General features: G+C 58.9%; 54 protein-coding genes, 2 tRNA genes and 5 pseudogenes (1 of these 61 cut by a window edge). 31 read left to right on the plus strand and 30 right to left on the minus strand.

Going from position 1 to position 56,455, the window contains the following annotated elements; translation table 11 throughout:
* Positions 1-150 precede the first annotated feature (150 nt).
* The 3 genes from NKH38_RS21160 to NKH38_RS21170 form a co-directional block, all read right to left on the minus strand.
* A complete protein-coding gene (locus NKH38_RS21160; RefSeq protein WP_352763206.1) occupies positions 151-777 on the minus strand; it encodes an Abi family protein in 627 nt (208 codons plus the stop codon).
* An 87-nt stretch (positions 778-864) separates the two neighbouring features.
* Entirely contained in the window at positions 865-1,755 is an 891-nt protein-coding gene (locus tag NKH38_RS21165) for an IS1 family transposase (RefSeq protein WP_352763209.1), read from the minus strand.
* Positions 1,756-1,866: 111 nt separating this feature from the next.
* Positions 1,867-1,942, minus strand: a tRNA-OTHER gene (locus tag NKH38_RS21170).
* 287 nt (positions 1,943-2,229) lie between these two features.
* Here NKH38_RS21170 and NKH38_RS21175 point away from each other — a divergent pair.
* The gene (locus tag NKH38_RS21175) at positions 2,230-3,018 is read left to right on the plus strand and encodes a hypothetical protein (RefSeq protein WP_352763211.1); all 789 of its coding nucleotides are present in this window, start codon (positions 2,230-2,232) and stop codon (positions 3,016-3,018) included.
* Here NKH38_RS21175 and NKH38_RS21180 read toward each other — a convergent pair.
* The 3 genes from NKH38_RS21180 to NKH38_RS21190 form a co-directional block, all read right to left on the minus strand.
* A complete protein-coding gene (locus tag NKH38_RS21180; RefSeq protein WP_352763213.1) occupies positions 3,015-3,248 on the minus strand; it encodes an RNA-binding protein in 234 nt (77 codons plus the stop codon). The two genes, NKH38_RS21175 and NKH38_RS21180, sit on opposite strands and share 4 nt — an antisense overlap.
* Before the next feature lie 494 nt (positions 3,249-3,742).
* On the minus strand, positions 3,743-4,447 hold the full coding sequence (locus NKH38_RS21185) for a tetratricopeptide repeat protein (protein WP_352763215.1): 705 nt from the start codon (positions 4,445-4,447) through the stop codon (positions 3,743-3,745).
* A gap of 179 nt (positions 4,448-4,626) precedes the next feature.
* Positions 4,627-5,361 carry an IclR family transcriptional regulator gene (locus tag NKH38_RS21190; protein ID WP_352763217.1) on the minus strand — a complete coding sequence of 245 codons (735 nt, stop codon included), beginning with the start codon at positions 5,359-5,361 and terminating at the stop codon, positions 4,627-4,629.
* Positions 5,362-5,994: 633 nt separating this feature from the next.
* On the opposite strand from NKH38_RS21190, the gene NKH38_RS21195 reads away from it, so the two are divergent.
* Positions 5,995-6,825, plus strand: a complete 831-nt coding sequence (locus tag NKH38_RS21195; protein ID WP_352763220.1) for a universal stress protein — start codon at positions 5,995-5,997, stop codon at positions 6,823-6,825.
* Positions 6,826-7,528: 703 nt separating this feature from the next.
* The gene (locus tag NKH38_RS21200) at positions 7,529-8,653 is read left to right on the plus strand and encodes a DUF2333 family protein (protein WP_352763222.1); all 1,125 of its coding nucleotides are present in this window, start codon (positions 7,529-7,531) and stop codon (positions 8,651-8,653) included.
* A 287-nt stretch (positions 8,654-8,940) separates the two neighbouring features.
* Here NKH38_RS21200 and NKH38_RS21205 read toward each other — a convergent pair whose 3' ends face one another.
* Complete coding sequence (locus NKH38_RS21205) at positions 8,941-9,234, minus strand: hypothetical protein (RefSeq protein ID WP_352763225.1); 294 nt, start codon at positions 9,232-9,234, stop codon at positions 8,941-8,943.
* A gap of 197 nt (positions 9,235-9,431) precedes the next feature.
* Between NKH38_RS21205 and tatB the strand changes: the two genes are divergently transcribed.
* The 3 genes from tatB to NKH38_RS21220 all read left to right on the plus strand — a co-directional run bounded on the left by tatB (position 9,432) and on the right by NKH38_RS21220 (position 11,732).
* A complete protein-coding gene (gene tatB, locus NKH38_RS21210; protein WP_023682870.1) occupies positions 9,432-9,767 on the plus strand; it encodes a Sec-independent protein translocase protein TatB in 336 nt (111 codons plus the stop codon).
* A gap of 227 nt (positions 9,768-9,994) precedes the next feature.
* Positions 9,995-10,774, plus strand: coding sequence for a CDP-diacylglycerol diphosphatase (locus tag NKH38_RS21215; protein ID WP_023672581.1), 780 nt, complete (start codon positions 9,995-9,997; stop codon positions 10,772-10,774).
* Between the two features lie 109 nt (positions 10,775-10,883).
* The gene (locus tag NKH38_RS21220; RefSeq protein WP_023672580.1) at positions 10,884-11,732 is read left to right on the plus strand and encodes an undecaprenyl-diphosphate phosphatase; all 849 of its coding nucleotides are present in this window, start codon (positions 10,884-10,886) and stop codon (positions 11,730-11,732) included.
* Between the two features lie 46 nt (positions 11,733-11,778).
* Here the strand turns inward: NKH38_RS21220 and tnpC are convergent.
* From tnpC to NKH38_RS21240, 4 genes and pseudogenes are all read right to left on the minus strand, one after another.
* Positions 11,779-12,627, minus strand: a pseudogene (gene tnpC, locus NKH38_RS21225) (IS66 family transposase); the annotation flags it as partial.
* A 218-nt stretch (positions 12,628-12,845) separates the two neighbouring features.
* Entirely contained in the window at positions 12,846-12,926 is an 81-nt protein-coding gene (gene tnpB / locus NKH38_RS21230) for an IS66 family insertion sequence element accessory protein TnpB (RefSeq protein WP_352763321.1), read from the minus strand.
* 729 nt (positions 12,927-13,655) lie between these two features.
* Complete coding sequence (locus NKH38_RS21235; RefSeq protein WP_352763229.1) at positions 13,656-14,663, minus strand: AI-2E family transporter; 1,008 nt, start codon at positions 14,661-14,663, stop codon at positions 13,656-13,658.
* A gap of 286 nt (positions 14,664-14,949) precedes the next feature.
* Entirely contained in the window at positions 14,950-16,260 is a 1,311-nt protein-coding gene (locus NKH38_RS21240; RefSeq protein ID WP_352763230.1) for a hemolysin family protein, read from the minus strand.
* Positions 16,261-16,749: 489 nt separating this feature from the next.
* Here NKH38_RS21240 and NKH38_RS21245 point away from each other — a divergent pair, with 489 nt between their 5' ends.
* Positions 16,750-17,706, plus strand: a complete 957-nt coding sequence (locus NKH38_RS21245; protein WP_352763232.1) for a DUF1402 family protein — start codon at positions 16,750-16,752, stop codon at positions 17,704-17,706.
* Between the two features lie 213 nt (positions 17,707-17,919).
* On the opposite strand, the gene NKH38_RS21250 is transcribed toward NKH38_RS21245, so the two are convergent.
* Entirely contained in the window at positions 17,920-18,444 is a 525-nt protein-coding gene (locus tag NKH38_RS21250; protein WP_023682876.1) for an OmpA family protein, read from the minus strand.
* Between the two features lie 182 nt (positions 18,445-18,626).
* Between NKH38_RS21250 and NKH38_RS21255 the strand changes: the two genes are divergently transcribed.
* Positions 18,627-18,860, plus strand: a complete 234-nt coding sequence (locus NKH38_RS21255) for a hypothetical protein (protein WP_352763235.1) — start codon at positions 18,627-18,629, stop codon at positions 18,858-18,860.
* Positions 18,838-19,176 carry a magnesium transporter CorA family protein gene (locus tag NKH38_RS21260; RefSeq protein WP_352763236.1) on the plus strand — a complete coding sequence of 113 codons (339 nt, stop codon included), beginning with the start codon at positions 18,838-18,840 and terminating at the stop codon, positions 19,174-19,176. The genes NKH38_RS21255 and NKH38_RS21260 overlap by 23 nt, the downstream gene beginning before the upstream one ends.
* Here the strand turns inward: NKH38_RS21260 and NKH38_RS21265 are convergent.
* Positions 19,154-19,353 (minus strand): annotated as a pseudogene (locus NKH38_RS21265) (CorA family divalent cation transporter); the annotation flags it as partial. The gene NKH38_RS21260 and the pseudogene NKH38_RS21265 overlap by 23 nt on opposite strands.
* On the opposite strand from NKH38_RS21265, the pseudogene NKH38_RS21270 reads away from it, so the two are divergent.
* From NKH38_RS21270 to NKH38_RS21285, 4 genes and pseudogenes are all read left to right on the plus strand, one after another.
* A pseudogene (locus NKH38_RS21270) lies at positions 19,334-19,872 on the plus strand (DedA family protein). The pseudogenes NKH38_RS21265 and NKH38_RS21270 overlap by 20 nt on opposite strands.
* A 1,037-nt stretch (positions 19,873-20,909) precedes the next feature.
* Positions 20,910-21,245, plus strand: coding sequence for a hypothetical protein (locus NKH38_RS21275; protein ID WP_155929837.1), 336 nt, complete (start codon positions 20,910-20,912; stop codon positions 21,243-21,245).
* Positions 21,246-21,764: 519 nt separating this feature from the next.
* The gene (locus NKH38_RS21280; protein WP_023825692.1) at positions 21,765-22,223 is read left to right on the plus strand and encodes a Ros/MucR family transcriptional regulator; all 459 of its coding nucleotides are present in this window, start codon (positions 21,765-21,767) and stop codon (positions 22,221-22,223) included.
* A gap of 764 nt (positions 22,224-22,987) precedes the next feature.
* Complete coding sequence (locus tag NKH38_RS21285; RefSeq protein WP_031196632.1) at positions 22,988-23,212, plus strand: helix-turn-helix domain-containing protein; 225 nt, start codon at positions 22,988-22,990, stop codon at positions 23,210-23,212.
* Between the two features lie 333 nt (positions 23,213-23,545).
* On the opposite strand, the gene NKH38_RS21290 is transcribed toward NKH38_RS21285, so the two are convergent.
* From NKH38_RS21290 to NKH38_RS21320, 7 genes are all read right to left on the minus strand, one after another.
* A complete protein-coding gene (locus tag NKH38_RS21290) occupies positions 23,546-24,379 on the minus strand; it encodes an HNH endonuclease family protein (protein WP_352763241.1) in 834 nt (277 codons plus the stop codon).
* A complete protein-coding gene (locus NKH38_RS21295) occupies positions 24,376-25,668 on the minus strand; it encodes an AAA family ATPase (protein WP_352763243.1) in 1,293 nt (430 codons plus the stop codon). The genes NKH38_RS21290 and NKH38_RS21295 overlap by 4 nt, the downstream gene beginning before the upstream one ends.
* Before the next feature lie 343 nt (positions 25,669-26,011).
* A complete protein-coding gene (locus NKH38_RS21300; protein ID WP_352763245.1) occupies positions 26,012-27,064 on the minus strand; it encodes a T6SS phospholipase effector Tle1-like catalytic domain-containing protein in 1,053 nt (350 codons plus the stop codon).
* Positions 27,065-27,498: 434 nt separating this feature from the next.
* Complete coding sequence (locus tag NKH38_RS21305) at positions 27,499-28,218, minus strand: M12 family metallopeptidase (RefSeq protein ID WP_352763248.1); 720 nt, start codon at positions 28,216-28,218, stop codon at positions 27,499-27,501.
* A gap of 57 nt (positions 28,219-28,275) precedes the next feature.
* Positions 28,276-28,668: a hypothetical protein gene (locus NKH38_RS21310; protein WP_023825698.1), complete on the minus strand. Its 393-nt coding sequence runs from the start codon at positions 28,666-28,668 to the stop codon at positions 28,276-28,278.
* A gap of 34 nt (positions 28,669-28,702) precedes the next feature.
* On the minus strand, positions 28,703-29,917 hold the full coding sequence (locus tag NKH38_RS21315; RefSeq protein ID WP_352763250.1) for an MBL fold metallo-hydrolase: 1,215 nt from the start codon (positions 29,915-29,917) through the stop codon (positions 28,703-28,705).
* A complete protein-coding gene (locus NKH38_RS21320) occupies positions 29,917-31,761 on the minus strand; it encodes a gluzincin family metallopeptidase (protein WP_352763252.1) in 1,845 nt (614 codons plus the stop codon). Before NKH38_RS21320 ends, NKH38_RS21315 begins: the two co-directional genes overlap by 1 nt.
* Before the next feature lie 1,155 nt (positions 31,762-32,916).
* Between NKH38_RS21320 and NKH38_RS21325 the strand changes: the two genes are divergently transcribed.
* Both NKH38_RS21325 and NKH38_RS21330 read left to right on the plus strand, forming a co-directional pair.
* Entirely contained in the window at positions 32,917-35,103 is a 2,187-nt protein-coding gene (locus tag NKH38_RS21325; protein WP_352763254.1) for a hypothetical protein, read from the plus strand.
* Between the two features lie 1,504 nt (positions 35,104-36,607).
* Positions 36,608-37,339, plus strand: a complete 732-nt coding sequence (locus NKH38_RS21330) for a hypothetical protein (RefSeq protein WP_023825702.1) — start codon at positions 36,608-36,610, stop codon at positions 37,337-37,339.
* Here NKH38_RS21330 and NKH38_RS21335 read toward each other — a convergent pair.
* The gene (locus tag NKH38_RS21335; protein WP_352763256.1) at positions 37,317-37,685 is read right to left on the minus strand and encodes a hypothetical protein; all 369 of its coding nucleotides are present in this window, start codon (positions 37,683-37,685) and stop codon (positions 37,317-37,319) included. The two genes, NKH38_RS21330 and NKH38_RS21335, sit on opposite strands and share 23 nt — an antisense overlap.
* Positions 37,686-37,943: 258 nt before the next feature.
* Here NKH38_RS21335 and NKH38_RS21340 point away from each other — a divergent pair.
* The 4 genes and pseudogenes from NKH38_RS21340 to NKH38_RS21355 form a co-directional block, all read left to right on the plus strand.
* Positions 37,944-38,111, plus strand: a pseudogene (locus NKH38_RS21340) (JAB domain-containing protein); the annotation flags it as partial.
* 197 nt (positions 38,112-38,308) lie between these two features.
* Complete coding sequence (locus NKH38_RS21345) at positions 38,309-38,707, plus strand: RidA family protein (protein WP_023695466.1); 399 nt, start codon at positions 38,309-38,311, stop codon at positions 38,705-38,707.
* 172 nt (positions 38,708-38,879) lie between these two features.
* A complete protein-coding gene (locus NKH38_RS21350) occupies positions 38,880-39,131 on the plus strand; it encodes an isochorismatase family protein (protein ID WP_023729888.1) in 252 nt (83 codons plus the stop codon).
* An 11-nt stretch (positions 39,132-39,142) separates the two neighbouring features.
* Positions 39,143-39,499, plus strand: coding sequence for a cysteine hydrolase family protein (locus NKH38_RS21355; RefSeq protein WP_023753350.1), 357 nt, complete (start codon positions 39,143-39,145; stop codon positions 39,497-39,499).
* A 25-nt stretch (positions 39,500-39,524) separates the two neighbouring features.
* Here the strand turns inward: NKH38_RS21355 and NKH38_RS21360 are convergent, their stop codons facing one another.
* Entirely contained in the window at positions 39,525-40,439 is a 915-nt protein-coding gene (locus NKH38_RS21360; protein ID WP_023695468.1) for a LysR family transcriptional regulator, read from the minus strand.
* Between the two features lie 160 nt (positions 40,440-40,599).
* Between NKH38_RS21360 and NKH38_RS21365 the strand changes: the two genes are divergently transcribed.
* The 7 genes from NKH38_RS21365 (at position 40,600) to NKH38_RS21395 (ending at position 47,048) form a co-directional block, all read left to right on the plus strand.
* Positions 40,600-41,241: a glutathione S-transferase family protein gene (locus tag NKH38_RS21365; protein WP_352763261.1), complete on the plus strand. Its 642-nt coding sequence runs from the start codon at positions 40,600-40,602 to the stop codon at positions 41,239-41,241.
* Between the two features lie 132 nt (positions 41,242-41,373).
* Entirely contained in the window at positions 41,374-42,300 is a 927-nt protein-coding gene (locus tag NKH38_RS21370; protein ID WP_352763263.1) for a DMT family transporter, read from the plus strand.
* Between the two features lie 226 nt (positions 42,301-42,526).
* Complete coding sequence (locus NKH38_RS21375; protein ID WP_023667661.1) at positions 42,527-43,411, plus strand: cytochrome c oxidase subunit II; 885 nt, start codon at positions 42,527-42,529, stop codon at positions 43,409-43,411.
* 22 nt (positions 43,412-43,433) lie between these two features.
* Positions 43,434-45,203, plus strand: a complete 1,770-nt coding sequence (gene ctaD / locus NKH38_RS21380) for a cytochrome c oxidase subunit I (RefSeq protein WP_023681631.1) — start codon at positions 43,434-43,436, stop codon at positions 45,201-45,203.
* Positions 45,200-45,904, plus strand: coding sequence for a cytochrome c oxidase subunit 3 (locus NKH38_RS21385; RefSeq protein ID WP_023688233.1), 705 nt, complete (start codon positions 45,200-45,202; stop codon positions 45,902-45,904). Before ctaD ends, NKH38_RS21385 begins: the two co-directional genes overlap by 4 nt.
* Positions 45,905-45,917: 13 nt before the next feature.
* Positions 45,918-46,640: a heme-copper oxidase subunit III family protein gene (locus NKH38_RS21390; RefSeq protein WP_352763267.1), complete on the plus strand. Its 723-nt coding sequence runs from the start codon at positions 45,918-45,920 to the stop codon at positions 46,638-46,640.
* A 9-nt stretch (positions 46,641-46,649) separates the two neighbouring features.
* Positions 46,650-47,048, plus strand: coding sequence for a cytochrome C oxidase subunit IV family protein (locus tag NKH38_RS21395; protein WP_352763270.1), 399 nt, complete (start codon positions 46,650-46,652; stop codon positions 47,046-47,048).
* Positions 47,049-47,111: 63 nt separating this feature from the next.
* Here NKH38_RS21395 and NKH38_RS21400 read toward each other — a convergent pair whose 3' ends face one another.
* From NKH38_RS21400 to tig, 4 genes are all read right to left on the minus strand, one after another.
* Positions 47,112-47,933, minus strand: coding sequence for a DUF2189 domain-containing protein (locus tag NKH38_RS21400; RefSeq protein WP_023691119.1), 822 nt, complete (start codon positions 47,931-47,933; stop codon positions 47,112-47,114).
* A gap of 179 nt (positions 47,934-48,112) precedes the next feature.
* On the minus strand, positions 48,113-49,045 hold the full coding sequence (locus NKH38_RS21405) for a heme o synthase (RefSeq protein WP_023688232.1): 933 nt from the start codon (positions 49,043-49,045) through the stop codon (positions 48,113-48,115).
* A 153-nt stretch (positions 49,046-49,198) separates the two neighbouring features.
* On the minus strand, positions 49,199-49,579 hold the full coding sequence (locus NKH38_RS21410) for a c-type cytochrome (RefSeq protein WP_023667668.1): 381 nt from the start codon (positions 49,577-49,579) through the stop codon (positions 49,199-49,201).
* Between the two features lie 260 nt (positions 49,580-49,839).
* Positions 49,840-51,315, minus strand: coding sequence for a trigger factor (gene tig / locus NKH38_RS21415; RefSeq protein ID WP_352763275.1), 1,476 nt, complete (start codon positions 51,313-51,315; stop codon positions 49,840-49,842).
* A gap of 340 nt (positions 51,316-51,655) precedes the next feature.
* Between tig and NKH38_RS21420 the strand changes: the two genes are divergently transcribed.
* Positions 51,656-51,740 (plus strand) — tRNA-Leu (locus tag NKH38_RS21420).
* A gap of 101 nt (positions 51,741-51,841) precedes the next feature.
* On the opposite strand, the gene NKH38_RS21425 is transcribed toward NKH38_RS21420, so the two are convergent.
* Positions 51,842-52,597, minus strand: a complete 756-nt coding sequence (locus NKH38_RS21425) for an aromatic amino acid lyase (RefSeq protein WP_352763278.1) — start codon at positions 52,595-52,597, stop codon at positions 51,842-51,844.
* A 50-nt stretch (positions 52,598-52,647) separates the two neighbouring features.
* Here NKH38_RS21425 and NKH38_RS21430 point away from each other — a divergent pair, with 50 nt between their 5' ends.
* Entirely contained in the window at positions 52,648-52,923 is a 276-nt protein-coding gene (locus NKH38_RS21430) for a hypothetical protein (protein ID WP_352763326.1), read from the plus strand.
* Here NKH38_RS21430 and NKH38_RS21435 read toward each other — a convergent pair.
* From NKH38_RS21435 to NKH38_RS21445, 3 genes and pseudogenes are all read right to left on the minus strand, one after another.
* Positions 52,876-53,313, minus strand: a pseudogene (locus tag NKH38_RS21435) (aromatic amino acid lyase); the annotation flags it as partial. The gene NKH38_RS21430 and the pseudogene NKH38_RS21435 overlap by 48 nt on opposite strands.
* Before the next feature lie 50 nt (positions 53,314-53,363).
* Entirely contained in the window at positions 53,364-53,945 is a 582-nt protein-coding gene (locus tag NKH38_RS21440) for a GDYXXLXY domain-containing protein (RefSeq protein WP_352637910.1), read from the minus strand.
* A complete protein-coding gene (locus NKH38_RS21445; RefSeq protein ID WP_352763282.1) occupies positions 53,942-55,054 on the minus strand; it encodes a DUF2157 domain-containing protein in 1,113 nt (370 codons plus the stop codon). The genes NKH38_RS21440 and NKH38_RS21445 overlap by 4 nt, the downstream gene beginning before the upstream one ends.
* Positions 55,055-55,289: 235 nt before the next feature.
* On the opposite strand from NKH38_RS21445, the gene NKH38_RS21450 reads away from it, so the two are divergent.
* The 3 genes from NKH38_RS21450 to trmFO all read left to right on the plus strand — a co-directional run.
* Positions 55,290-55,430 carry a DUF1127 domain-containing protein gene (locus tag NKH38_RS21450; protein WP_006335194.1) on the plus strand — a complete coding sequence of 47 codons (141 nt, stop codon included), beginning with the start codon at positions 55,290-55,292 and terminating at the stop codon, positions 55,428-55,430.
* Between the two features lie 51 nt (positions 55,431-55,481).
* Entirely contained in the window at positions 55,482-55,625 is a 144-nt protein-coding gene (locus NKH38_RS21455; RefSeq protein WP_023667673.1) for a DUF1127 domain-containing protein, read from the plus strand.
* Positions 55,626-56,116: 491 nt separating this feature from the next.
* On the plus strand, positions 56,117-56,455 hold the 5' end (the start) of the coding sequence (gene trmFO / locus NKH38_RS21460) for a methylenetetrahydrofolate--tRNA-(uracil(54)-C(5))-methyltransferase (FADH(2)-oxidizing) TrmFO (protein ID WP_352536917.1). The gene runs 1,074 nt beyond the window's last position; 339 of the gene's 1,413 nt are visible here — the first part of the coding sequence; its start codon is at positions 56,117-56,119; its stop codon lies beyond the right edge, outside the window.

The raw sequence follows: 56,455 nt of genomic DNA on the forward strand, positions 1-56,455 counted from the left end.
GTGAGAACCACCCCCGAGCGCCTTTGCGGTTCCGCGGGCCGCGCCGCAGCTCGAATACGAAGTGTTCGACGAAAAGCGACAGGCATCCTATGCGCAGACGGTCGCCGATGTCCTGTCAACGCCCGGCGTGGTAGTGTCTCAGTTTGAAATCTAAGCGGCGGCAAATACGGCCGGGAACCGTGTGTGGTGTGTGGCCCATGCGCGCGTATCAGCACACATCCAGCCAATCGCCTCAAGACATTCCTGATGCAATCTGCCGGCTGAGGCAAAAATTGGCTCGTGATGGGCTACGCGATTGCGGAAGCGCCTAAGCGCATTCAAACGACCATGGACTAGTGAACGCTTCTTTCCGCCTGCCGCTTGAAACGCCTTGTAGATAGCCTTCCGCCAAATGGTCTCATCATATCCTGGCCCCGTCAAACCGACCCAAAACGAGAATTTTAATTCTGCAACCAAGTCGCTGATCGTTGGCGCGGCGAATTGGTCTTGAGCATGGGTGATCGAGTCCAGTGCGTTCTGGGCAAGGGGTGCCGTTCCGTTGGTCAGCCAATCCAAGCCATAGACGAGCCCCATTTCATGGCTAACGCTGTTTCTGAGGCAGACTTCCAAACTCTGCAAAGGCGTGTACATAGCTTCGGACAACCGCGTGTTGCGCTCGTACAATGCCAATGATGCGTCCAGCTCGTCCGCTGTCGCACCTAGGTACTTGGTGAGCCTGTCACGCGAGATCGTGCGTTCCAGCGATACGTTTATTGCAGGCGTTCGCAAATTGTTCACTTGTCCTTAACGTGAAACTCTATATATCTGTACCGGTATACCCCGGGTCGGCCTCTGCTGCAAAGCATGCTCCCGGGGTCAGTCTTTTTAGGCCTGTACATTCTTTCGGTACGGCCCTCGCTTGCCCGGCTTCGGTGCAACAGCATCCATCTTCTCGCAAAGATCGTCCATAGACCAGAGCGTCTTAGACACGCCAGCGGCCATTGCCGGAGTCATTTTCAGCGTCTTGTGCATTTGGATGAAATTGTACCAAACCGTGTAGATCGCGACCATGTGGACATGGTTTTCAAACTTCTTTGAGAACGCGTTGGTGAGGCGCGTAAAGCGGCGGTTTGCCATGCGCATCGTGAGATTAGCGCGCTCGATATGCGACGTGCTGACATGCATCGGGTCCGGATTGCCTTCAATCCGCGTCTTGGTCGCGCCAGTGCAGACTGCCGGGCTATAGCGGCGCTCTGGCGAGGTCTTCTTGCCTTCCGGCTCGCCGTACTGCTTGATCAGCATCGCATAGTTGATGTCGGCTCCAAAGGCTTCCTCGACCGCATTGAGATAGGCGCGGTGGCCGTCCGTCGTAAGCTGGACGCGATTAGCAAGACGGTCCTTAACGTCGTCCATGAACGCCAGCGCATATTCGCCGTCACGACCGCCGACCAGCCAGGAAATGATAAGCTTGCTGTCGCTGTCCAAAGCGGTCCAAGTCCATACATCGCCAGCGCCGTCAACCGGCTGCTTCATGGCCGAAACGTTCTTGGCCTTCGCATCGACGAACGACCAGATCTCATCGCACTGGACGCGCTTGGACTTCACGTTGCGGACTTCGCTATCGTGCAGATCGGCGCAGAACTTGCCGGCGTCAACAAGCAGCTTCGAAACCGTGTTGATCGAAACGTCGGCGACGCGGGAGATCGACCGCATGGACGATCCCTCGCAAAGCATGGAGAGGATTTGGACGCGGGTTTTGAGAGGCAGCTTGTTCATGCCCCTAATATCTGAACTTTTATGCTTAGTGTCAAGCATGATATTCACATAAACCTAGGATTCACAAACGGCTGTCACTATGTTAGGTAGCGACAGCCGTAGTGATTTGGGTGGAGCACCCGGAGGGACTTAAACCCCCGACCTAGCCGTGCGACGGGCTTGCTCTATTCAGCTGAGCTACGGGTGCGAAGCGGCCGGTCTTTCACCAGCCGCCTGTCGCCGACCTAAAGCCGCTACCTTTCCTTTCCGGGGCCGGGTAGCGGCTTTTCTATTTGGACTGGCCCCGACTATCGGTCGGCTTACTGCCGGGGCCAGCAACTCTTCTCAGCATAATTCGAACTCCTGTCACTGCCCAGCATAGAGACATGGTTCGTTCGGCCCTGCAAGAGGGTGGATTGGATTATTGGATAGATTTCTTCCATTGACGTGTGGATAACTCCATGTGATAAGTCGTCCACCATAGGAGACGCACGCATGTCCACCACTCGTAGTCCCAACTATCCGGCTATCGACCTGGGCGCGGCCATCGAGGCCGTTGAGCCGGTCTTCCTGAAAGAAAAGCGCAACAAGATGCCTCGTTTGATCTTGGCCCAGCATCTTGGCTATGGCGGGCTCAACGGCCGCGCTCTTGGCGTAATCGGCGCGTTGCGGGCCTATGGCCTTATGGAGGGAACTGGCGACGACACCCGCGTCAGCGAGGACGCTATCATTTTGCTGAATGCGCCCGCAGACGCGGATGAGCGCCATGACGCGATGGAGCGTTGCGCGTTTCGACCGAACTTGTTCAAAGAACTCCGAGGCCGGTTTCCGGATACACCGAGCGAGGGAGTTCTAAAATACACCCTCATCAAAATGGACTTCACGCCTGAGGCAGCTGGAAAGGCTACGCAGAACTATCTCGCCACATTGGCCCTTGTTGCCGATTCCCCGAAGGCCTATAATCCACCTGCCCAAACGCAGGAGGATGCCCAAATGGAACCCGAACAGACTGCAGAGCAGCATCCCAAAGCTAAGCCATTTTCTTGGGCCCGAAACATTGCGCAAAAGAACGCCGAGCAAGCTCAGTCAGGGATGCGACAGGAAGTCATCACGCTGGACGAGGGAGACGTTGTGATCTCGTTCCCAGAAGCTCTCTCGTTTGAGAGCTTCCAAGACCTAGAGGCACACCTGCAGCTGTTCGTGAAAAAGATGCAACGGCGAACCAAGGCATCCAAGCCCACGCAAGACGATGGCAAAAGTGATGACGGTTCCCGCCTAATCTAGGGCTTGTTCCAACGGCTTGCAGCTGCCTTCTTGGCGATCTCGGCGCGCCGCTCTGGCGTCATGTTGGCGGCGCGCTTCTTTCCGCCCTTGGATCCAAGCTCTTTGGCGGCGGCGCTCTTGCCGTCGTCCTGCACGGTGTCGTCTTCATCGCCTGTGGCAATGCGCATGACGCGGACGGCATTGCCGATCACGTCGGCGGGGCGTTTCTGGCCTTTAGGTCCGGTCGGCATCGTCCATCAATCCCGCTTCGTAATTGTGTAGGTGCGTCCAGACCCTTCTACGATCACGCCGTAACCCGGTGAATGGGTCCGATCTTTGTAGCATGTAGCAAAGGCCGCATTGGTCGCGTTGCCCATCTGTGGCACGTTAAGCGATACCAATCGCCTCGCTTCTTCAGGGCTTTCCGCCTGAAGCCAGAATCCCATGTCGGACGGTCGGTTTATCGGGGTAACTACAAAATGCACTCCGTCCTCCCATGCTTTGCGCTAAGCATATAGGCGCTTTCGCCTATGCGGGCAAACCGGGATAGGCGCTTTCGCATATTTCAAATTTCAAACTGAGACACTACCCCCGGCGTCTACCGCAAGCGGTTTCGCGCCAGGCGGGGACGCTCCGCCAGCGAGTGAGCGACGCAGCGCTTTCTGATCAAGCCACAACCGGCCCCTTGGCGCCGACGTCAGCGCCATGGCGATGACGCTGAAGGTGGATGAGCTGAGACCATAGGCTAATGAATACGCTGCCATGGCCTCGTCGAGGTCGCCGGTTTCCTGCAGGACGACACCCAGATTGACAGCCGCTTCCGGGGCGCCGGGCTCATCTCAAGCACGCGTCGATAGGCCTGTGCAGCGCTGCCGAACTTGCGCATGTCCTGACGTACCAGCCCGAGGTCGAACCAGGCCGACGGATGCCCGCCGCCAGCGACTGCGCGTTCGAGCAGACCTTCCGCCTCGACAGCCGCTCGGCGCTGCCATGCAAGGCGCCCGAGGCGCGCCGCTGCCTCCCCGGATTTCGGATCCCGTTGCAAGACAAGTGTCCAGGACGCGCTCGCCGCAGGGGCATCGCCTGCTTGATCGAAGGTGCGTGCCCGTTCGACGAGCATTTCCGCCTGAGATGACAGTCTTGCCGCGCGGTCCAGGAACTGAAACGCCGCTTCAAACCTGCCTTCGGCCCGGGCAATCCGGCATGCCAGTATCAAGGCGGGCGCATTGTCGGGTCGAGTGGCAAGGCTTGCTTCGATGCGCGCACGAGCCTCCGGCAGATCTGCCTCGGCGAACAATACAGCCGCCAGAAGATGGCAAAGCGCCGGGTCGCCTGGGTGCTGCTTCAGGCCCAATTCGCACACATCGATCGCTTGGCGATGATTGCCGGAATTGAACGCGGCCAAAGCGCGGCGGATCAGATCGTCACTATCGTTTTGATTGGTGCGCATTATGCTTGGACGCTCACTGGCAGTCATGTCCGCAAGGGGCCGATGTCGATTCCAGTCATGTTTGGCGGGACCACTTGCCACAGAGCAGAGAGTAACCGACTTGGAGCCTCGCTCGCCACCAATCCGCCCCAACTGCTACTCCCCTTCCCTTAAGCAGACACGTGCTGGTCACGACCATTCTATAAGCGCGCTTGTGCATATTGTTTGCTCGCAAGGGATATCGATAGACGTTCGCCAAAACCCAGCAAAAGCGGTCTGATGCTGACCAACTTTTCCGGCGTAAATCTGGTCAGCGGCCCAGAAACAGCCAGCGCTCCGATCAAGCCCTCGCTGCCTGAAAAAACCGGTACGGCCATCGCAGCTGTTTCGGAATCTCCCTTCCCGAGCGATATAAACGGAATCTTCGCCATAAGAGCTGTTCGCGTCCTAGGCTTAGCGGTACTGAACCGTGCAAGCACTTGGCCAGCTGCGTGACCGTTAAGCGAAAGCACATCACCCTCTCGGATTTGATCACGGATCAAATGACGACAGTCTGCGCGAAATAGGCAAATTCCGTCATTTCCCTCCTTTCGAAAAAACGATGCGCTTTCACCCGCCTGTTCGACAAGGCTCAAAAGGAGAGGCCGAACGAATGCCTCTATCTTAAAACGACGACGGTAGAATGAGGCCAATATCATCGGCGTAGGGCCGACAGCAAAGCGCTTGTCCGCCATGCGAACAATGTAGCCACTGCGGACAAGGGATTCCGTTAACCGAAGGATCGTGCTTTTGTATAGGCCCGTTCTAGAAGATATCTCAGCCAGGCTTAAACCCTCGTCATGCTCTGTGAAGCACCCGAGGATCGAAAGCGCGCGATCGACAGCTTCAACCCCTCCCGCTCTTGTGTCAGCTTGCTCCACCGCCTGATGGTTCACGCGTTTGGTTCCTTTGAACGCCAAAGCTCAGTTGCGAAGTCGGGTCCTGATCACGTCCCCACGTGCTCAGCTTTGGAGTACCTCGCTCGCGAAAAGCAAAGTGCCATTTCATCATTCAGCATATTATCCTGTCGGTAACTGAAAATCCTACACGATCGTGGAAAAAGAGGACCTACTGCATCTTCAAATGTCGCGTCCTGTCGGACATGATGTGGGGGACACAATACTGGCGCGTCGGGTGCTCCAAGTTGTGTCGCAGCCTCCCCAGCATCCAAGTTGGCTGGTATCCTGATTTAGCAGGATGGTCGCGGAACGTGGTTTCCCCGGCGCGGATCGTGAACCGCTGGGTTGCGGCCACATCATCGGCTACCGCTACTGTTCAAACAATGCTTGCGAGCGGCACTGCGCTCATGGCAACAAGCAGGCCAATCGTCATTTGCCATCTCTGTTCCTGGATGCCTGCCATTATAGCCACAGTCGTTCAGGACGGAATCGGCGCGGCGCAAGATCGCCTTGGATAGGCAGTAACAACCCTCGGTCGTCTGAGTTTTTGTAGACTGAAATGGCTGGCTTGAATGTGACACGCATTGGGCCAATGGTCGACGGCGGTCGAAATAACGGGGTTGAGGTCTGATGAGCCAAATTGCCTTACTTCCTCTGGCGACGTATCCGGAAGCGAATTCCACCAAAATCGCATCAAACGCAATCGCGGTGGTCAAGCACGTTGGTGCCGCACTTCATGCATTGACGATCAATGTCGATATTCCGGGTATTTCCAATCCGGTTTCGCGATACTTGATCGATCTTCCCGAAATGATCCGGGAGACAGAAGCGACCAGCCGCAAGCATGGGCTCGATTTGCTGGAGGCATTGAAAGCTGAAGCGGCACGCGTCGGATCGCTCCTCACAACCGAGGAGATTGCTGTTCAGCCAGCATCTATCGGCGATGTTGCGGCAACTCAGTCACGCTATTTCGATTTTGCTTTGATTGGGTTGGAGCCAAATAACCAGACTGCGCGCATGACCGTTAATGCGGTCCTGTTTGGTTCGGGTCGCCCAACCATAATTCTGCCGGAAGACGCAAACGTTGGTGCGATCGATCATGTCATCATCGCTTGGGATGGTAGCCGCGTTGCGGCCCGGGCCGTTGCCGATGCGCACGCGTTTCTGCAATGTGCCTCAAAGATAACGGTACTGACAGTGACAGACGAAAAGTCGCTGCGCGATATTGGCGAACGCCTCGCCCTGAGCCTGAGAAAGCGTGGCTTTCCCGCTGAGGGGATCTCAATCGACCTCGAAGATCGCCCCATTGGCGTTACGCTTCAGGCGCGCGCTGTCAGCATGGGCGCCGATCTGCTTGTTATGGGTGCATACGGCCATTCCCGGATGAGAGATTTTGTCGTGGGTGGAGCAACCAAAAGCGTTCTTGGCGATCTGCGCCTGCCTGTCCTTTTGTCGCACTAGAAATCTGCCCGAGAGTTGTCAGCGGCGGGTTGGCTACTACGATTGTGCCAGCGGCGCACTGTATCAGGTTCTAAACTAGCCCAAGACGAAACTGCCGGATTGCTCGTGAGTTGCCGATTGTTTTGCCTTCGATATCGAACTCGACCTGAACCGGGAGCATAGCCGTTCGCGGCACCTACGATTGATTCCTGCCCCTGCCAGAGGCCGACAATGACGGTCCGCCTTTGGTGCCCATCACGTCCGCGCCTGCAACCACTTGAGGCCGAACTCGCACAGAGCCAGAAGTCTGGGGCTGAGCGAACACTAGATGATGTTGGCAGTCTCAAACGTCAAGACGGGCATCTCGCAGAGGCACACTGCTTGCATTTGGCGAACGTCTATCGATATCAGAACGAAGTAAACTGGCACGAAGGCGCGCTCATAAAAAGCGTCGAAATTGCCTGTCGTGTGCGAATGGCTAGGCGAGGTATGGTGTGTGCCGATAACCATGCGGTTTGAAAACCGGGACGGATGGTCTATGCAGCGCGTCGTTCTGCAAACCACATATTTGAAGGACAAGGTGGCGTTTCGCACGCGCCTTTACGGCTTGACTGACTAGAACGAAATGAGCCGTCATTTCGTTCTAACCTATTGTTTTGGCGCATGATGTTATCCAAAAAGTCTGCAACTTTTTGGCATCATGCTGAAGGGGTGAACGAGAGCCATGCTTGATCCGATCGTGAATTTCTTCACCCGCATCTTCCAGTGGATCGGCCGCGGCATCGGCCTCGCCATCGGCGTGATCCTTTGGCCGTTCCTGTGGGCCGGGCGCTGGTACACACAGCGCGGCTGGATCCTGAAGGCGGCGGTCGGCCTCGCGCTGCTGGTTCTGATCGGTCTCTACGCCAATTTCTTCTACGCCACCCAGTGGTGGAACAAGTTCGACCCTAACTACGTCGACAAATACACCTTCGAGAACCGCAACATTTCCGCCGGCGAACAGGTCGCGGCCGGCGCTGGCACCGAAACCGCCAAGACCTGCGGCAATTCAGGTATCGCCCAGGTCGCGGCCGACCTCACCGATTTCAACGTCAACCAGAATGCCTGGATCTCGTCGATGATCCTCTACAAACTCGGCCTGTTCGGCATCGACTGGGACCACACGCCGTTCATGGACAACAAGGCCTCGTTCCAGCGGGGCATCAACCAGGCGGTGCGGCGCACCTCCACCGAGCTTGCCGACAATCTCGGCCGCGTGCGCACCACATCGCAGATCGACACCGACCTACAGGATGCGCGCGGCAATCTGCAGTTCGATGAGGAAACCTGGTATTTCGGCCTCAACCCGTTCGGACCCAAGACGCCGACGCCGAGCTATTATCGTGACGCGGTTCGCAAATTGCGCTCCTTCAATGCTCGGCTGGCCACCTGCCAGGCGACGTTCGATGCCCGAGCCGACAATCTGAAACAGTATATCGACCGCATCTCCTCCGACATCGGCTCAACCTCGGCGATCCTCAAGGAACGCGCCGAGAACCACAACAATGGCTGGTTCGACTTCCGCGCCGACGACCGCTTCTGGTTCTCCTATGGTCAGCTCTATGCCTATTACGGGCTGATGAAGGGCGCCCAGGCCGATTTCGAGGACGTGATCAAGGAAAAGCACCTGCAGAACCTGTGGGACACCATGGATGCGCAGTTCGTCTCGGCGCTGCGCATCCGGCCCTTAATCATCGCCAACGGCCGCGAGGACGGCTGGCTGCTGCCGAATCACCTAACGACAATTGGCTTCTACATGTTGCGCGTGCGCTCAAACATGATCGAGATTAGCAACGTTATTGCGCAGTAACTCGCTGCCACCGACCCAGTTTTGTGAACGGTGAAATTCGCCCAGAACCGAATTTTCAGCACGCCTCCTGGGTGGGTGTCTTGACGAGTAATGGCCTTCATCCGGGAAACTGGTTGTGCTCGCAGGCCTGACCAAGTCCGCACCATCGCTACACGGATCGACCTCGCCTTTGCGGAACAGGAGGCGGTCGTGAGGTCCGGCTAAACTGCTTGACAAAATTGGACCCGTCCCGCGGCGTGCCTTGTCGAACCAAAGCCCGTCGCCGAAATCGCTCGGCTGTTGAGAATCTAATGCAACTCCAGCTCGAATTCGACCCAGGCGTGACGACTGTTGTTGAGGGCGACGATCTTGAGGGGAATGAAACCCGCGGCGTAGTTGCCAAAGTGCCCGAAGGGTTGAACCGGCGGGATGGTCCGTATGGTCAGGGCTACGGGATCAACCGATTCAAGTTCCCCGGTGACCACGATGGGGGCGCCCCTCGTTCCTGCTCCCGAGACTGAAATGACCCGTAATCCGCCGAGTTCGTCAGAAAAGGCCGTGTGCCATCCGCTCCGGCGTGGTGTCCGCTTGCTGGTGAGCATGGCTTGATATTCGGGTTGACGGGTGGTGCCACATGGCGCGAAGTATGGACGACAATCGCGCGGCGCATACTGGAATGGCCCACGCGAGGCGGTCTGATGGCAGGCTCGGCGGTGTCGATCGAACCGCTACCCGATAGGTCGACGCAAAACCGCGGAGAGATTGTCACTGCCGGCGATGTGCGCGAGAGGACTTACCGATGTTCGGACTTGGCATGACCCACCTGGTGGTCATCTTTGTGGTGGCGCTCGTTGTTTTCGGACCAGAGGAGCTTCCAAAAGTAATGCGATCGGCGGGGGCAATGATGAAGACATTCAATCGGATCGCTGGTGATTTTCGAAAGCAGTTTGACGACGCCGTTCGACAAGCCGAGAAGGAACTCGACCTGCAGGAAACCCGCTCGGTGCTAAAGAATTCAATGGAAAGTGTATCGCAAAGCGCTGATAAGGCCATCGAAGGGAAGGATAACGATCGCAATCCGGCTGCTGAACAGAGCGCTGACTCAAAGTTGGCGTCCACCGCATCCAACCGGTGATCTGACACCAAAAGGGCGACAGCCCGCTTGAACGAAACCATCTCAAGGAGTCAAACAGCGGCTCCACCGATACCATCCCGGTTCCGCCGAACGCAGCCTCAGTCTCCAAGCCTCGTGACCGACATTTCGGCTGCTACATACCCGGTTGCAGGTCGCAGTTCCTCCATCATTGTCGTCCAGAAGCTTTGATATTGTTGGCAATCTTGCCCTGCCGGTTTCCGCTACCCATGACCATCCAACGCCATTTGTGGGGCCTTTTGGCTCGGGACAGGGTCCTCCGGGCACTGCTGACATTGTTTGTAACGGTGTCGGCCAGTAGCGTCGGCTCCGCTCCCGCGCATCGCAACGCGCTCTGGCAGGTTGTGCAGACTTGCGCTTTTGCCGCGGCGCATCTTGGCAGCGCCTTCCCTTGCGAGGAAGTGGTCCTGCCCAAACAGGGCGCACCTGGGTCGGCTCTCATCAAGTCGCCCCGATTTCGGACCGAGTTTCTGTTGATGCCACTTGCGGCTGTTGCCGGTATTGAAAGCCCGCCGGTCCGTGAGGAGGACAGTGCCCAACTCTGGCATCGGGCATGGGAAGTTCGAAACAGGGTTTCGGCGAGCCTTGGACGATATCTGCCACGAACGGCGGTTGCCCTGGCGGTGAATTCCAGAACTGCGCGGTCCCAGGATCAGTTCCACATCCACGTCGATTGCCTTGCAGCATCGGTAGAAAAGAAACTCGCCTCGACCGGGCCGAAGACCGAAGGCCCATGGCAGCTGTTCCCCCTGGCGCTGATGGGAAAACGCTACTGGATCAAGGCGGTCGATCGGCCGGATTTGGCAGCCACCAACGTGGCCGGCATTGTTGCTGCCGGGTTGCCGCAGGCTCGGCGCGCCATGCATCGGGTAAATATCGTCGTTGTTGGGGCCGAACTGGCCCATGCCAGGCCAGGGTTTTACATTCTGGCCAACTGGGAGCACTCCGCCGCCGAGCGCCTTTTAGATCACGACTGCACTTCGCGATGAGCGCCACGAGGTATTTGGAGAGGCCAATGGCCGCACCTGATACCGTCACCCCCTTGAAAGCTGGTATCGAGGTTATTTTGGGGAACCAAGATTCCGGGATTACGGACCTATGATCACTTATTTCCAGGCGATCGTTTTGGGGCTTTTGCAGGGTTTCGCCGAACTCTTTCCGATTTCGAGCTTGGGACACACCGTTCTGATCCCTGCCCTGCTTGGCTGGCCCGTCGACCGATCGAGCGATGCATTTGTCGCCTTTTTGGTGCTGACGCACCTGGCGACGGCTCTCGTGTTGCTGGGCTTTTTCTGGCGCGATTGGCTAGGCATCATCGGTGGTGTTCTCCGCTCCCTCAAACAACACGAGATCCGCGCCGATGACACCTATGCCAAGCTGGGATGGCTTCTCATCGTCAGCACCATTCCGGCCGGACTCCTTGGGCTTCTGTTCGAAGAGCGACTGAAGCAGCTCTTTGCAGCCGCGACACTCGTCGCGGCTGTGCTCGTACTGAATGGCGCAATGCTCTATGTCGTCGAAGTGTTGCGTTCGCGCGGCGCGACTGAAGGTGCCCACGATGACGGGAAGCTTGCTGCCCTTTCATGGATCCAAGCCGTCATCATCGGCATCACGCAATGTTTCGCATTGATACCGGGATTTTCTCGCACCGGACTGACCATGAGCGGTGGGCTCGCCTGTGGGCTTTCTCACGAGAACGCCGTCCGCTATTCATTCCTGCTGGCCACCCCAATCATTCTGGCGGCTGCCGTGCTCAAGGTCCCCGATCTTTTCACAAATGGCGGCGCAGGATTGGGTCAGGCGGTTGTTGGCGCCTTGTGTGCTGGCGGAACCGCATTTCTTTCAATTCGCTTTCTGCTCAAATACTTTGAAACGGACACGCTCAAGCCATTCGCGTACTATTGCATCGGCGCTGGAGCCGCAGCCTTGCTCTATCTGGCGCTTTAAGCTTTCTTGGGGTCGCTCCGAAACCATGCGAACGCGAACAGCGCAGATGTTCGCCACGGCGGTCGCGCGAATAGTGGAACAGCGCGGCGGGCGTATCGGCGCCGCCGAAGGGCCGGTCGTCGCGGACATAGACCCACAGCCTGCCGATATCGGTCTTGCCCTTGGCGAGGACCGGCACGTTGTGTCGTCGCCGTGCAATCGGTCGGCGGCGAGAACATGAGCCTCGATCCGGCGATAGAGGGGCATGAGCGCGAAAGTGGCCGCGCCAACTTGGTCGGCGAGCGTCGACAGGCTCAGTGGCACGCCCTCGCGAGCGAAACGTTCAGCCTGGCGGGTTAAGCGTTGATGCTGGCCGTACTTGTCGAACAGCAGCATGGCGAGCAAGCCAGGACCTGCCCAGCCACGCGGCACGACATGGAACGGCGCCCGCGGCTGGGTGATCGTCACAGTTCCGGCACGAGAACTTCTCGCGCACCGTCTGGATGACCTTCCACTGACGCGGGATCACCTCCAGTGTCTCGGTCACGTCCTCGCCGAGCTTCGAAAGCCGCGTCCCGCCGCAAGTCGGACACGAACATGGCGCGGGGGATGACGATGCGCTCACGTGTCAGATGCTCGGGAAACGGCTTCTTCACTGGCCGTTTGCGCTCGAAGCTCGAAGGCGGTGACACTGGTCGTCCTGGTCGCCGCCGCTTCGGCGGCAAGGTCAACTTCGCTGGCTGTGGCCTCGAGTTCCTCGAGTTGCAATTCAAGCTGGTCCAGGAGCCGGCGGCTGCGCTCGGCGCTGGGGCCATACTGCTCGCGCCTGAGCTTGGCGATCTGCAAGCTTGAGGTGCCCGATCAGAGCTTCCCTGGCCGACGCCTTAGCCCTCGCGGCGGCAAGTTCGGCGCCCATCGAAACAACCAGGGCCTTAAGCGCTTCGACATCGTCCGGCAGGGGCTAAATGGCGGCTTCCATGACCGAAATGAATCAGCACACTGTCTCTCGGTGCAACCGAAAAATGCCGCTTTGGCTGAGGAAATCCGTGTCCTATCCCGCGCTCACCGGACGCCAGCTGTACTGCGGGTTGCGCCAGTCAATCCCGTCGAGCAAACACGCCAGCTGAGCGCTCGTCAGTGGGGATCGCGCTTCAGGTGCTGCTGCACCAGCAAAGCCAGGCCCTGCATGCCCTTCCTCATATCGGTGTGACCCATCGACAGCCACACCCGCGCGCCCGGCGGGATCACCGCAGTGCCTTTACCACTGCCGTAACCAGCGTGGGCGTCGCTCCCGCGAAGATGCTCACCCGGCCGCCCTTTACCACCTCCACGACAATAGCCGGCCGGTGCTCCAGTGGATGGCCGACGTCGTCATCGACAACCACCGCCTCTGTAAGGCACGGGTCCGGGACGTGCTCGCACAGCTTGCGCGCCACGTGTAGATCAGCGGCGTCGAAACGTCATGCCGCTGCGCCACCTGCGTCACACAGGTCTCGGCGAAAACGCCTCCTCCAAAATCTGGCGCCGTTCCGCCTCGTTCCACCGCCGCCGACGTTCGGGGCCTGTGAGCAACGTGATCTGACCCATCAACTGCTCCTAAGTGCGCTCATAAGAGCACGCTTAAGACCACTCGTTCATCACCCGAACAAGGCGCGACACGCCGGATGGATACTCAAAATGCACCCCACCGGTCAAAAGCGGAAACAAGCCGATCGACGACGACAACACCCTATGCCGCCAACGTCACAAGATCGAGAACATGTTCGCCAAGCTGAAGGACTAGCGGCGCATCGCGCCCAATTTGACCGCTACGCACACACCGTCTTCTCGGCAATCTGCATCGCAGCCGCCGTCGCCTTCCGTCTTAATCAATGAGCCTGATGCTAGCTGGCCTGTTAACCATCGACGCGACCCGATTTCGTTCGATCGGGCATTGCTCCAATCCTAGATTAGCCCGCGCATCGTGAGTTCAGCCTTCAGATAGGCATAATAGATCGGCGCGGCGACAAGACCCGGCATACCGAACCAGGCCTCCATGAAAACAATCGCCAGAAGAAGCTCCCAGGCACGCGCGTTGATCCGCGTTCCAACAATCTTGGCGTTCACGAAGTATTCGAGCTTGTGAATGACGATGAGAAAGGTAAGCGAGCCGAGCGCTGCAAGGAAGGAGATGCTGAGGCTGACAACGACGATCACGGTGTTGGAGATCAGATTGCCGATGACCGGCAGAAGGCCGGCGACGAAAGTCAGCGCTATCATCGTCCTGATGAATGGCAGATCGATTCCGAAGGACGGCAAAACAGCGACGAGATAGATCGCCGTTAGAAATGTATTCAACGCCGAAATCCGAATTTGCGAGAACACGATGTTGCGAAAAGCCTTGCTCAGAATTTTGACACGATCCGCCAGCGCGATCGCCAGTGGGCCGGGCTCGCCCGATGGCGCCGCCGAGTTCACCGCGATCAAGCCGCCGATCACCATGCCGACGATAATGTGGACCACCAGGACGCCGACATCTCGCCCGACGAGTTGAAGCTGGCCGGCATGTTCGCGGAGCCACCGGGCCGCGAAGACTTCCAGTTCCTCGATATTCGACGGAAAATAGGCCATCGCCCAGGTCGGGAGATGGACACGCGCGGTATCGATGATCTCGGCCATCTTCTTGAGGAGCGTCACGACGTTCTCCGAACCGCCAGTCAATTGCGACACGCCGCTAAAGATAGCGGCGGCTATCAGGAGCGTGAAAATCAATGCCACCAAGGTCAACGCAAGGCTTTTCGTCAGGCTGTTGGAGACGCCGATTCGATGGAGCATCGGTGCGGCGAAATGAACGAGGTTGAACACGAGAAGGCCCGAAAGCAGTGCCGGAAGTAGGCCGAGCTCGAGAACGGCGACCAGCGCTATAATTGCGAGCAGGCACGACGCGACATAGAACCGTGAGAAAGGCAGCACTTTTCACCTGCTGAAGCAGCCAAGTCCTCTCCGGGTTTCCATTAGCTTTGATACCCGGTGATGCGCAAGCGAACACGCACCCAATACGTGTGTGAGGCTAGCCGCCTACATTTCTTCCCGGTTTGCAGCTTGATGGTTGTCGTTCATACTTTGATCCATGCGACACGGTCCATGGTCGAATTGGCATGTGCGCCTTCGGAACGCTCGTTCTGCCCGACAAGGCGTGAATCAATCGTCGCGAACGGCAGTAAGAGACATGCGGCTGCCATCCTGCGCGATCATTGATTTAATGCCGAGCGAGCCGGCGTCCGCTGGGTAATTTGCTGGCCATGACCTTGTCGATGCGTCTGCCGTCAAGATCGACGACTTCAAACCGCCAGCCGTCCGCTTCGACCGTTTCGCCTGTCGCCGGCAAATGGTGCATGTGCGACAGGATGAAACCGGCAACTGTTTCATAATCGCGATTTTCTGGGAGCTCGATGGCAAGGTGATCACACATCTCGTCAACGGGCATATACCCCGCAAGCAGCCATGACCCATCCTCGCGCTGCACGGCGGCCGTCTCTTCCTCGGCTTCCAGATCGGAACGGAACACGCCTGTGATCGCCTCGAGGATGTCGGCCGGCGTCACAATGCCCTCGAAATGACCGTACTCGTCATGGACCAGGGCCAAAGGCACCTGTGCTCCTTTCAGTGTTGTCAGCACATCAAGCGCGTCCGCCTGGTCGTGCACGATCGGCGCATTCTGCAGGTGAGGCCTGAGATCGACCTTCTGCCCATTGAGCATGCCCGCCAGTACCTTGCGGGTCTGCACGACGCCGATCATTGCATCGACCGTACCTTCGGCAATCGGCAGCAGAGAATGCTCCGTCTCGATGATCGCCTTGCGCACTCTCGTTTCTTCCCAGGTAATGTCGATCCAGTCCACATCGGTCCGTGGTGTCATAACGGCGCGCACCGCCCGGTCTCCCAGACGCATGACGCCCGCGATCATCCGGCGTTCGTCTGCCTCGATGGTGCCGTGATGCTCGGCTTCGGCAACCAACATTTTGATTTCCTCATCGGTGACTTTTTCCTTGGACTCGCCTTTCTGGCCTAAGAGCCACAGCAAACCACGACCGGAGAAATCCAGTAAGAACACCAGCGGTGCGCCAATTTTCGCAACGATGGTCATCGCCGGAGCTACACGCATTGCTATGCCCTCCGGATTGCGAAGTGCAATCTGCTTGGGAACAAGTTCTCCCACGATCAGAGAGGCATAGGTGATGACTGCCACTACGATACCGACACCCAAGGCGTCTGCAATGTTGCCGGGCACGCCGCTAGCGGCCAAGACAAATGACAGGCGCTCGCCCAGCGTAGCGCCTGAGAAGGCCCCGGAAAGCACGCCCACCAATGTAATCCCTATTTGGACAGACGATAGGAATTTTCCGGGATCGGCACCAAGCGCCAGCGCACGATTGGCACCCTTCAGGCCTCGTTCGGCCATACCTTTGAGCCTAGCCGGTCGCGCCGAGACAACGGCTAGTTCCGACATTGCAAGCAGGCCGTTGATGCAGATCAGGACGACGACGGTCGCGAGTTCAATGTAAAGCATAGCGAACGTTTAGCATCTGCGAAGCGGGAACGAAAAGGTGCATTCGACCACTATGTTGCAGCGATCCGTAGCAAGGACCGACGGCAGATACACCAATGCGACTGCTTGAGCGGAAGGTCGGACAAGCTCGTACTACTGAACTTGGTGCGCTAAGCCTGGACGGACGGGACCGATCATAACGTTTAGGGTGAAAAGCAACCGTCCAAGGGCGGTACGCTCGATCAACGCGAGACTCGTGTTCGAAGATTCGCAAGGCAACAGGTTGGCCGAGATGCCGGTCCCGCGAACGATTTGCTGGCGTCAGCACCAGCATAGTGACCGATACGTCACACCCAGGGCGCGATCATGCCCGGCGATCGCGGTCATGCGTTGACAACCGGCGTGCCACGCTGATCGAGCTTGATTGGTTCATACGGGAACGGGCGGCGAGCGTGGGTGTATCCCCTGCTCATCGGGGGGCGACACATGAAAAATACTAGGCACGCGCTCATGGCGCTGACCGCCCTTGTCCTGGTGTTTGCCAACGGATTGGGCCTCGAAGCCCTCGCGAAGGGCCTCACCGTCGTTCCTCCCGGAAACCGGTTCGAGCAGCAGCCGCCGATTCCCGCAGCGTCAGCGAATAGGACGCGCGCTTTCAAGACAACTTACGACGCCAAGTATCACAAGATTCTGGCGTTGCTGAGTAACGATAAAAAGCTCGTGCAACAGATCAAGGATACGGCCGCTGCCTATGGTATCGATCCGATCCACGTTATCGGCGCGCTTGTCGGCGAACATACCTACAACGTCAGCAGCGTTGATGCGGCGCAAACCTACTACGTCAAGGCCCTGGCATACGCCAACGCGGATTTCGAATTCCGCTACAAAGGCATTTCGCTGCAGTCGTTTGTCAATCGCCCGGAATTTTCCGGCTGCACCCCTGCCAAAGGGAGTTCGGCACTGTGGAGCTGCCGAACCGACGTCTGGAACACACAGTTCCTCGGAAAAACTGTCGGCAATGTCGCCTATGAGAACGTGACCTTTCAAAGGGCGTTCTTTCAACCGTTCTTCGCCGGCCAGACGTTCGGGCTTGGCCAGATCAGCCCTCTGGCGGCGCTGGAAGTGACCGACCTGGTCAATCGGGTGAGCGGCTTTGAAAAGCTCTCACCCGATCGGCCGCAGGCAATCTACCGCGACATCATGGATCCGAAGCGCAGCGTGATCTACACGACCGCCATCCTGCGGGAGGCGATCGACGCGTATGCCGAGGAGGGGTTCGATATTTCCGGGAATCCGGGCATTACAGCAACGCTCTACAATGTCGGCCAGCCGCAACGTCGCGCAGCCGAACTTCGCGAAGCTGCGGCAAAGGGATCCGGACGAAAGCTGCCGGTGGAGAATTACTACGGCTGGTTCGTAAACACCAAACTCGATGAATTGCGAGCCCTTCTTGACGGTCAAGGGTGAGCAATCAACGCTGGCCGCCGCGCGGTTAAGCGCGTTGGCAGACCATCACCCGCAGGTCAGGCGCCGCGCAGACGGAGCAGAGCCCGACATTGGTGGCGAAATTCGGAAGGCGGCATTTTCTAGAGTTGGCCTAAGTGCCATTCGAGCACCATTGAACTCAGAACGTCCCGCGAGAATGTCAACGCGACGAAACCCCCCGGCAGTCCAATATGACTATGGCAAGTTTATCCGCATCTCGACCCGCCGGTTGACCGGGTCGTAGGGATCGGCGACTCTCGGATGGCTTTTGCCCTCGCCAATTGCCCTGATGCGTGACGGTTCGATTCCGTTCGATAGGAGGAATGCCGTCACTGATTGCGCCCGTCGTTCCGAAAGTCCTTGATTGTAGATAGCCGAGCCCGAGGCGTCGGTGTGGCCTTCGACGATGAAGTTATGCGCCCTTAGACGGTTGTCTTTCAGCGCCTTGGCAAATTCGCCGAGTTTTGTTCGCGCCTCCGGCTGCAACTCAGCAGAATCGAGGCTGAAATTGATCAACATGTCGAGGCCGGTTGGCACTGACGCGTCCGCTTTGCTCTTGCATTCGTCTTCAGTGCCGATGCATATTCCACGCGACGGGCCCAGATCAGTCGCATTGCCGAAAAACTTGACGATGTCTTCTGACGTTTGGACAGGGTCGGCGAACGAATTTGAAGACGCCAGCACAGTCGCCAGCACCAAGAAAGAAGTGCCTATCCGCATAGCGGCCTCCAGCATGGAAATCGACGTCACGATCGGATAATTCCCAAAATAAATCCGGAGCGCGTGCCGGGTCAACCACACTATGGTTGCGACAAGCCGAGATAAGTTACTCATTCAGCTGTTTCAGGGTGACAATCAGGCTCTTTGTGACTGCTGCCACTCCGCTGCCGGCGCGGTCAAGGATGCGAGAGACCAGCCGGCGCCACGTTTTCCTAGTGCTGCTGGGCTTTCACGGCTCGCGACCGCTTCCGTCGGAGGACGCCAGCCTCGAATTCGAGATCAGGCGCCAAGGCAGCGAGACGCTGGAGCCGCTGCAGGTCTCGACGGTGCCGCGCGCCTCGCCGGGCGACGAAGTCGACGGACCTGCGCACCCTTTCTGCCGCCGCCTTCCACGTGCCGGACAGCCAGGGCCGTAAGGCGATCCGCTCAAACAAGGTTATTCGCGCCCAGTTGCGCCATGTCGGCCGGCTGGGTGACTATCTCTCGGAAAAGCGCGATGCCTTGCTTGCCCTGGGGCGCGCCATCGATTTCGCGTCCGCGATGACCGGGGACTGGGGCGACGAGAAGGTAGCGTCGCGAATGAACGGCCTGAAGCAAGACGTGGCTTCGCTGGACAATTATGAGGTCCATCTCTCCGATAAGGTGCAGTTCCTGGTCGATGCCATGGGGTTTCCTGCTTCACCCCTACCAAGGCGACAAATCCCGATATTTAGAACCAACCCCGCCACTTGAACCAACCAACGGAATGATAGCGCTGAAAGCGATCATGGCCAGTCCATAGGGGTCGGGCATGGTCTTGAAGTTCATGCCGTAGATGCCCGCGATTAGGGTCGGCGGAATGCCAACGATCGAGACGATGGTGAGGATTTTGAAGATGTCGTTCTGGGAGATGCCGATCAGCCCGAGGCTCGACGAGATCACGCAAGCGACCATCGCTTTTATGCGGGCGCATGAGGCATGGGGCATTCCGCTCGTGACCATGCTGGCCTTCGGCGAATCGCTGGCCTTCATCTCGCTCTTACTTCCCGCGACCGTGATCCTCGTTGGCATCGGTTTTCTGATCGGCGAAAGTGGGATCGCGTTCTGGCCGTTGTGGCTCGCCGCTATCGTCGGCGCGGCACTTGGCGATTGGCTGTCTTTCTGGGTTGGCACGCGGCTGGGAGACCGGGTTTCGCACTATTGGCCACTGAAGCGTTACCCAGATCTGCTTCCGCGTGGCCATAGATTCTTCGAACGCTGGGGGGGCTTGGGGTGTTTATCGGCCGCTTCTCCGGTCCGTTGCGGGCATCCGTTCCGCTGGTTGCAGGTATCTGCGAAATGCGCGTCCTGACATTCCAGATCGCCAACGTCTCCTCGGCGATCCTCTGGGCGACAGGGATACTCGCGCCCGGTGCGTTCGGCCTCAAATGGCTGCAGGCTTGGATGTAGGCGACTCACGCCGGGCGAGCAGCTTGTCGATCCGCCTTCCAAGCAGTTACCCTTGAAGGCGCGGTAAGCCGCTCGCCCCGATCAGTGCACAGTGTCGGCCTTAGCGATTGCCCCTGGCCACCCGCCGGAGGGCCGGGTGGCACCCACATGGCCGAACCTCGACAACCGTCGCTAGAAAATGGCGATTTCGCCGAACTTTTCGACCCATAAGCCCGACCAGAGACGTGTATGCTGCATGCTTAGTCCTTGAGGATTGCTAATGGACAAGCCAGCCAAAGCGCCACTGTTCTCATATTTGGTCAAGCCGCACTTTCGGTTAAAATCGCCGGATCGCCTTCTCTCTGAAGCGGAGTTTGATCTTGCCCGGATAACTGTGGAGGATTTTCGGTTCGTGACCAGGGAGATGACCACAAATGTGGCGGAACTGCCCGCTGAATCCGCGGTCGCAGTACCATTCTGCGGCGTTTGCTATCGGAGAGAGACTTGTTCAACGCGGGACGCCTCTTGATCCCGAGTTCGGGCCTGAGAGTTCTCGCGCGGATGCTGGATTTCGACCCTATTCACCCCGCCGTGCTTTTGACGTGCGGTAACTACCCTTGGGCCGGGGATCGGCTCCCGAACATCGCTGCTGTGTTCTCGCTAAAGGGGCAACCTCCTTTCACTGGGACCCCTTGGCGATTTCGGGACGACGCCGACGTCTCCCTCTCGGAATATCTGAAAGGTCTCGCGATCGCGGTACATGGAACACCGGTGCGGCGGAGGGAGGTCATTAAATACGTCGCGGATAAGAAGGCCGCGCATGTTTCGGATCATCGGAAACACTTGAGCGAGAAAGCAATCGACAGAGCGTGGTCTCACATGTCGATCACAATTGAAAACCAAGGAAAGGAAAAATTCAACTTAACATGGTATATCTTGAGCTTCTTGCCGTTATTCAGGCGTTGAAATCGAGCGAGAGCATCCCCACTACATCACTAGAATGGATAAGTGGCTGAGATCAGCCGAGATTGTCTATCCGGAAGGAGCCCGATACGAGAATGTCAACCTGCCCATTGAACCGCTTTAGCGACGGAAAATCGGCGCTGCGCCCAACAGGCATCGCCGGAACAATCTTCATTGCCGCCCAAGTCGGTAACGTCGCGCGACATGGCCAACCGGCGGCCGGCCAACGTGTTTGGGGATGCAGCGGCGCGGACATGGAGAGGCTGCTAGTCTCGTTCCCCACGCCTCTGGACCAAGCCTTGGAGATGCCGACCTTTGAGGCGAAGGCGAAGCCGACAGCCGCGCGCATAACCGGCGTGGGGTTCTTCGACCGCATCCATGGCGCCACCGGCACCTCATCGCTGAACGGCTTGAACTGCACCAGATCCTGAAGATCGAGTGGCTGTAGCGACGAAGACTCTGGCGCGGGATGCCAAGGCGCCGCGGGGGCAGACGTTGCCCAGGCTTAGAGCGGCGACGCTTGGCTAACATGCCGGCGTCCAAGTCTCGCAGCTCGGAAGTTTCACCCTGACGGCTCTCCCAAAGAGTCTCGAAGGGGCGATGAAGCGGGGCCAGTTCATCCCCGGGACGAAATCCGACATACGTCGATCAAGCCTGCCCCAGAGCAAATACATGCGCCCCGACGTCCTTCACAAGTGCCAGCAATTCGGGCTGAGGCGTGACCCAGAAAGTTCGAAAAGCTTCCAGGAACCCCAGCCAAACCGGATGCTGGGCAGGCAACTTCGCTCGACGAGCGTCTTTCGTTCTACGGTAGCGACTACTTCTGAAATAACATCAAGGGCGAATTCTGCGTCGGCTCCACTGCAGTTCGATAGACCAGGCTTAGGAGGGCGGTTGCGTCGTTGAACATCAACCAATAGAGAGGGATAAATCAGACAAAAGGACCACCAATGACCAACGAATCCGCTACCCGCTCTGCCGAACTAGCTGAGTTAACCGCCGACATTGTCTCAGCGTATGTCAGCAACAATCCATTGCCAGTGTCTGGCTTGCCGGACATGATAGCATCGGTTCATGCTTCGCTGTCCGGACTTGGCACGCCGATTCCGCCTGTCGTTGAGCCGCAAACTCCCGCGGTCAACCCGAAGAGATCGGTGACGCCGGACTTCATTATCTGCCTCGAAGACGGCAAGAGGTTCAAATCCCTGAAGCGGCATCTTAGTACGGACTTCGGCCTGACACCGGAGGCATATCGCGCCAAATGGAACTTGCCGCACGACTACCCTATGACAGCTCCGAATTACGCCGCTCAGCGCTCGCAATTGGCGAAGTCCATCGGGCTTGGCCGCAAGGCTGAACCCGTCGCACCAGCCAAGAAGGCACCTGCCAAGCGGAAAGCCAGAGCGTAGTCCGCCACCACCTGACGCAATGGAAAGACTCAGCTATATCTGGAGAGCGGCGGACCTGAAAAGGACCGTCTGGCCGGCGCCATTCGGGCAACCTCCCAGCGGGGAGCCGGCCTTTTTTCTTAGCGGGGCGGCAATAGATGATTACTTCAATTGTCGGTTAGTCAATCTGCGGCAGTGCCGGTTTGGTTGTGGCTATAGTAGCTGGTCACTGCCTGCGGCTACCGCCGGCGAACACGTCTCAGGGACCTGTCGCCAGCGCTTGGTATTGTCATCAGGCGGCTTCGCGATGATCGATGACGGCCTCGGCTTCCAACTCGTGCCGCGGTCACCGTGCGTTCATCCTCTGATTATCCCGTCACTCCTACATTGCGACATGGGGATGAGATTTTGAGAGTAGTTCGCCTCGCGTTTCTTGAGCTCGCCCCGCTCAGCCCTCTTGGCTGGCTCAAACTCGCCGACAAGCGTCGCCTCATTCCAATTCGTCGACTCGGACGTCAACCCCAAGCACTAACGGGTCGAGGCGATGGTACCGGAGATCGCACTCCTCATTTTCCGGTTGGCCCGGGGTCGACCGACCTTGCACACTTTATTGGCAGTTGATCCGATTTCTATCCAGACGTATCCCCTGCTTCTACTCCCCCACTCAGCGGCTTTTATTTCCGATGCACATACCCACTCATGGCTGCGCAACTGCATGACCAAGGGTTTGGGAGCGTGCTTGAGCCTGCTCACATGTCCCCGACGTCGGACATTTGGAGAGCTTGATGGACAACAGGAAGTTTTTGACAGCTGAGGAAGTGTCGGAACGCTATCGCGGCAGCATCTCTCTTGGAACGCTGCGAAATTGGCGAGCCAAGAGGATTGGACCGGCGTACGTCAAGCTTGGCAAAGCCGTGTTGTACCCAATTAAGGAACTCGAGACGTGGGATCAAAAGAATACAGTGGCGTGCCGTGCGTCAAAGCGATTCAGCATGAACGGCGGTGAGTGAGCGTGATTAGTGACGGAGGAGCATCCAGTACCGCCGCCAAAAGCCGCTCCTCACGTTCTTGGAGATAGGAATTTTTGCAATACCTTTCAACAAGATAGCTTACGGAGAGAGGAAGTTGCATAACCAACCCGTTCGATACCCGTCGGACATGCCGGATCACCTCGAGTCACGTTCAGCGCTTTGAAGCAGTGTCTTGAGCATCTCTGCCGCCAAACTGGGCGCCCAAAGCGTACCGAAGTGGCGCTACCTCAGCCATTGCGAGAACGGCCTTTTCAAGCTGAGCCTTGTGTTCTTAATGCTTCCCCTGATGTCGAGCGTCGGAATGACGCGACATCAGATTAGATTCCAGCGCTCACGCCCGTAATACCGGACCATTCCCGAGTAAGGGTAACGGCCATTCATGGCCTCTTTGATGCCCGTGATAGCAATGGCCCGCACTACGGCATCGCCCAACCCGGCAAGGTCGTTCAGCCGCTTCATTTGCGTATAGACCTGCCAGCGTGCGGTAAGCAATTCGGACCGATTCAAGTCGAGTATCTGCTCGACCGCCTGCAGGGCCAAAGCCGCACGCGCCGTCCCCGGCCGCGCAGCGATCCTCACTTCCCTGAGCACTTCGTCCTCCTTCCAAGTAAAGATAGTCTCGCCATCTTCATCGTAAGGGTGAGGAAGCCAGGGGCTTTCGCCGAGCAACTGTGCAGCTAGTGCTGTGATCCTTTCCACATCACCTGGCTGCGGCGATGCAGTCGCCGCAAGGGCCAATAGCGATGTGTCGTTCATGTCCGGCAAAACGACCGGCCCAGCCGCAGTCTTACCTGATAGAAGATGCTTGTCGCTCTTCTTCCCATTGCAGATGCGGCAGCTGTAAAGATAATTGTCGTAACAATATGCCAGCCACCAGTAGATTGCCTTCGGTCGGAAATGCTCGACATCTCCGTAATAGGCGGCTGATGTAGGGCTTTCGCAGAAGGCGCACTTTCCCGCACTCTCGACTGCGAGTTGTTGCTTCGCGATTCCCCAGCGACTTGAGGAAAAGAGTTTGTCTTTGACGGCCTTCAAATCGAGTTGATTGTCGCGCGCGGCGCGATAGAGCTCGAGAAGATTAGCGCGGCAGCCTGGCTCGAGAAACGCGGTCGGCACCGCGGCACGATCACGGCTTAACTGAATCATTCGACTGCCCGTACTTGTCCAAGGGCGCTCCGTTCGAGTGCATCGACCGCCGAACTGAGCTTGGTGAAATAACTCTCAAGTGCTTCATTGCCCAAACCATCGACTTTGGACTCGGGCACAAGCTCAAGTGTCTGCCGAGCGCTCTCGAGTGCTGAAACCTCCTCTGGCGTGAGAGCCGCTGCAGGCTTCGCCGAGAGATCACGATAGATCTCCTTATTTTGCTCAATCTCCCAGCTGTCGAGAGAGCTAATCCGAAAGGCAAGGTCGTAGAGTTGATGGAGCCTCAGCTTTGAGGGATCGCCGGGGAAAGGGGCAGCCAAGACGCGCCGATTTGCGTCACGCGAGAGAATGATCGTCTCGTCCTGCTTGGCTTGCTGTAGTGTTAGTGCAGAGTGCGTTGTCGCGACGATCTGGAAATTGGGCAACGTCGTGGTAAGAAATTCGCGCAGCCGCCGCTGCCAGGCCGGATGAAGATGCGCGTCGATCTCGTCGATCAAAAGCAGGCCCCTTGCCTTCAATGGATCGCGGCGATGAGCGAACGCCTCAGTGATACGATAGAGAAGATCGCCGATCCACGCCGCGACATTCTGGAACCCGTCGCTAAGCTGGTCCAACGGCACGATCCCATCGTCCGTCTGGAACAGCAGTCTGCCTTGCCCCTTGTCGATTCCAGAAAACTGGATACCAGGGAGAAGATCGTCTAGCGCTTTTCTAACGATCCCAAGCCCGTCCTCCCCCAGTTGATAGTCCAGTGACATTGCCCAGGTTGCGAGCGGGTAGACTACCGCATTCTTGTCGAACAGCGTTGTGAGGCAATTCGCACGAGGTAGCTGACCTGTACTAAGTGCCCGGCTATCGTCGCTGACTCGGCGATAGGGGCCATATGCAGCGGTGAAATAATTCTGGGACGCATGGGAAAGTGCCTGGTCCAGCGCGGCAAGACCCGCATCATTCCGCTTCAAGATATCGCTGCGCCCGTCAGCAGACACTATGTCGAGACTGATATCTCTTGGCTCCCAGTCTTGGGTGCGAAGGCGCCCTGAGATGCGACCAGCGCTCTCGCCGTTGCGGACCCACTCCTTCGGATCCCGAACCAGGTCAGGTAGTGCGTCCGAGCCGGCCAGAAGCAACGCGGCAGCCTTAAGAATGGTTGATTTTCCGGTACCATTCTGGCCCACCAATAGAGACCATTTGCGAACTGCCGGTTCGGACACCGAACGATCCGCGAAGTCGACCGCTATGTCTGCGATCGATCGGATATTTTGTATCCTGAGCGTTTCAAGGAACATGATCTCTCCCGCGTGCTTACCGAACATAACAGAGTGGTGGGGATGTAACCATCACAGAGCATTGAGGTTAATACCCCGCGCCTGGATAGAGCGTCTTGAGAACCTTCCGCCCGCAGCCACGTGAGCTTCCGGCGCGACCATGCAGCGCAAATCTGCGGAGGAAAGCGTTGTGATGCAGCATGAGCGCTGAGCTCCGTCAGCATCGTCAAGTGCCGAGAGTGCGATTCATTCTGATCGCGGCTAATATCCTACTCCAGACTGCCTGTGTACAGTTCGATTGCACCGTCATTCTTTACTGTTATCCAAAGCCTTGACCGGTCTCCGATGGCACTAACCGCAAGATTCAGTCTACGAACACGTGCCCCCGCGGAAGATAGGGTCGGTAGCCGTGGACTTCCCGGATGCGGTTCGCGACGCTACGATGGATGAAAGCTCCTTCCGGCACGAATCGCCGTTTGCCCCTCGGGAATGGCGGCCACCATTCGAACAACCGCCATACGCCCGTGAGAGAATTGTGCAGCATTGCCGTGTGATCGGGCGAGGACACCGGCCCAACTGGTCTTAGCGGTACGACTAGGTCGTAGACTAACTGGTCGATGCGCACCCCAGCGTGCCGAGCTTCCCGCACCATCCATTCCAGTGCGATCTTCGACAATCCACCTTCCGCATCGGGGTAACTGCCTCCGACATCGCTGTGCACGCCAGGAAACCAAACCTGCCGCACATCTTGATCGTTCGTATATTGACTATGACCAATCCACAAGTTGGTCCGGTAGAAGCGTCGCCGCTCATCGAGCGCTATGGCGTGGCGGATTACGCGGACACGGGAATTGTCGAACGTGAGCGGAAGCGACACGCTAGTGAAGGCTGCCCTGCGCGGATCGAACTGGTATACCGACTTGACGGTATCCCATAGGCCGAGGAACGCAATCTCCGGGCGGTACGTGGCAAAAGTATCGCAAAACGGGGCCACAATCGGCGCATTCGCGGGCGCAGCATAGAGCTTCATGGCATACGGCACGAGATTCTCGCGCGAGGCTTCGAGGACACCCATCTTGGCGACCAGTCCGGCCAGCGCCCGCGCGACATAGGCACCTCGGCTAAAGCCAAAAATATATATTCGATCGTCCGGCCGATAGGTCCGCATAAGAAACCGGTATGACGACCCAATCCGATCGAAAGCGCCCATGCCGAGACCCATGCCGAGGACTCTGAGCAATTCCTGTCGGCTGATGAAATCGAGCGTAGGCGCCCCTTGGGTCCCTACGCCTGGATCATAGTAGGTAACCTGATCGTCATCGCGCACCAGCATCCTTTCCAGGCGCAAAACGTTACTTTCGTCGGCCTCGACATCGTTGCCAGTGCCGTCGCAGCAAATGACTATGTTGCGTCCCATGTACTACCTTTAGGGTGTGGCCAGGTGCCTTAAGATCGATCGATGTTCGTGCTTGAGGCAATCGCAACCCGCAGCAGCCCCATGAGGCTTCTGCCGCTACCTGTAAGCACACGGTGGCCGCTGTTGCTGCACAAGTGCAGTACGCAGTCGCAAGCGGCATAAGTTCGCTACTTCATCCTCCGCTCGAGACTACTGTCAGATCGAGTGCCAAAGCGATGGAATGATGTAACGACCAATCAAAAAATCAATGCCCGATCTAATAGCCGCCTCTGCCGCAATGCAAAACCCGTTCAGAACAGAAACCGCGACCCTCCGGCTTCTGTAACACTCGCCACTACTCCCGCACCAACGGTATGGTCGTTCTCAAGAGTGGCAGGTGCAGGTTCTCTTTGATAGCAATCAACACCGAACCAAGCGCTTCCGCTACGGCGCTCTCACTTAGGATAGACGGAGCTGGCAAACTCGTAGTCGAGTTCATCAATGTCGGTGCCGCCCGCGATCGGCTCGCCGGATTTCGTGATCTCGCCAGGGATTTCATAGCACATGATCGAGTTGCTGTCGGCGCGGGGTGTGCCGAGTAGCGAACCGTCCTCGATCGGCGTTAATACCTGCTGCTCCACTTCCTCCTTGCTCCAGCCCTGCGTCTCCCCGAAATATTGGATAGCACGATCGCGGTCGATCAGCTCGACAAGCTGTCGACGCATGTGCTCATGCGGGAAGCCGAGCGTGTGCCCGGTCTCGTGACGCACGACGCGCTTGAACTCGGATTCGCTGGTGGTCATGGTGAACGCTTCAAGGTTCATCGTCGGCTGGTCCCTCTCGATATGAAGGATATCGGTACCGAGATACGACCAGTAGCCGCCTTGATCACCGCCAGAGATGCGCGCGATCCGGACCTGCGCCTGCTTTTTCGTCTCAACGAACGAGACGTTGGCGGTCTTGGCCCAAGCATTCATGTGTAGGACGATACGCGCGCGCAAGTCCGCCGGCGCGTCATCAAGGAAGCCGACGGTGAGCCGAACCCCACCTGCAGGCCAGCGTCGGGGAGTGAGAACTGACAACGTCGCGCGGTTTGCAGCCACGCCCGTTCGTACCAGTTTGTCGATAACGTGATCGGGCAGCCGTCGAGGCGTGCAGGTCAGTCGGATCGTCATTGCAATCTCCTTTTCTCAATCAACAAATCACTCGGTCGGCAGCACAAAGGAAGTGTTTTATTGTTGTGCGTTCTCGGGCAGTCCAGCAGGCTTCTCTGGCTTTGCCGCGGGGGCGGACGTGACCTTTGCTGGCGGCGTTGGCTTGGGTTCTGTGCCGGGCAAGGCATGCGTTGCGAGCGCCGCGATCGTTGTGAATAGAATGGCGCCGATCAAAGAGGTAACAGCTGGTCCGATCTTGCCAAGGCTATCGGCGAGCGCCGCCGTCGCTTTCAAAAGGTCGGTCATTTCGGGAACCGACGTCGTCGTCAAACCTCTTGCCCGCTCGGCCATAGCCTTGCCCGTGGCAACTGGCTTCGGCGAGAAGAGCCCAACGCTCTGTACGACATACAAGATGAAACAGATGACGCTCATGCCAAGCGTGACCCACGTGACCCAAACTGCGCCGTCCATAAAATGATCCCCCCTTAATCTTTTGCTCCGATCCTCAACCAGTCCACTCGATGTAAAGCCCCTTCGACACCAAGAACGCCGCGCCGGCGACGTCCAGTTCGGCGTCTGTCCTCGCGATTTCCGCGTGGCGTTCATTGAGAGCGGCCAGTAACTTTTCGCGCGGAATGTTCGGCCATTGCTTTACCGGCTTTGTCGAGAACAACGCGGTCAATGGTTTGGAGATGATCTCCTCAACCAAAGCCCTCGGTGTCGCGTTATGGCTACCGTGATGTCCAACTTTGAGCAGGTCTACCTTTTCAAGGACCGCTCGGCATTTCTGATCGGCCATGATCGCTTGCCACGAGCCCCATTGCGCGTCGCCCGGAAACAGCATGAAGTGGCCATTCGCCTCTATGACCATGACCAGGCTTGTGTTGTTGATGGCCTTGTCCAGAGCTGCTGCCAACATGCCAGAGGGCTCAACCAGCGACTTCTTGATTGCCGCCCTGTCCTCGAGGCGAAACGTTTGCCGGGCCCCTAACGGCACGTAATCTGGCTCGCTGATCTGGTAGCGCTGGGAAAACGGAGGACCGACGCGCCGCTTTGGAATGCGTGTCGGCCACTTCAGATATCCCGCACCCTCGGGCGGATCCATACTTGCCAACGCCTTCGCGTCGCGCGTCGGGCCAAGCACATGGAAGGTAACGCCCGCCAGGCCATTTACTGTCCGAGCTTCGCAGGCTGTATTCGCAATGGGCAAAAACGCCCGCGGGGGCTCCCCAGCGAAGCCGCTGTGGAGCGTGGCCATTGCTTTTTCGTTGGTCAACGCATTCAGCGCGATGGCCTGGAGGTTGCGTGCCCTCGCCTGAGCGATCGCTTCTCGTGCTGGCGTGATTTCGAGCGGATTTTGGTTGCTAGGTGCGCCGGCAAGTGCCAACGCCAAAGCCGAATGGCGTTCGCGGATTTTTGTGGCGCGCGGATCCTGCGGATCCTCCGTCCAAGGCATCCAAACCTCGCCGACCTCGACGTTGGCCCAGCGCGGATCATCGAAACCCCAAACATGATCCTTATGCCGATGCGTGGCGATCACCAAGGCAAGGCGCTCTCCGGAAGTCTTGATGATGTCGGAAACAATGTTATCGAGCTGCGCCTTCTTTTCGGTGATCGTCCCGCAATCGATCAGCACATATTTCGATCCCGCATCATCGTGAAACCCGAGCAAAAAGCAGTCACCGAATCCGACCTCATACATTCGGATCGTGCGTCGCATCACAGCGCATCCTCATGCAGCGCTCGAAGGCTCATCCGAGCTGCCATGCGGTTTTTATACTCGGACTGGCTGAGATAATTGGTTCGTGGATCAGCCTCATCGAGATCTTCGACGAAAGCACGCTGCTTGGCCACCCGAGCATCCGCACGGGCCGAAATCGCAGGGTCGAGTGTGTGCGCTGGCAAGGGCTTCGCTATGACATAGCGCACGGTCCCATCGACACCGATGATGGCAGTGGTGCCTCCCCTCACCGGAACGCCTCCCCATTCAGGGTCGGAGGCGGTCGTCTTGTCAGTTTCGACGAACTGCGCGACAAGCTCGATCTGGAGCGCACCGGAGGGCGCGACGCGGAATACGGCGTTAAATGCCGATACATACACATCCGGTCGCCCTGTGAGCTGCAGCGCCGCACTGTTTTGCTGCGCATAAGCTACCAGCGCGTCTCGCATCGTCTTCGACACGTCGCTGCCGCTTTCCTCGTTCATATCATCGCTTATTGACGCGGGCCGCTCATCCGACCGTTTCGCAATCTTGGGGTCACTCGAGATCTTTGTGAAGCGAGCCGCTTCACGCCGCAGCAGTTCCGGCAAGAGGGAGCTAAGGCTGTCGACGATTGGTGCCGTTCCGGGCTCGGCGGCAGGCCAGCGCAACGATTCCTCTGCGAGCGACGTCGCCCCATCGGGATAGATGCCGCGTCGCCGAAATCCTTCGATTAGTGCTGCGCGCTGCCCCCAGGCGTCGTCTGGGTCGAGTTCGAAATCTGCGGTCACCAGCGCTCGCAGATAGTCCCCGAAAGTTATGTCTACCGGCGGGAGATAATCGAACGCGCGGATGCACATATTGAGCTGACGCTGCGCCGTCTGCGCGGCCTCGCTCGCAATCCTGGCGATGAGATCGGGATGGAGTTCGCCTGGCGGAAGCTTCCCGCTGCCGCCTGTGGCGATGCGAACAAGGTCCGCAATGCGTGACCTGAACGTGGTCAGGAACCCATCGAACACAGCCGCGACCAGGATAGCGCCCCGCGCGTGCGGCTCAGTCACATTGCCGTAAAGGCGCGGGTCTGGCGTTGCCGTGTCTATCGCCGAGCGGAGAGCTTTGCCGGTGCCGGTTGCTTCGCCGAACTGTCTTGCCAGGTTCACCAACAGCGAGCCATCGACGATATCGCCTCGCCCAAGTCGAATTTCATCGATCAGCAGATCGCGGTAGGAGAAGTGCTGGAGAAGCGCCACGATGTCAGAAAAGCCCTCGTGAAACGCCAGAACGTCGACGTTTGACGGCTCCAGAAAATAGCGGCGGAGCCGATCGACGATCGCATGCGTCATCTCGTGAACGATGATGTCGTGGCTTAGACAGGTGAAAATCGTTTGATTAGGGATGTTCGGTCCAGGCTTGGCTGGATCAGCCGAGAAGTAGCCGAACAGCACCGCGTGGAGGTCGCGGTCGTAAAAGGCATTCTCACCTTCGAAGGCGTGCGGAAGCAGGCGAAGCTTATTCCGGACATCGCTCTTTTTCAGCGAAACTCGGCGACCGAGCGCCCGATCGAAGTTGGTCAGGGTGCGCGAGGCGACCGCATACACCATCTGTTGATGGAAATGCGGATCAGCTTCCGAGGGCGCGAGGCCAGACTGCATTAGGATTGAAGGATGGTCGAGATTTACGGCATCGTAGAACAAGTTGTTCTCAGCGTCGTAGTCGACGACTTCTAGACGGGCCCCTATCGGCCCAGCATCGAGCGGTTCATTCTCAATGCCGATTGTGGTCGTTCGAGCGACTTTGTAACCACGCGCCGGATCAGTCGCATAGATCCTCAATGGACGCAGTGACGGCCGCGGAATGTCGAGCATTGCAAAATCCCCCCACCCACCCGAGCGGAATCAAGATGCGACAATTCGATGTAAGACAAAACCTCGCCTAAAGAGTAACGTAAAGCACGCCTCGTGGCTAGACTGTAAGTAAAATTGCTCTGTTACCGGTCGTCTCCTTTCGATGGCATCGCCAGCATTGTCTTCGCTCGAAATTTTCCGATTCCGCATCGGCCCCGCCTTTATTGATCGAACGATTCCCGCCTACCGCACTCTGCGCCTCGTAGATCGCCATCCGAGCATTGCCTACTCAGAGTATAGAGCGGGGCAGACTTTGCTCCTTTTTTTGCCAGAACGGGATGCGTCCTTGCATCTAGCGACTGCTTCCGATTTTCCTGCTCCGATAGCAGATCGGCAGGAAGGTTCCCAACCCAGCCTTCTTGATCGGCCAGCGCTTGGACTCGCCGGGCGGCCGGTCCCGGGATCCGGCGATCGAAAGACTGGGATGAAGCGCATTTCCGCTAATTGGGCCGGAAACGGCCCGACTGCTTCTGCGTCTGGCCGAGCAAATAGCGGGCATTCAGTCCATCAGTCCTGTGATCTCGGCTTGGCCGTAAGCAAACCTACCGATGTTGCGTCAAAGGATTACGTGGTAGGTTGCGGAATGACGCGCTGCCACACGTCCAAATTCGACCTCGATCGGCGTTCAATTTTCGTTATGGATAGATAAGGTACCGAATATTCCGCTGCCCCGACTCAAGTGTGGGAACCGCCTTGGTCAAGTCGATTCGTACATATTCCGAAAAGACCAAGAAAATAGTTTTTGCCGAGAGCGGCAACCGATGCGCATTTCCCGGCTGCATAACTCCGGTCGTATCGCGGCACTGGGACGGCGATGATGGTGTGATAACAGGGGAGATTTGCCACATAGTAGCCGCGAGTCCCGGGGGTCCGCGAGCCGGTGTTGGAAAAGCAGACAAAAAGGTCAACTACGCCAGTAACCTTATTATCCTTTGCCCCACGCATCATAAGATAGTCGATGACCAGCCGAACACCTACACTGAAGACGTTCTCAAGTCGTGGAAGGCAAGCCAGCTAACTGTAAAATCACACTCTCGGTCCGCGAATCTCGTCGAGATATCGCGACTCCCCTCGACATATGGCCGCCTGGTTGGTCGAGGCGAGCAAGTTCTCAATTTGAACGACGCGTGGCGGGATGGAAAAGCCAATCTCGTCAGCATCGTTGCCCCTGGAGGCCTGGGCAAGTCGGCGTTGGTGAACCACTGGCTTTCCGAGATCGCGGCTCATTCGTATGATGGCGCGCGCGTATTCGGCTGGTCGTTCTATGCACAGGGTGTGACCCATGACTTCTCGACATCGAGCGAATTCATTCAGGCGGCGCTGACGTGGTTCGGCGATCCGGAACCGCTGACTGGCGACGAAAATGAGAAGGGAAGACGGCTTGCGACCCTAGTCAGGGCGCGACCCACGATCCTGGTGCTGGATGGTCTCGAACCGTTGCAGTCACCTCCTGGGCAGTCTGGCGGGGAGGTTACCGATCCTGCGTTGAAGGCGCTCCTCGCTTCACTCGCGTCAGATAACTCCGGACTTTGCGTGGTCACGACACGCTACCATATCCCCAATCTCGAACGCTTTGGCGCCAGCGTGGCTGAGATCGAGATTGCAGGCTTGCAGGCGGAGGATGGCATCGAACTGCTCAGGTCTCTCGGCGTACGCGGCAGTGACACGTCACTTGCGCTCGCGGTTTCGGAGTACGACGGGCACCCGCTTGCCCTTCTGCTGCTCGGTACATTCCTGACGATCGTGCATGACGGGTCTGTCGAACGTCGCGTGGAAATTCCTCTTCGGGCTTGGGACAGCAAACAGGGGGGGAAAGCCCGCCGGATCATGGAATCCTACAAGCGCTGGTTCGGCGATCGCCCGGCATTGCAGATCCTTCGTATCTTGGGGCTCTTCGACCGTCCCGCCGACGTGGCCAGCCTCAGCGCGGTGCGCAGAGCTCCTCCAATCACCGGACTAACAGATGGTGTTCTGGACCATGTGACTTGGGCTACAGAAATCCACGCATTGAGGCGAGCGGGTTTGATCTTCGCGGCCACGCCTGAGCGCGCGGGCGAACTCGATACTCATCCCCTTATTCGGGAATTTTTCGGTTCCGATTTCCGCGAGACGAACGGGGAGGCATGGATTGAAGGCCATGAGAGGATATTGGCTCACCTCAGTTCCAGTACAGTCGAGCAACCCGACACGCTCGTTGCAATGTTCCCCCTGTTCGTTGCCATCAATCATGGGTGCAAAGCAGGGCGCTATAAGGAAGCACTGCGGAGCATTTACATTGATCGAATTCAGCGGGGACGAACCACCTATTATTCTACGAAGCGGTTCGGTATTCCAACACAGCATCTTTCCGCTCTGTATTGTTTCTTTGATGAGGAAAGAAGGTCCGTGCGATCGGAGCTCGACGGGGCGGACAGGATCTACGTTCTGCTTGAGGTGGCGTACGAGATGCGGGCGCTAGGGAGACTTCACGATGCGATTCCGATCCTTCTGCAGGCCCTCGACGAAGGCGTCCGGATGGATCGGATACGAGAATGCGCCGCGACCACGGACGTCTTGGCGGAAACCTATCTACACATTGGTGAGATCGCCTCTGCACTGAGTTTTGCACGTGACACCGTTGCCTTCGCCAAGCGGTGCAAGAGGGACTTCGAGCTCATGTATTCGCATTGCGCACTGGCGAACGTACAACACTTCGCGGGCCACATGAGCGGCGCCCGGCTCAGTTTCGAAGAGGCAGAAAAGGTTCAAGCCAGGCGGCAATCGGGGAGCCCTCGCCTAAAGTCTCTGAACGGCGCGCAATTCTGCGACTACCTCATTTCCATTGGATCAGTCGAGGAGGCTGTTTCTCGTTTGCGCGAGATCGTGGAACAGCTTGGAAAGGACGAAGGGGCCGTGATCGCAAAGGCCATTTGTGAGGTTGTTCTCGCCCGCGCGCTGCATAAATTGAACCCGGATTCGGCTGCAGAGCCAACCTCGCTTTTGAATGGAGCGATCAGAGTTTTACGAGGCACGGGTCAGAATCAAGAATTGGCAATGGCGTTAATCGCACGCGTCGCTCTTTCAGGCAGCGGTTCTTCGGCTGACGATTTGACCCATTTCAGGGCGGATGTGGTGGAAGCGCAAGTGATCGCGGAAGAATCGCGTTCCATGATCTTGCAAGCCGAAGCCGCCGATGCGTTCTCAAGGCTTTATACACTCGAAGCGGACTCCGACGCGGCTGGCAAATATGCTCGGACTGCGGCCGACCTCCGCGAACAATTGGGATACCGCCGCCCGCCAATATCTGGCCCGCTATTGCCTTAGGGTCACGACCTAATGCAACGGTTCGAATTCTTCCTTGGGCGCGATCTCGCTCAGCGTGGAAATCGACGTGTTTAGCCCGCCGACGTGCAGATGGAGTCACTCATTGCAGCAAGGACCATTTCTGCTAGCTCCAGCGAAGACGGCCCACGGAAGCTGCCGGTACAGCTAAAAGTTAGTCGTTGTTACCGACCGCCGCCTCTCGACCCTCGAGCAAACTGTTTGCCGAACAGCGACGCAGGCTAACGCGCCGTATCGACGAGTTAGGCGGCGATCTGCCGCTGAGCCTAGAGCGAGAACTCGACAAGCATGGACAATACCAGTGTGGCGCTGCTGAAGCGCCGGCGGACATGAGAATGTGTTTTGTAATGGACCCTATAACGCTAGCTTTTCAAGCCGCTTGGCCAGCAGCTGGCGCGTTGGTTCCGAGGGTTCGAGACCGAGGTTGTCAAATTGCCGTTTTTAGGAGTTGGCCTAGCCGCTCATCCACTGCCGTGATCATTGCGCGACTTCTAGGGTTCAAGATGCCGGAGTTCGATGCCGAAGGTGCCCGGACTCTGCGAATAGTTCCCTTTGGTTCCACCAGCATTGCTTCAACACTCCGGATCGGCCCACGGGTTTAGCCAGCACAATGGTTTAATCAACCTCCTCATAATGCGTCTATGTGCGGGCGATGGTGTGGCGGGGGAGCAGGGACCAGCCACATCGGTGGTTCGCCAAGAGCCGAACGACTTCACGATGAACGGCAATGAACGAGCATGGTCATCACGCTACGGCTCTCGAAACAGCTCCCAGTCCCATCAATCAGCAGCGTCTCGACGCAGCTTTTCTTCGCAGTTACAGATAGTTGGAAAGGGTGTCAGATTTCTCCGCAACCGCCGTGCCCGAGGACATTGAGCACGAAGAGATTACCGCGATCATCCGCCCCATCCACGAACGCGGCAGGCGCTCGATGGCGTATCATGTTCGAAGTTACATTCGATCTGCCTATAGCTGGGGCTTGAAGCCAAAATCTCGAAGTCTGGCTTGGCCCCGACACAGCACAGATGTTGAAAATATAAATACGGGGATAACGTTCTGCGGCTCGGTTGATCCATTGTCCTTACCCCCAGGTTGCTTGAAACTCATTGACGTTGACTGTCGAACCGCAGCCTTCAAATTCGGGGGAATGCATGCCTAGAAGTGTAAGCAAACGCAAAGCCTTGGCGCTGTTAGATGCTGTGTTGCAGCGGGATGCCACACCTGGGGCGTCGCTTGACTTAAACGTGAACCTTACGGTAGCGCATGCGACCCCGGCGAATGGCTGCATCGCATACCTCGGCGGGCGAAAGAAGCTCTGCAGAAACTTGGGGCCGGAAGATTGCGCGTCGTGGGGTCTTCAGCTTCAACTGGAGAACCCAAATGTGTACACAATGCCAACCATCAAGCGCTGCGAGCAAATGTGATGCGGCGCTATGTCGGAGTGGGCGCAATTCTCGGGGTCGCAGCGACTCTCTCGAGTTGCGGAGTGCCAGCCTTCGATGTGCCTCGCGACGAGGGCGGACCGAGCGTAACGCACATTGTGAACCGGATTAAGTGCGAGCTGATCGCACTCGTTAAGCCTGACGCCTTCACGCGCGCTGAGCTAGTTCAGAACAATTTTGAGGTCGGACTGCAATTGAGCCTCGATGTCAATTCGTCGGGTGAGTTGGCGCCTTCTTTCAACTTCCCTCAAACGGCGGCTTACGCATTTAACTTTGGGCTAAAGTACTCGCGCGCGCACCAGCAGAATTTCACAGTCAACCTCTACTATTCGATGCCCGTCTTGGCTAAGCAGTGGGACCTGGCGATCGCCGACGCGAAGGCCAAAGGACTATCTGAGCCGGACGTATTCGGCAAATGCCCGTCACCCCTAGAGACGAATCTGACCGGAAATCTCGGTATCAAGGAATCTGTGGAACTGGCCTTTACCGCGCCTGATCGTGCACAGCAGGCCAAGCTTCAGAATAATGCCGGCCAGTTTGGAGGCTTCGTCTCTTTCGTAGTTACCAAGAACGTCAACAGTGTCGGACCGACATGGACACTCGTTCACTTTAAAGGGCCGGGAAATTTAGGCACGTTTGGTATCGTGAATACCGACAAGATAACGTTTGGCTTCGCCGCCGGAGGCCCAGATGGCAGCAAGTTCCCAGATAAGCCGAGCGATAAAGTAAGGGATTTGCTTCTCCAGCTGAACATCAGCCAGATTCAAGCAAGATAAGATTTTCGCGCGGGATGCCGTTCTTGCGGCCGCGAGGGCCGACGTCATCTTTTTCATGCGTGGATTCGTCCGAGGGTCGGCAGATCTGCGATCTTATCGAGCAGCTTTCCTGATTCCGTTGATCGACATCGGAGTCACAATCCCCAAACGCCGACTGCGGGATGGCGGTATCGCTGTCGCCGCAGTCATGGGCCGTGTCGACCATGTCCAGCCGCACGGCGCAACACTTGCAGACCGGCAGGTCTTTACTCCCGCGTCGTTGCGCTCGGAATATCTTGCGCGTGTAGACCCGGTGGCATTCGCTAGTGACATCAACGAGATCGATCGTCGTCGTCTGCAGACCCACGCGTGCATTGCCGATGGAAAAGAGTTCACCGCCAGGGTAGCAGAGAGGCGGTCTATTCGACCACCCGAGAGACCGTGGGTTAGAGAAATACGCGTTCGGAATCCGTGCTTGATCGGGACGTCAGAGTGCTGAGCAAACGCGATCATGTCCAAGGGTGAAAGACCACAAATAGTCACTCGATACATGCCCCAGTTAACGGCACCACTTCCCATACCTAAGTTACAAGTGTTTGATAGATAATATAAATATCGCACCAGTGTGTTGATGCATAATCACCCATCAGGCGATCCGACACCATCGCGTGCGGACATCGAAATGACCAAGCAGATCATCGACAGCGCCAAGCCGCTCGGCATCGCCGTCCACGACCACATCATCATCGGCAAGAAAGGCAATGCCTCGATGAAGGGCCTGCTGCTGATCTGAGCCCGACGCTCGCCGGCGCCGTCAACCCAAACGCCACCGCTCGCGAGCCAATCAGCAACATTCCGCTTTGGCTCAAATGCCCACGGTTGCGGTGTAGAAGTGATATTGCGACGGAAGCGCCCGCTTCGGCGACAATGTGGTAGACCCGCGAATACGAAGCAGCCAGTTCCCGACAGCCATTGCAGGAGATCTATTCAATGACGCTCGAATGCATAAATCCAAATGACCTGCCGATTCCGGAAATGTACTCCCAGGTCGTCGTTGCGACAGGAAGCAAGCTGGTGTTCGTCTCGGGCCAGCAGCCAGAAGACATACACGGCAAGCTCGTTGGCCATGGTGATTTCGCAGTCCAGGCGCGCCTGGCGTTCGGGAATCTCGGCCGAGCGCTTGCTGCCGCCGGCGCTCGGCCCGAGCAAGTCTGCAAGATCACGATCTACATCGTCGATTACAAACGCGACGAACACGTGCCGATCATCGAAGCGGCCCAGATCGAGCTGTTCGGCGATCACAAGCCGGCAAACGTAGTGGTCGGGATAGCGGTGATGTCTCCCGGCTACCTGATAGAGATCGATGCGATCGCGGTCATCGAGCCGTAGGCCAAGCGAGGACGCGTCAAGTCGCCCAAACTAATCCCGGAACTCGCTGCGAGATTGCCACGACCTTGATCTCTCCATCCATCCACGATCACATCGTCATCGGCAGGAATTGCGATGTCTCGATGAAGAGCCTGCTGCTCACCTGATCAACGTCGGAAACAGGAAACACGCAATGCCCCAGCCCGGCGACGAACCATGGCCGTTCGACAAGCCACGCGCAGCCCTCCTGGTCATCGACATGCAAAGCGACTTCGTCGATGAGGGCGCCGTCATGGAAGTGGCCATGGCCCGCCATCGCATTCCGGCGATGCGGCAGGTGGTCGAGCTTTGCCGCGCGCAAGGCGTCCCGGTGATCTACACCCAGCATGTGCTCAGCGACCATTTCGATATCTCGCCGCTGGAACCAGCTATCAGCCGAAGCTGAAAACCAAAGGCATGCGGGAAGGCAGCGCCGGCGCCGAAATTGTCGCCGCGCTTGCGCCCTTGCCTGGGGATGTCGTCATCAAAAAGCACCGCTACGATGCCTTCCACAACACGCAGCTCGAGACCGTGTTGCGCAACATCCGTGGCGCAGGCCGGGTCGACACGGTGATCATCATCGGCACCGTGACCAGCATCTGCTGCGAATCCACCGCGCGGAGCGCCTTCATGCGCGACTACAAGGTGGCTTTCATCAGCGACGCCAATGGCGGACTGGACGAGGCATCGCACAATGCAACCCTCGACATCATAGGCAAGGTGTTCGGGCGCGTGATGACGGTTGCCGAGCTTGGGAACCTGTTGCGGAGCTGAGCCCGCGCGTCAGCTGGCGTGCGTCTCAAGCTCCGGCGACGAGCCTGCCCTCAAGAAGGTCGCGCCGCTGCTGCAATTCGCCGGAGACGAATTTGGTGAAGGCGTGGACGCGCGCCGTGCGGCGCAAATCGTCGTGCACCAGCACCCACAGCGCCGAGCCGATCTCCTCGATCAGCCCTCCGACCCTTACAAGCCCGGGCAGGCTGTCGCCGAGATAACAGGGCAGCGCCGCAACCCCGATTCCGGCGCCCGCCGCATACGACATCGTCACCAGGGAATCGGCGCGCATGGCGATCTCGACATCGGGCAGCGACGACCGCATCCAGCGGGCGACGCCGGTGTTGGCTAGGCTGTCGTCGGGCGCGATCCAGCGCAGCGCACCCAATCTCGGCTCCGGGGGTAGCGTTTCGGCATAGGAACGTGTCGCGTAGGCGGCGAAGGCGACGCCCGAAATGCGCCGGCCGACCAGGATTTCCTGCGGTTGCGACACCGGCCTGATCGCCACGTCTGCATCCCTTTGCGTCAGGTTGGCGATGGAATTCTGCGTCATCGCCTCGACCCGTATGCCGGGATGGAGCTTATGAAACGCAGCCAGGATCGGCGGCAGCACCGACGCCATCAGCGTATCGGTGGTGGTGACCCGCAACCTGCCTTCGAACCTGAGATCCTGCCCCGACAGTTTGCGCGCCAGTTCATTGACCGTCTCGGCCATTGTGCGTGCCGCGCCCAGCAGTTCCTCGCCGCCCGCGGTAAGGGCATAGCCAGTCGGCAGCCGATCGAAAAGGCGGATACCCAGCCGCGCCTCGAAGGCGTTGACGCGCCGCAGCACAGTCGTGTGGTTCACGCCCAGGATCCGAGCCGCCGCCGCCAGCGAAGCGCCATCGGCGACGGCCAGCACCATGCGCAGATCTTCCCAGTCGATATCGCGTGAGCTGTGCATTCTTGCAGAAAGATAAAAGAAAGCGCTGCGCTCTGCGAGTCAAAATCACGCTTCGCTGTGCAAAAACGCAGAGCAAGCGGGCGAATCGGCATGTCGATCTGCGCATGCACGCACGCCATATGGAGTCCGACGACAAAAGAAACAGTCGCGGAGAAGAGCCATGACGCCGATAGAACTCTACACCTGCCAGACACCCAACGGGCACAAGGCCTCGATCATGCTGGAAGAGGTCGGCCTGCCCTACTCGGTCCGCTTGGTCGACATCGAAAGGGGCCACCAGACCAAGCCTGATTTCCTGGCGCTCAATCCCAACAACAAGATCCCGGTGATCGTCGACCGGGACGCCGGCCGCACGGTCTTCGAATCCGGCGCCATCCTACACTACCTGGCGCGACGGTCGGGCAAGCTTCAGCCGGTGGGCGCGCAGGAGGCGGACGATACGCTGACCTGGACCTTGTTCCAGGCGGCCCATGTCGGCCCGACGCTTGGCCAATTGTGGAATTACAAAATCTTCGCGCCGGAAAAAATCCCTTACGTGATCGAGCGTTTTGAGCGCGAAACCGGACGTGTCTTCCGCGTTCTCGATAGCCGGCTAAAGCACCATGAGCACATTGTCGGCAAAAGCTACGGCATCGCCGATGTGATGACATGGCCATGGATCAACGCGGCCGTCACCAGGCTCGGCCTCAGCCTCGATGACGCGCCAGACCTGGCGCGTTGGTATGCCGCCATAGGCCGACGCTCCGCAGTTGTCAGAGGCATTGCCGTTCCCGCCCGGCCCGAAGCATCGGCTGCCGCTTAGATCATGATGAGATTTGGTTGAAATCTCATCATGACCTAACCCTTTGTTGGAGCATGATCTTTTCGAAAAACCGGCACCCACTTTTTGGGATCATGCCCTAGCCGCCGCACCCCGCATTCAAGGAATACGATCGTGGAAATCCTCTTCATCCCTCTGGCGCTTGCCGCCGGTGGCCTGCTCGCAGTGCAGGCTGGCGCCAACGCCCAACTTTCAAAGGCGGTCGGCTCACCCTTTGCCGCGACCACGCTTCAGCTCGCGGTCGGCGCCATCGTGCTGTTGTCGATCACGGCCCTCACCGGAACGACACCGGCTCTGCTTGCCGTTCGGCAAGCCGAATGGTGGCATGCGATCGGCGGCATGGCTTCGGCCTTCTACGTCGTTTCGACCATTCTTGTGTTCCCTCGCCTTGGCGCCGTCGTGTCCGTCGGGCTCTTCATCGCCGGGCAGATGCTTGCATCCTTCGCCCTCGACACGTTCGGCTGGCTCGGGATCCCCGAAGCAGGACTGCGAGCCGGGCCTGCCTTCGGCATGCTCGTCTTGCTTGCCGGTGCTGCCCTCATCGTTCTGGGACAGAAGGGCGCGGCGGACAATCTGGCGCCCTCGAAACTCGGCTGGATCGGACTGGCGCTGCTGGCAGGCGCCGTGCTTCCGGTGCAAGGCGCTGTAAACGCCTTGCTTCGGCACGACCTTGGCGGCGCGCCATTTGCGGTCGGCACCATCTCGTTCCTGGTGGCGATGCTGGCCATGGCCGCGGTGCTTCTGATCACGCTTGCCTTGACGAAGACGCCCCGCCCTCGCCTCGCCGGCCTGTCGTCGATGCCCTGGTGGGGCTGGCTCGGAGGTTTTGCCGGCGCCACCTATGTCACGACCGTGTTCACTGCCATCCCCGTCATCGGAGCGGCAGCTGCCGTCAGCCTGACGGTGGCCGGCCAGCAGGTCGCCGGCATCTTCGTCGACACCTTCGGCTGGTTCCGCCTGCCGCAGCGGCTTGTCTCCGGCATGCGGCTCGCCGGCGTCGTGCTGCTTTTGGCCGGCTGCATCATCATCAAGGCGCTTTGATCCCGCTGGAACAAGGCAAGCCGAATCAAACCAGCCCCTGCCCTCCCTGATTTGGGGGGTCGGGTGTCGCTCCGGCGTCACCAACGAAGCAAGGTCCGGCGCCGCAGAAGCAATTTTTCGCTCCTTCCACAACCGGCTCTAGAATTTCGATCGCAAATCACGCATGATGCACTTGGTATTTTCCCGGGACGGCTTCGCGCCCCCTGAATACCGGGAGGAACGGGACATGCCCATAGTGGTTGTACTCGTTTTGATCGTCGTGGGCTCGGTGTTGTTCCACTTCCTGAGCCCATGGTGGTGGACTCCGATTGCCTCGAATTGGGACTATATCGACAACACCATCATCATCACCTTTTGGATCACCGGCGTCGTCTTCGCCGCGGTCGTCCTATTCATGGCCTATTGCGTCTTCCGCTTCCGTCACCGCGAAGGCAACCAGGCGGCCTACGAACCGGAGAACAAGCGGCTCGAATGGTGGCTGACGATCGTCACCGGAGTGGGTGTTACCGCCATGCTGGTTCCCGGCCTGTTTGTCTGGAGCCGGTTCGTCAATGTTCCAAGCGACGCAACCGTGGTCGAAGTCGTCGGCCAGCAATGGCAGTGGAGTTTCCGCTTGCCCGGCAAGGACGGCAAACTCGGCACATCCGACACCCGCGACGTCACCGCTGAAAATCCGCTGGGCGTGATCGCTAAGGATCCCAGCGGCCAGGACGACGTCGTGGTCGAAGCGGCCGACCTGCATCTGCCGGTCGGCAAGCCGGTCAAGATGCTGCTGCGCTCGATCGATGTGTTGCACGATTTCTACGTTCCGGAATTCCGCGCCAAGATGGACATGATACCGGGCTCGGTCACCTATTTCTGGTTCACCCCCACCAAGACCGGGACCTTCCAGGTTCTGTGCGCCGAACTGTGCGGCCAGGGGCACCCGATGATGCATGGCATCGTCATGGTCGATACCGAGCAGGACTATGTGGCCTGGCTCGACCAGCAGCAGACGTTCGCGCAATTGTCGGCGCCGCAGCAGACGGGCTCGGTGGAACAGGCGCCGGGCAACGCGACGGCGTCAGCTCTAGAAGTTGCGGCAAAACTCGAAACTGTCGGGTCCCGCTGAAGGGCACGGAGGTGCTCCGCCTATGGTCGATATCACGCCTGCAGATGCCGTCCCGCCCGCCGAAGTCGCGGAAATGGAGCTTTACCATCCGCACAGCTGGTGGACGAAGTATGTCTTCTCGCAGGACGCCAAGGTCATCGCCATCCAGTATTCGGCGACCGCAACGGCCATCGGCCTGGTCGCGCTGGTGCTGTCCTGGCTGATGCGGCTGCAGCTCGGCTTCCCCGGCACGTTCGATTTCATCACCCCCGAGGCCTACTACCAGTTCATCACCATGCACGGCATGATCATGGTGATCTACCTGCTCACGGCACTCTTCCTCGGCGGCTTCGGCAACTACCTGATCCCGCTGATGGTCGGCGCCCGCGACATGGTCTTTCCCTATGTCAACATGCTGAGCTACTGGATCTACCTCCTTGCCGTGCTGGTGCTGGTGTCGAGCTTCTTTGCGCCCGGCGGACCGACCGGCGCCGGGTGGACGCTCTATCCGCCGCAAGCCATCATGACCGGCACACCTGGCGGCCAGGAATGGGGCATCATCCTGATGCTCGTCTCGCTGATCCTGTTCATCATCGGCTTCACCATGGGCGGTCTGAACTATGTCGTGACGGTGCTGCAGGCCCGCACGCGCGGCATGACGATGATGCGCCTGCCGCTGACCGTCTGGGGCATCTTCACCGCCACCGTCATGGCGCTGCTCGCCTTTCCGGCGCTGTTCGTCGCCTGCGTGATGATGCTGCTTGACCGCGCGCTTGGAACCTCCTTTTTCATGCCCGCGGTCGTCGAGATGGGGGAACAGCTACAGCACAATGGCGGCAGCCCGATCCTGTTCCAGCATCTGTTCTGGTTCTTCGGCCACCCGGAAGTGTACATCGTGGCGCTGCCGGCCTTCGGCATCGTCTCCGATCTGATCAGCACGCATGCGCGCAAGAACATTTTTGGCTACCGGATGATGGTCTGGGCCATCGTTGGCATCGGCGCGCTGAGCTTCGTGGTCTGGGCGCACCACATGTATGTCAGCGGCATGCACCCCTATTTCGGCTTCTTCTTCGCCACCACGACACTGATCATCGCCATCCCGACGGCGATCAAGGTCTACAATTGGGTGCTGACGCTGTGGCGGGGCGACATCCATCTCACCATACCGATGCTGTTTGCCATGGCTTTCATCGTCACCTTCGTCAATGGCGGGTTGACCGGGCTGTTTCTCGGCAACGTCGTCGTCGACGTCCCGCTGTCGGACACGATGTTCGTCGTCGCTCACTTCCATATGGTCATGGGTGTTGCTCCGATCGTCGTCATCTTCGGCGCGATCTACCACTGGTACCCGAAGGTCACCGGCCGGATGCTGAACGAGACGCTCGGCCGGTTCCATTTCTGGGTCACATTTCTCGGCGCCTACCTGATCTTCTTTCCCATGCATTACATCGGCCTGATGGGCGTGCCGCGGCGCTATGCCGAACTGACCGACGTGACGGTCATGACGGAGTCGGCGCATCACCTGAACTCGTTCATCAGCATCATGGCGTTCATCGTCGGCTTCGCCCAGATCGTTTTCCTGTTCAATCTTATCTGGAGCATCCGCCATGGGCGCGAGGCCGGTGGCAATCCATGGCGAGCCACGACACTCGAATGGCAAACGCCGCAGACGCCACCGGCGCATGGCAATTTCGGCAAGGATCTGCCGATCGTCTATCGCTGGGCCTATGACTACAGCGTGCCGGGCGCCAAGGAGGACTTCATTCCGCAAAACATGCCGGGCACGTTCGGCCCCTCCAGGGAGCCGGCATGAGCGTCATCCTGGTCTTCCTTCTCGTGATCGCCGGCTTTGCCGGCTGGTGGCTCTCGCATCAGCGGCTGATGGCGAAACCATGGCTCGAGCAAGGTGTGGCAGGAGATTTTGTCGCCTTCGACCGATCGAGCCTGCCGACCGCCAAGATTGGCCTCGGTGTCTTCCTCGCCGTGGTCGGCTGCCTGTTTGCGCTGTTCACCAGCGCCTACTTCATGCGTATGGCGCTGTCGGACTGGCAGCCGCTGCCCATCCCACGCCTGCTCTGGCTCAACACCGGCATGCTGGTGCTGAGCAGCGTTGCGCTGCAATGCGCCTCGATCGCGGCGCGCAAGCGCCAGATGGACACGGTCAGGCTCGGCCTTGCCGCGGCTGGGCTCACCGCGATCGCCTTCCTCATCGGGCAGCTCATGGCATGGCGGGACCTGACCGCCGATGGCTATTTTCTGGCCTCCAATCCGGCCAACAGTTTTTTCTACCTGATAACCGGGATGCACGGCCTGCATATAGTGGGAGGGCTGGTGGGCCTGGGCAGGACAACCGCCGGCGCCTGGAACGGGGCACGGCCGGAACGGCTTCGCCTCAGCGTCGAATTATGCGCCATGTACTGGCATTTCCTGCTTTTCGTCTGGCTCGCCATCTTCGCTCTTTTAGCCGGCTGGGCCGCGACGTTCATCGATATTTGCCGGCAGTTGCTGACCTAGGAGGTCGAGGAGCATGGCAGAAACGACACTGACGCATACCGGCCAAACGGAGACGCGGCCCGCAGGCTGGCAAGGCATCGCCGCCGACTGGTCCTCGGATCAGCGCGCGTTCAAGAACGTGTCCTGGGGCAAGGCCATGATGTGGATCTTCCTGCTCAGCGACACCTTCATCTTCGGCTGCTTCCTGCTCTCCTACATGACCGCGCGCGTCTCCACACGTGTGCCGTGGCCCAATCCGAGCGAGGTCTTTGCGCTTCACATCGGCGGTTCGGACATTCCACTGATCCTGATTGCCATCATGACCTTCGTGCTGATATCGAGCAGCGGAACGATGGCGATGGCGGTCAATTTCGGCTATCGCCGCGACCGCCGCAAAACCGCAATCCTCATGCTTCTGACGGCAGCGCTAGGAGCCACCTTCGTCTGCATGCAAGCCTTCGAATGGACCAAGCTGATCACCGAAGGCGTACGGCCGTGGGGCAATCCCTGGGGCGCGGCACAATTCGGTTCGACTTTCTTCATGATCACCGGCTTCCACGGCACGCATGTGACGATCGGCGTGATCTTCCTCATCATCGTGGCGCGAAAGGTCTGGCGTGGAGACTATGACGTCGGACGTCCCGGCTTCTTCACCAGCCGCAGGGGTCGCTACGAGAACGTCGAAATCATGGGGCTCTACTGGCATTTCGTCGACCTGGTCTGGGTCTTCATTTTCGCATTCTTCTATCTTTGGTGAGAGGCTGACATGGCTGAAGCAACCGCAAACGGCCTCGGGCAACACGCGCTGCACTCTGATCATGCGCATGAAGCGCCACCGACCGGCGTCGCGGAGGTTCATCAGGAACATCCGATCAAGCTCTATCTGGTGGTCTGGGCATGGCTGTTCATCCTCAGCGCCTGCTCCTACATGGTCGATTATCTCGGGATCCACGGTTATCTCAGATGGTCTCTGATCCTGATCTTCATGATCCTCAAGGCCGGGCTGATCGTCGCCGTGTTCATGCACATGGCCTGGGAGCGGCTGGCGCTGACCTATGCGATCATCCTGCCGCCGCTTCTGATATTGGTGTTCGTGGCGATGATGCTCTTCGAAGCGGACTACACGCTTCTCACCCGGTTGTCCTTCTTCGGACCGGGGCCCTGACGCACAGTCTTCATCTCCGGTCAAAGACCGGAGATGAAGCTTCCCATCAGCTGATCTGCGGGGTCAGAGGCCGACCCGCGTCGGGGACGATGGCGGCTCCACAACCTTGCGGTAGACATGCCAGGTGGCGTGACCCAGGATCGGCAGCACGACCGCCAGCCCGGCAAACACCGGCAGCGAGCCTATGATCAGGGCGACGGCGACAATCAGTCCCCAGACAGCCATGGGGATCGGGTTCGCCAGCACCGCTCGCACCGACGTGTGGATGGCTTCGTAGGCGCCGACGTCGCGGTCGAGCAGCAATGGGAAGGCGACAACCGTCGTGCACAACACCACCGCGGCGAAGACGAAGCCGATGGCGTGCCCCAGGACAATCAGAGACCAGCCGCGTCCGGTGGCAAATATTTCATTGATGAAGCCCGAAATCGATGCAGGCGGAGCCGGGCCGAAGAGATATTCGTAGAACACCTGCGCCGCCAAAAGCCAGGCGATGAAGATTGCAACCAGCATGATCCCGACTGCGGCGATGGCTGGCAGGGCCGGAGAATTCCTGACCTCGAAAGCGTGCGTCCAGGAGGTGTCGAGCCCGGCTTCTCGTCTGCGGCTGATCTCATAGAGGCCGATCGCCGCGAATGGACCGATCAGCGCAAAGCCGGACACCAGCGGAAACAACATCGGCAACGCATTGGCGCCCGAAGTCCAGGCAGCGAGCACCACGCCGACAAGCGGATAGATCAGGCAGAGAAAGACGATGTGCGACGGTTTGACCATAAAATCGTCAACACCGCGCTTGAGCGCATCGAAAAGATCGGAAACACTGATTTTTCGGATTTTGGTGTGTTCCAGCGTTTCGCTGGCGCCTGCAATCACGTGAAAACTTGTCATGCCCGTTCCTCCAGACCAGGTCCGGCAAGGTCGCGGTTTCACGGTGCTGCCGTTCTGCATGACTGGCCACGCGAACCGCGACCTGCACCGCAATCAATATACTCCATTGACTGGAGCTTGTCGCCCGTTCTTACAAAAGGCTCCCGGAAGGCGAGGTTTCCGAACACAGCGTCATGCCGTCACCCTCCGGCTGACATGAACGCGCGTATCGCTATGGTGTCGGCAAGCAGCACGGCAAAGATCGCGAAAAGATAGAAGATCGAATAGGCAAACAGCGCCTTGGCCGGCTTCATCTCCTTGTCGAGGATGACCAGGGCGTTCCAGGCATGCCAGATGAAACCCGCGCCCAATGCAGCCGAAACAATCCCATAGACCCCGCTCGTAAATCCGAACGCCCAGGGCAGCACTCCGATCGGTGCCAGGAGCAGTGAATAGGCGAAGATCTGCCTTCTGGTCGAGGCCTGGCCGGCCACGTTCGGCATCATCGGGATGCCGGCAGCGGCATAGTCGCCGGCCTTGAACAGTGCGAGCGCCCAGAAATGCGGCGGCGTCCACAGGAAAATGATCAGGAACAGGATGAGGCTTTCAATGCCGATGGCGCCGGTGGCCGCCGCCCAGCCGATCATCGGAGGAAGGGCACCCGCCGCGCCGCCGATGACGATGTTCTGCGGTGTCGAGCGCTTCAGCCACATCGTATAGATGACGACGTAGAAAAAGATGGTGAAGGCCAGCAGTGACGCGGCAAGCCAGCCCACCAGCACGCCGAGCGTCATGACCGAAAGTGCGGAAAGCACCAGGCCGAAGCCGAGCGCTTCGCCGGCCGTGACGCGGCCCGACGGAACCGGCCGCTTTGACGTGCGCGACATCAGCGCGTCGATGTCGGCGTCGTACCACATGTTGAGCGCGCCGGCCGCTCCCGCTCCAACCGCAATCGCACCTATGGCGATCACGGCGATGACCGGGTTCATCGCGCCGGGCGCCACCATCAGACCGACGAAGGCGGTAAAGACGGCAAGGGCCATGACCCGAGGCTTCAAGAGCGCAAAGAAATCACTGGCCGTCGCTTCCGAGAGGCGGACGCCGGTATCCTTAAGGCTTTCCTTGACCGACATTTGAGACGACCATCGATGGAAACCGGGCAGCCTAGAGCAATTCCAGAAAGAGCGTATGCGGTTTTCCGTCCGGAATTGCGTAAGAACAAAGAGATCGAGCGGATCGCCGTTTCCGTGAGACGGTGAAACGCTCTGGCCGGCCGACGAGCCAGGTTACGGGGAAAATTGCTTCAGATAGGCGATGACGTTGGCGACGTCCTCGTCCTTCTTGAGACCGGGAAACGCCATCTTCGTCCCTTTGACCATTGCCTTGGGGTCGTGAAGATACGTCGTCAGTGTCGGTTCATCCCATTTGACGCCGGATGTGCCGGCCGCGATCATGGCTTCGGAATATTTGAAATCCGGATGCGTGCCGGCCGTCCGGCCGATAACGCCATGCAACGAAGGGCCTATCTTGTTGGTATCTTGGTCTGCGACGTGGCAGACCTTGCATTTGGTGAAGACCTTCTCGCCCGCCGCGGCGTCCTGTGCCCGCGATGGATTGGCGATGAAAGTTGCAACGGAAACGACGGCGAAAAACGCAACCAAGCGCATGGCATTCCTCCCTGATCGTCAAATTTGCCTGAGACGGTCTGCACATGCCGGTAGCACCAGCATGCGCCCTGCACGGCAGAATAGATTCTCCGCTCCTCCCCAGATGGAATTGCGGCACTTGTGTACCACAGAATCTGGCCGGTAGGTAGAACAGGTCGACCGTACAAAGGTTCAGGTGGGCTGCGGTGGCTCAAGGCACATCCGCCACAACGAAAAAGGCCGCCTCGAGGGCGGCCTTTTCTGATCTTGTCGTCAGGCGCTTATTCGGCGTCCTTGGCGGCCTTCTTCTTCGGGGCTGCCTTCTTCTTCGGCTCTTCCGCGTCGTCGGCCTTTTCAGCCTTGTCGGCCTTCTTGGCAGCGGCCTTCTTCGCCGGCTTGGCCTTGGCTGTATCGCCCTCTTCGTCGTCAGCCATCAACTCTTCCTTGCTGACCTTGACGTCGGTGACCGAGATCTGGCTGAGCAGATGGTCGACGACCTTCTCCTCGAACATCGGCGCGCGCAGCGTGTTCAGGGCTTCCGGATTGCTGCGATAGAACTCGAAGGCTTCCTGCTGCTGGTTGGCCGGGTAGCGGCGCACCTGCTCGAACAGGCCGCGCTGCAGTTCCTCGTCGGAAACGGTGACGCCGGCCTTCTCGCCGATCTCGGCCAAAACCAGGCCGAGACGCACGCGGCGCTCGGCAAGCCGCAGATATTCGGCGCGTGCCTCTTCTTCCGTCGTCTCCTCGTCGGCGAAGGTACGGCCGGCGGCTTCGAGATCGCGGTTGACCTGGGTCCAGATGTTGTTGAACTCGGCATCGACGAGCTTCGACGGCGCCTCGAACGAATAGGCCGCGTCAAGCTGGTCGAGCAGCTGACGCTTGACCTTCTGGCGCGTCATCGAGCCGAACTGGTTCTCGATCTGGCCGCGCACCACGTCGCGCAGGCGCTCCAGCGATTCCAGGCCGAGGTTCTTGGCCATCTCGTCGTTGATTTCCAGCGCGCCGGGCTTGGACACTTCCTTGACGGTGACGTCGAAGGTGGCTTCCTTGCCGGCCAGATGCGCGGCCTGGTAGTTTTCCGGGAAAGTGACCGTGACCTGCTTCTCGTCGCCGGCCTTGGCGCCGATCAGTTGGTCCTCGAAGCCCGGAATGAATTCCTTGGACCCCAGAACCAGCGGCTGGTCGGTGCCGGCGCCGCCGGAAAAGGCCTCGCCGTCGATCTTGCCGACATAGTCGATCGAAACGCGATCGCCTTCGGCGGCGTTGCCGGTCTTCGGCTCGAAGCTTCGCACCGATTCGGCAACGCGCTGGACCTGCTCGTCGATCTCGCTGTCCGGCACTTCGAATACCTGGCGCGTCACCTTGATGTCGGAGAAATCCTTGATCTCGATCGCCGGGATGACCTCGTAGTTGAGGCGGAATTCGAAGTCGGCGCCGCCGGCCAGGATCTTCTCGGCCTCCTTCTCGTCTTCCGTCATGATCACTTCAGGCTGCATGGCGGCCTTTTCGCCGCGCCCCGTGATGATCGAACGGGTCGAATCGTTGAGGATCTCGTTGACCACTTCGGCCATGAACGACTTGCCGTAGACCTTGCGCAAATGCTGCACAGGCACCTTGCCGGGACGGAAGCCGTTGATGCGGACCTTGTTCCTGGCGTCGGACAGCCGCGCCATCAGCTTGGCTTCCATATCACCGGCCGGCACGGTGATCTTGATCTCGCGCTTGAGACCGGAGTTGAGCGTTTCGGTGACCTGCATCGTAAAACCTTTATCTTCACCAAAGAGGCTGCCACGGCGTCTTGCCGTTCACAGCCTGCCGGTACAATCTTGCCGGGAATGGCTTTTGGTACGGAACCTGGCGATTTGACCGAAATTACGGCTCAAATTCTTCCAAACTGCGTTCCAAGATGTGAATAAGTTCTTGTTTTTCCTACTTCTTATCACATTCTGCAGAAGCGGATCGGCGCGTCCCGTCACATTTGACACGCCTTTTGTCACAGGCGAGGCCAATTTTCAACCATCTTCGCGTTGCAGCGAATTGACGCCATTTTCGCTCCGACATTGACAGAATGATGGCTACATGGGATTGCCGACAAATGCGGATGTGGCGGAACTGGTAGACGCCCTGGATTTAGGTTCCAGTGCCGAAAGGCGTGGGGGTTCGAGTCCCTTCATCCGCACCACCCTTCGCTCTATCGAGCTTCGGGTGGCAGGCCACCCAGGAGCTTGATATAGCGAAGAGTGTCCTCCGAAGCCGTGGCGTAGGAGGACTGGCGGCGACGGCCTACACTTCAAACACTTGACCGGTAAACCACTCCGCCAATTTCGCCAGCTCCGGCCCCAGCACCCGGTCGGCGTCGACCGGCGGCACGATCTTCCTGATATCCGCGACAAAATCCTGCAATGCCGGCGGCGCGGCGCGTTCAGTCACGTACAGGGCCTGCGAGGCGATCATGGCCAGCATGGCCATCGCCGCGTCGAGGCAGCGGCCGGCCGTCGCTTCCTTGGTCCAGGCGAAGAATGCGGTGGTGGCGACGTCATCCTGGCCGGCGCCGGCCGATTCGGTGCCCGGAATGAAGGTGCGCTGCGCCGCGAGTTTGGCCTGTTCGAGATAACCGGTGATCGCCATCGGCACATAGCCGACATTGCCATGACCATCGCTGTCGGCCCAATGCCGCCCGGTCATCAACAGGTCGGGCAGCAGCGAGACCTTGCCGTTCAGCAGCTTTGAGGCGTGGCGGTCGCAGAGCAGGCAGAGATCGGCCCAGATCGCCGCCAGATCGTCGAGCGCCGGCGTCGCTATGGCATTGTGATAGCCGCCGGTCGAGATGCAGCGCCCCAGCGGGTGCGCCGCGTCGGGCGGGATATAGACTGGATTGTCCGAGATCGAGGCCAGCGAGACGGTCGCCGCCTGCTCGGCGCCGGCCAGCGTCCTATGCGCATGGCCGAGTACGCGCGGCACGATGCGGTAGCTGACCGGCGCCTGATAATTGCGCCGTCCATCCCCGGCGCCGACCAGAAACTGCCGCAACCCTTGCAAGGCGGCCGCTTCGTGTTCGTCGCCCCAGAGCCGTCGAGCGCGGCATCATAATGCTCGAGCGGCGCGCGAAACGCTTCGATCGACAGCGCGAACACCTTGTGCGCCATGGCGAGGCGACGACGCGCGGCAAGTGCTGCGTCCGCCACCAGTGCCGCCGCGCAAGGCGAGCCGTTGATCAGCGATCCCCGCTCCTTCACCTCAAGCTCAAGGCTGACGGTAAGCGCAGCAAACAGCGGATAGAGCGCCAGGATCTCGCCGGCGCCACCCTGCCCTTGCGATGGCACCACCGGCATCAGGCCGCCGTCGAGCATCGCCGCAACGGCTAGCGCGATGCGCGGCGTGGTGGCGGCATTGCCTTCGATGAAATTGGTCAGCCGTGCCAGCACGATCGCCCGGACCACGCGCTCGGGCAACGGCTCCCCGAAGGATGTGGCCGCGGCATACGCTTTGATGCGCGCATGGCGGTCGCGCTCGTCAAGTTCGAGCTTGCGGCTTGCCAGCTCGCCCATCGCGGTGGTGACGCCGTAGATGACCGGCGGCGGATCGGACTCAATGAGTTTCAGGAACGAGGCGCGGCATTCGGCAATGCGTTGCAAGGCCTTGTCGCCGATTTCGACCGTGTCGTTTCTCCAGGCGACGCGCAAAACGGCATCGAGATTGATATCTTCGCGCGTCGTCACCGTAATCGGCATTGTCTTCGCCCGTCTGGTTTGCATGAGGGCGAAGCGATCGATCGTTGCCGAAATCCATGCCCTGGTAATGTCTTCTAGTAGAGCGGTTCCTCAAACAATGTCTTGTCGCCGTCCATCAGCCCCTTGATCTGCGCCTCGCCACTGGCGGCGAGCGCGATGCGCACGCCGAATGGCCGCACCCGCATGTCGTCCTGGATCGCAATGCCCTGGCCCTCAGGAAGGTAGAAGCGGTCGATGCCGTATTGCGGTGCGATCGTGGATTCAGGATCAAGCGTCCAGCCCGGCGCGACCTGGCCGACAATATCGGCTTCGTCGGCGGTCGCCGGCGTCGGAGCCTTGCCGAACCAGGCCGTGGTCGCATGCCAATAGCCGTCGGCACCCGGCTTCAGCCGGACCACGATCGGCGTGTTCTCGCTCACGAGCTGGCCGGCCGGGATGTTGGCGATCAGCTTCACCGGCAAGCGCGATATTTCATAGCCGAGGATAATATAGTCGCCGCGCAGCAGATCGCGCGGATCGACCGGCTCGACTTTCAGCAAGACCTCCTTGCCGTTGCGCAGGATCGCCGCGCGGCCGGCGATGATCCAGCTCAGGAAGCCGATCTGGACGAGCGCCAGGACCAGCGCCGAGATGACAAGTTTCTTTCCCGACATCATGCTGCCGCTCCTTCCGGGGCCTTCATGCGTTTTTCCACACGGATGATGACGAGAGCCAGGGTGCCGAAAAGCACCGCGGCAGCCAGGAAGAAGCCGGCCGTGCCGAGCATCGTCTGCAAGGTCACGACGTAGATAATGGCAAGTTCGAAGGCAAAGCCGGCATAGGCAACCCAGCGCAGCCCCCTGCTCTCGCGCCCGCCCAGAACGATCGCCGCCGCAATCCCGGCCAGCGCGATAACCGAGGCGACGGCAAAGCCGTTGCTGAAGGCGTTGTCATCGCCCAGTTCGATCTGCATCATCGCCAGCCCGGTGAGAAAGCCGATCAAGGCGTGCAAAGGCAACCGCCCGCCGAGCTGCAAGATCCGGTCGGCCGGCCCAGCGGCGAAGATCGAAACCGCAAACAGCAGCGCCGACACCACGACGAGAGGAATAGCCAGGGCGAGCGTGTTCTGGTCCAGGCCGCGCACCGCGATATAGAAAATGACCGAGAGAATGATCAGGTGGCGTGCCGGCTGGCTGCGCGTCCACAACGAGACGACAAAAAGCACCGGCGCCATGATAACGAAGAAATCCGGAAATACGGGGCGGTCATAAAAGTCGAATGCGCGCACGAACAGCCAGGCAACGGATATGCCGACGGCAGCGACCGTCAGCGGGTTCGAGCGCAACGCCACCGCGGCTAATGCCGTGCCGATGCCCCAGGTGACGATGGCCGAGGCTTCGTCACCCGTGAGATGGTACATCTGGCCGATCAGCGCGATCGATCCGCCGAAGGCCGCGGCGGCCACGATCCACAGCGCCTCGCCGATCGCCGGATGGTCGCGCATCTTCAACACCGCGCCGCCGACATAGCCGGCGAGAATGACGGCAAACAGCGCCGCGACCCGCACCAGCCGCGGGACCGCGTCCCAGTTGGCGGCGACGAAGAGCAGGATCGCGGCGCCGAACAGCAGCGCTGCCATCATGGCCAATATAGTGCCGAAGCTCAGCGATTTGCGCTCGTTTGCGTCGATGTCGCACTTAAGCGCATCGGCCGTCTTGGCGTCGATCAGGCCGGCCTGCAGCCACCGCCCGATATCGGCCCTCGCCCGTGACGAATAACTCGCCATGCCGCTTCTCCCCCAGCTTGGTCTTTCTGACAGCCGATCCGCCCAAATCGTTGACGCAACGTCATTTTCCGATTCGGGTTTCTTCATGACGAAGCCGTGAACGCGCGTTAATGTTGCATTGCACAATTTGCATTGCTGCCATGCGCCAACAGCACTTTTAAATCGATATTACCCAGCCTATTTACTGTTCGTACACAAACGGAATGATCCGAAGAAAGACGAAACGAGCACTACCATGAACCTGATCCGCAACTACCGCAACTGGCGCCGCTACCGGGACACCGTCTCCGAGCTGAGCCGCCTGTCGAACCGTGAACTGACCGACCTCGGCATCAGCCGCAGCGACATCCACTACGTCGCCCGCAAGGCGGTCTAATCCTCTTCGGATCGCAAATGATCCGAACCAGTTTTGAAAAAGAGAACGACAATGAACCTGATCCGCAACTATCGTAACTGGCGCGTTTACCGCGACACCGTTACCGAGCTGGGTCGCCTTTCGAACCGTCAGCTCCATGATCTCGGCATCGTCCGCGACGAGATCAAGATCATCGCCCGCAGGGCGACGATCTAACCAGAATTTCGCCAGGGTCGACCTCCTCCCCGACCCTGACGGATACGGTCAGCCTTCACCTCCTCCCGAGGGTTGACCACCAAAACGGCGCCCGCCGCACCTCCTCCCGCGGCGGGCGCTGTTTCCAAAGCGAACGCAGTTCGTCTCCAAAGTGAACGCAGTTCGTCTTCCAGGGATTTCGCCTCCCTCGATCCGGCGAAAAGAATTTCGTCAAAGCCGACCTCCTCCCCGGCGATGACGAATACGGCCGATCCCCACCTCCTCCCGAGGATCGGCCCCAAAAACGACACCCGCCGCACCTCCTCCCGCGGCGGGTGTTGTTGTTTTTGGGCAGGCTTTTCAATGCGCATGCAGTCGATCGAGGCGCTTTACGCCGCCATCAGAGCGTCGCCGCGGACATAAGAAAGTCGAGCTCCGTCGTTGCACGACAATGACCCACGCGTGCAGCCGGCCAATTGCAAACAGCGCGCCAAGCGATTATTCCGGCGCTCATGAGCAAAAATCCAATCCACATCGTCGGCGGCGGCCTTGCCGGCTCCGAAGCCGCCTGGCAGGCAGCACAAGCCGGTGTTCCCGTCATTTTGCATGAGATGCGCCCGGTTCGCGGCACCGATGCGCACAAGACCGATGGGCTGGCTGAACTCGTTTGTTCCAATTCCTTCCGCTCCGACGATGCCGAGAACAACGCCGTCGGCCTGCTGCATGCCGAAATGCGGCTGGCCGGCTCGCTGATCATGAGTGCCGGCGACGCCAACCAGGTGCCGGCAGGCGGCGCGCTGGCCGTGGATCGCGACGGTTTCTCCGACGCGGTGACGAAAAAGCTTGAAGCG

It is taken from the genome of Mesorhizobium sp. M1078, assembly GCF_040318615.1.
Taxonomy (GTDB): Bacteria; Pseudomonadota; Alphaproteobacteria; order Rhizobiales; family Rhizobiaceae; genus Mesorhizobium.

Excerpts from the sequence above, each read along its gene's own strand:
- NKH38_RS21165 (WP_352763209.1), bottom strand. The coding sequence starts at position 1,755 with ATGAACAAGCTGCCTCTCAAAACCCGCGTCCAAATCCTCTCCATGCTT.
- NKH38_RS21175 (WP_352763211.1), top strand. The coding sequence starts at position 2,230 with ATGTCCACCACTCGTAGTCCCAACTATCCGGCTATCGACCTGGGCGCG.
- NKH38_RS21180 (WP_352763213.1), bottom strand. The coding sequence starts at position 3,248 with ATGCCGACCGGACCTAAAGGCCAGAAACGCCCCGCCGACGTGATCGGC.
- NKH38_RS21185 (WP_352763215.1), bottom strand. The coding sequence starts at position 4,447 with ATGCGCACCAATCAAAACGATAGTGACGATCTGATCCGCCGCGCTTTG.
- NKH38_RS21195 (WP_352763220.1), top strand. The coding sequence starts at position 5,995 with ATGAGCCAAATTGCCTTACTTCCTCTGGCGACGTATCCGGAAGCGAAT.
- NKH38_RS21200 (WP_352763222.1), top strand. The coding sequence starts at position 7,529 with ATGCTTGATCCGATCGTGAATTTCTTCACCCGCATCTTCCAGTGGATC.
- NKH38_RS21205 (WP_352763225.1), bottom strand. The coding sequence starts at position 9,234 with ATGCTCACCAGCAAGCGGACACCACGCCGGAGCGGATGGCACACGGCC.
- tatB (WP_023682870.1), top strand. The coding sequence starts at position 9,432 with ATGTTCGGACTTGGCATGACCCACCTGGTGGTCATCTTTGTGGTGGCG.
- NKH38_RS21215 (WP_023672581.1), top strand. The coding sequence starts at position 9,995 with ATGACCATCCAACGCCATTTGTGGGGCCTTTTGGCTCGGGACAGGGTC.
- NKH38_RS21220 (WP_023672580.1), top strand. The coding sequence starts at position 10,884 with ATGATCACTTATTTCCAGGCGATCGTTTTGGGGCTTTTGCAGGGTTTC.
- tnpB (WP_352763321.1), bottom strand. The coding sequence starts at position 12,926 with ATGGGTCACACCGATATGAGGAAGGGCATGCAGGGCCTGGCTTTGCTG.
- NKH38_RS21240 (WP_352763230.1), bottom strand. The coding sequence starts at position 16,260 with ATGCTTTACATTGAACTCGCGACCGTCGTCGTCCTGATCTGCATCAAC.
- NKH38_RS21245 (WP_352763232.1), top strand. The coding sequence starts at position 16,750 with ATGGCGCTGACCGCCCTTGTCCTGGTGTTTGCCAACGGATTGGGCCTC.
- NKH38_RS21250 (WP_023682876.1), bottom strand. The coding sequence starts at position 18,444 with ATGCGGATAGGCACTTCTTTCTTGGTGCTGGCGACTGTGCTGGCGTCT.
- NKH38_RS21255 (WP_352763235.1), top strand. The coding sequence starts at position 18,627 with ATGCGAGAGACCAGCCGGCGCCACGTTTTCCTAGTGCTGCTGGGCTTT.
- NKH38_RS21275 (WP_155929837.1), top strand. The coding sequence starts at position 20,910 with ATGTCAACCTGCCCATTGAACCGCTTTAGCGACGGAAAATCGGCGCTG.
- NKH38_RS21280 (WP_023825692.1), top strand. The coding sequence starts at position 21,765 with ATGACCAACGAATCCGCTACCCGCTCTGCCGAACTAGCTGAGTTAACC.
- NKH38_RS21285 (WP_031196632.1), top strand. The coding sequence starts at position 22,988 with ATGGACAACAGGAAGTTTTTGACAGCTGAGGAAGTGTCGGAACGCTAT.
- NKH38_RS21290 (WP_352763241.1), bottom strand. The coding sequence starts at position 24,379 with ATGATTCAGTTAAGCCGTGATCGTGCCGCGGTGCCGACCGCGTTTCTC.
- NKH38_RS21295 (WP_352763243.1), bottom strand. The coding sequence starts at position 25,668 with ATGTTCCTTGAAACGCTCAGGATACAAAATATCCGATCGATCGCAGAC.
- NKH38_RS21300 (WP_352763245.1), bottom strand. The coding sequence starts at position 27,064 with ATGGGACGCAACATAGTCATTTGCTGCGACGGCACTGGCAACGATGTC.
- NKH38_RS21305 (WP_352763248.1), bottom strand. The coding sequence starts at position 28,218 with ATGACGATCCGACTGACCTGCACGCCTCGACGGCTGCCCGATCACGTT.
- NKH38_RS21310 (WP_023825698.1), bottom strand. The coding sequence starts at position 28,668 with ATGGACGGCGCAGTTTGGGTCACGTGGGTCACGCTTGGCATGAGCGTC.
- NKH38_RS21315 (WP_352763250.1), bottom strand. The coding sequence starts at position 29,917 with ATGCGACGCACGATCCGAATGTATGAGGTCGGATTCGGTGACTGCTTT.
- NKH38_RS21320 (WP_352763252.1), bottom strand. The coding sequence starts at position 31,761 with ATGCTCGACATTCCGCGGCCGTCACTGCGTCCATTGAGGATCTATGCG.
- NKH38_RS21345 (WP_023695466.1), top strand. The coding sequence starts at position 38,309 with ATGACGCTCGAATGCATAAATCCAAATGACCTGCCGATTCCGGAAATG.
- NKH38_RS21350 (WP_023729888.1), top strand. The coding sequence starts at position 38,880 with ATGCCCCAGCCCGGCGACGAACCATGGCCGTTCGACAAGCCACGCGCA.
- NKH38_RS21355 (WP_023753350.1), top strand. The coding sequence starts at position 39,143 with ATGCGGGAAGGCAGCGCCGGCGCCGAAATTGTCGCCGCGCTTGCGCCC.
- NKH38_RS21360 (WP_023695468.1), bottom strand. The coding sequence starts at position 40,439 with ATGCACAGCTCACGCGATATCGACTGGGAAGATCTGCGCATGGTGCTG.
- NKH38_RS21365 (WP_352763261.1), top strand. The coding sequence starts at position 40,600 with ATGACGCCGATAGAACTCTACACCTGCCAGACACCCAACGGGCACAAG.
- NKH38_RS21375 (WP_023667661.1), top strand. The coding sequence starts at position 42,527 with ATGCCCATAGTGGTTGTACTCGTTTTGATCGTCGTGGGCTCGGTGTTG.
- ctaD (WP_023681631.1), top strand. The coding sequence starts at position 43,434 with ATGGTCGATATCACGCCTGCAGATGCCGTCCCGCCCGCCGAAGTCGCG.
- NKH38_RS21385 (WP_023688233.1), top strand. The coding sequence starts at position 45,200 with ATGAGCGTCATCCTGGTCTTCCTTCTCGTGATCGCCGGCTTTGCCGGC.
- NKH38_RS21390 (WP_352763267.1), top strand. The coding sequence starts at position 45,918 with ATGGCAGAAACGACACTGACGCATACCGGCCAAACGGAGACGCGGCCC.
- NKH38_RS21395 (WP_352763270.1), top strand. The coding sequence starts at position 46,650 with ATGGCTGAAGCAACCGCAAACGGCCTCGGGCAACACGCGCTGCACTCT.
- NKH38_RS21400 (WP_023691119.1), bottom strand. The coding sequence starts at position 47,933 with ATGACAAGTTTTCACGTGATTGCAGGCGCCAGCGAAACGCTGGAACAC.
- NKH38_RS21405 (WP_023688232.1), bottom strand. The coding sequence starts at position 49,045 with ATGTCGGTCAAGGAAAGCCTTAAGGATACCGGCGTCCGCCTCTCGGAA.
- NKH38_RS21410 (WP_023667668.1), bottom strand. The coding sequence starts at position 49,579 with ATGCGCTTGGTTGCGTTTTTCGCCGTCGTTTCCGTTGCAACTTTCATC.
- tig (WP_352763275.1), bottom strand. The coding sequence starts at position 51,315 with ATGCAGGTCACCGAAACGCTCAACTCCGGTCTCAAGCGCGAGATCAAG.
- NKH38_RS21430 (WP_352763326.1), top strand. The coding sequence starts at position 52,648 with ATGCTCGAGCGGCGCGCGAAACGCTTCGATCGACAGCGCGAACACCTT.
- NKH38_RS21440 (WP_352637910.1), bottom strand. The coding sequence starts at position 53,945 with ATGATGTCGGGAAAGAAACTTGTCATCTCGGCGCTGGTCCTGGCGCTC.
- NKH38_RS21445 (WP_352763282.1), bottom strand. The coding sequence starts at position 55,054 with ATGGCGAGTTATTCGTCACGGGCGAGGGCCGATATCGGGCGGTGGCTG.
- NKH38_RS21450 (WP_006335194.1), top strand. The coding sequence starts at position 55,290 with ATGAACCTGATCCGCAACTACCGCAACTGGCGCCGCTACCGGGACACC.
- NKH38_RS21455 (WP_023667673.1), top strand. The coding sequence starts at position 55,482 with ATGAACCTGATCCGCAACTATCGTAACTGGCGCGTTTACCGCGACACC.